Below are 56,415 nucleotides of genomic sequence, written 5' to 3'. Positions count from 1 at the left end.
TCACCGCCACCCCGGAACAACTCGGTCAGGACAGCCACTTCGCCCGTCTGCGCCTGCTCGACCCGAACCGTTTCCATGACCTGGCCGCCTTCCGCGCCGAGAGCGAAAACTATCGCCCGGTGGCCGAAGCCGTTCAGGAGCTGCTGGACAAGGGTCGCCTGTCGCCGGCCGCGCACAAGACCATCCACGGTTTCCTCGGCAACGAAGGTGAAGCCCTGCTGACCGCCGTCAACGATGGCGACACCGAAGCCAGCGCCCGCCTCGTGCGTGAACTGCTCGATCGCCACGGCACCGGCCGCGTGCTGTTCCGTAACACCCGCGCCGCCGTGCAGGGTTTCCCGGAGCGCAAACTGCACCCGTACCCGCTGCCGTGCCCGGACGAATACCTCGAACTGCCCCTGGGCGAACACGCCGAGCTGTACCCGGAAGTCAGCTTCCAGGCCCAGCCGGACGCCAGCGAAGAAGAACGCTGGTGGAAATTCGACCCGCGCGTCGAGTGGCTGATCGACCAGTTGAAAATGCTCAAGCGCACCAAAGTGCTGGTGATCTGCGCCCACGCCGAAACCGCGATGGACCTGGAAGACGCCCTGCGCGTGCGCTCCGGCATCCCGGCCACGGTGTTCCACGAAGGCATGAACATCCTCGAGCGTGACCGCGCCGCCGCCTACTTCGCCGACGAAGAGTTCGGTGCACAGGTGCTGATCTGCTCGGAAATCGGCAGTGAAGGTCGCAACTTCCAGTTCGCCCACCACCTGGTGCTGTTCGATCTGCCGTCGCACCCGGACCTGCTGGAACAACGGATCGGTCGTCTCGACCGGATCGGCCAGAAGCACATCATCGAACTGCACGTGCCGTACCTGGAAACCAGCCCGCAAGAGCGCCTGTTCCAGTGGTACCACGAAGCCCTGAACGCGTTCCTCAACACCTGCCCGACCGGCAACGCCTTGCAGCATCAGTTCGGCCCGCGCCTGCTGCCGCTGCTTGAAGAAGCCGACGACGGCGAGTGGCAAGCGCTGATCGACGAGGCGCGCACCGAGCGCGAGCGTCTGGAAGCCGAGCTGCACACCGGTCGCGACCGTCTGCTGGAACTCAACTCCGGCGGCGCCGGCGAAGGTGAAGCGCTGGTCGAGGACATCCTCGAACAGGACGATCAGTTCGCCCTGCCGATCTACATGGAAACCCTGTTCGACGCGTTCGGCATCGACAGCGAAGACCATTCGGAAAACGCCCTGATCCTCAAGCCGAGCGAGAAGATGCTCGACGCCAGCTTCCCGCTGGGCGATGACGAAGGCGTGACCATCACCTACGACCGCAACCAGGCGCTGTCGCGCGAAGACATGCAGTTCATCACCTGGGAACACCCGATGGTGCAGGGCGGCATGGATCTGGTGCTGTCCGGTTCGATGGGCAACACCGCCGTCGCGCTGATCAAGAACAAGGCGCTCAAGCCAGGCACTGTTTTGCTGGAACTGCTCTACGTCAGCGAAGTGGTTGCCCCGCGTTCGCTGCAACTGGGTCGTTACCTGCCGCCGGCCGCCCTGCGCTGCCTGCTTGATGCCAACGGCAACGACCTGTCGTCGCGCGTGGCGTTCGAAACCCTCAACGATCAACTGGAAAGCGTGCCGCGCGCCAGCGCCAACAAGTTCATCCAGGCCCAGCGCGATCAGCTGACGCCACGGATCAACGCCGGTGAAGACAAGGTCACCCCGCGCCACGCCGAGCGCGTCGCCGAGGCCCGCCGCCGTCTGGCAGCCGATACCGACGAAGAGCTGGCACGCCTGACCGCGTTGCAGGCGGTCAACCCGACCGTACGCGACAGCGAACTGGACGCCCTGCGCAAGCAGCGCGAACAAGGTCTGGCGATGCTCGACAAGGCCGCGCTGCGACTGGAAGCGATCAGGGTGCTGGTGGCGGGCTAAACCGCCCTGCTCCATCGCCAAAAATGAAAAGGCCCGCAGCGATGCGGGCCTTTTTTGTACACCGTAGATCGTTCCCACGCTCCGCGTGGGAATGCAGCCCGGGACGCTCCGCGTCCCTTTCCGGAGCTGGAACGCGGAGCGTCCCTTGAGGCACTCCCACGCAGACGGTTCGACGCCTCGACGTGGGAACGATCAAATCAGGCCGTGACCGCTGCAACCTCTGGCTCAACCACCGCCACCAGCCCCTCCTTCATCCGCTTCGCATCCCGCACAAAACAGCGCGAGGCGAGGAACAGGAACACCATGGTCAGGAACAGCGCCACCGGAATCAGGTACATCGCATCATGCAGGCCGACGGCCTTGAACGCTTCGGTCATCTGCTCGGCGCCCGCCGCGACCATCGCCGACTTGGCGAAGTGATCCGACAAACCGCCGACCACCACCGGCCCCAGACCGCCGCCGAGCAAATACAACCCGGCAAAGAACAGCGCCATCGCCGTGGCCCGCAGACGCGGTTCGACCACGTCCTGAATCGCCGTATAAACGCAGGTGTAGAAGTTATAGGCGAACAGCCAGCCTACGCTGAACACCGCGACAAACACCCCGATCTCGATGCGCCCGGCATGCAGCGCCCACGCCGTGCACAGGGTCGAGATGATCAGGCTGAACGCGGCAAACAGCAGTCGCCCGTTGGCCACTCGCTGGTGAATCTTGTCGGCGATCCAGCCGCCGAGAGTCAGGCCGATCAAACCGGTCACACCGACGATCACCCCGGTCGCCACCGCCGCTTCCTGCAACGGCATCAGGAAATAACGCTGGAGCATCGGCACCAGGAACGAGTTGCAGGCGTAGGTCGCGAAGTTGAAGCACAGCCCGGCCATCACCAGCCACAGGAAGGTCGGCACGGCGAGGACGCGGCGAATCGGCCTGTCGACTTTCTCCTGAGACACCTGCACGGTTTCCGCCGCGCCGCGCTTGGGTTCCTTGATGAAGAACATGAACACCGCCAGCACCAGCCCCGGCACGGCGGCGATGAAGAACGGCGCGCGCCAGCTGTCGAACGCCTTGACCATCCAGCCGATGGTGAAGAAGGCCAGCAGCAGCCCCAGCGGCAGGCCGAGCATGAAAATGCCCATGGCCCGGGCCCGACGGTGAGCGGGGAACAGGTCGCCGATCAGCGAATTGGCGGCGGGCGCGTAACTGGCTTCACCAATGCCGATGCCCATGCGCACCAGCAGGAAACTCCAGAAACTGCCGACCAGACCGTTCACGGCAGTGAGCGCGCTCCAGGTCGCCAGGCCCCAGCCCATCAGTTTGCTGCGCGAACCGGTGTCGGCCATGCGGCCCAGTGGTAACCCGGCAATCGCGTAGACCAGCGTGAACGCCGTGCCGACGATCCCCAGCTGAAAGTCGCTGAGGTGCCATTCCATGCGGATCGGTTCGATGATGATCGCCGGGATGGTGCGGTCGAAGAAGTTGAACAGGTTGGCGAGGAACAGCAGGAACAGAATGCGCCAGGCATTCGCCGCTTGGGTCGAGTTCTGCATGGGTCCGTCTCTTTATTGTTATTAGGGCTTCACTGCCAACGCATCCGAGCCCGGAACCTGCAATCTAGTCACGCTCGTCGGGGCTGTCTGTGATCATTCGTCAGCCTGATGACGGGCCATGGCCGTGTAACGAAACGTAAGCCCTTGAAATGCTTCGAATCCCCCTAAAACCGGGGGTTTTGCGGAAAAATCCGGCAATGAAAAAATACTTTCTCGCCCCCCTTCCCAACGCCGTGGCAAAGCCTAGAATGGCCGCCGGATCCGTCCGGATCCTGCCGATCAATCCCTTTGATACCCCCGCCCATGTCCGAAGTCAGTCCGTGTCTGAATTGCGGTGCCTGCTGTTCCCATTTTCGTGTTTCTTTTTTCTGGGGTGAATGCGCATCCTCCGGCGGGACCGTGCCCGATGAACTGGTCACCCAGATCACGCCCAGCCGGGTCGCGATGATCGGCACCGACCGCAAGGCGCCGCGCTGCACCGCGCTGGAGGGCGAAGTCGGAAAGTCGGTGGCCTGCACGATCTACGACAAGCGTTCCAGCCCCTGCCGCGAGTTCGAGGCGTCGTGGGAAAACGGCGAACAGAACACCGACTGCGACAAGGCGCGGGCACGTTTCGGCCTGCCGCCGCTGCAACCGCACTGGAACGAAGTCGCCTGAGTTCAGGCGTTTCAACGCTTAGCGCCAAACGCTATGAGGCTCATGCCAAAATCATTAGCGCCAATGTGCCACTACCGCTTGCACGCCAAAAACCGCCTCTATACTGCAAACATTCGCCTGCGTTGATGACGCAGTAAGGACGTACTCAGAGACGGGGCATGCTATGGAGTGGCTTGGTTTGCAATTTGTTGCCGAGCAGCCGGAGAGCGGGCAGGTCATCCTCAATTGCACACACAATCCCCTGCTGGTGCTGGTGGCTTACCTGGTCGCCTGCGCCGCGAGTTTTGCCACCCTCGACATGGCCGAACGGGTCGTCCACGCTGAAGAACCCGGTTCGCAGCGACTGTGGCGCTGGATCGGCGCAACCTGCCTGGCCGGCGGTATCTGGGCCATGCACTTCATCAGCATGCTGGCGTTTCAGGCGCCGATCGACATTCAGTACGACCTGCCCGTGACCCTGTTTTCCCTGGTGATCGCGTTACTGGCGTCCTGGCTGGCCATGCACACCCTCAGCCATCCGCAACCGAGTCTGCTGCAATACCTCAAGACCGCCATCGTCATCGGCCTCGGCATCGCCGGCATGCACTACGTCGGCATGGCCGCCATCGAATCCGCCGCCACGGCTTACTACGAACCCACCCTGTTCGTGTCATCGATCGTGATCGCCATCGGCGCCAGCTTCGCCGCGCTGTGGGTGGCCGGTTACTTGCGCGAAGGCAGCGGCCTGCACATCCAGATGCTCAAATACCTGGCCGCGGTGATTCTCGGCGCCGGCATCCTCAGCATGCATTTCACCGGCATGGCAGCGCTGCAACTGGTGCTGCCCGAGGGACAATTGCCGACATTGGCGTCGCAAACCGGTCACTTGCAGTTGGGCCTCACCGTCGCGCTGATCACGCTGCTGATTCTTGGCAGCGCAATCAGCGCCGCATTGGCCGACAAGAAGCTGCAAAACAAGGAGCACGATCTGCGCCGGGTCAACGCCCTGCTCAGCCAGCTCGATCAGGCGCGCATGTCGCTGCAGCACGTGGCCAACTACGACGCCCTGACCAACCTGATCAACCGGCGCGGTTTCAATCAGATCTTCGCCGAAAAACTCAGCCAGAAATCCAGCGAAGGCGGGATGCTGGCGGTGATGTTTCTCGACATCGACCACTTCAAACGCATCAACGACAGCCTCGGCCATGACGCCGGCGACGAACTGCTCAAGGTCATTGCCCAGCACATCAAGGGCTCGGTGCGCAGCCATGAAGACGTGGTCGCGCGGTTCGGCGGCGACGAATTCTGCATCCTCATCGGCCTGCGCGACCGCGAGGAAGCGCGCAACCTGGCCCAGCGCATCATGCTCAAGATGAAAGAGCCGATCGAACTGGCCGGACGGCGCATGGTGATGACCACCAGCATCGGAATCAGCCTGTTTCCCGAGGACGGCTCCACCTGCGATGAACTGCTCAAGCATGCGGATCTGGCGCTGTACCAGTCCAAGGGCGCCGGGCGCAACGGCGTGCATTTCTTCGATTCCAACCTGAAGAACCGCGCCAGCCTCGAACTGCAACTGGAGGAAGAACTGCGCCACGCCCTGCGTCAGGAGAATGGTCTGCTGCTGTATTACCAGCCGATCTTCGAACTCAAGACCGGCAAGGTCACCAAGCTCGAAGCGCTGATCCGCTGGCAGCACCCGGTGCACGGCCTGCTCACTCCGGACCGATTCATCGCCATCGCCGAAAACAACGGGCTGATCGCCGAACTCGACAACTGGGTCCTGCGCAAGGCCTGTGAAGACCTCGGCGAACTGTCGCGACATGGCTGCGATGATCTGAAGATTGCCTGGAACTGCTCCCCGCTGAATCTGGCCCGGGAAGAACTGGCCAATGAAATCGAGCATGCCCTACGCAGCGCCGGGGTCGCCCCGGAGCGGCTGGAACTGGAAGTCACCGAAAACGCCTTGATGGGCAACATCGCCAACACCCTGGTGTTGTTGCGACAAATCCGCGCCCTCGGCGTGTCACTGTCGATCGACGACTTCGGCACCGGCTATTCGTCGCTGGCCTATCTCAAACGCCTGCCGCTCAACACCCTGAAAGTCGACCGCTCGTTCATCCTCGACATTCCCAAGGCCACCGCCGACATGGAGATCGTCCAGGCGATCATCGTCATGGCGCACACCCTGCATTTGCAGGTGGTCACCGAAGGCGTCGAAAGCCTGGAGCAATACGAGTTTCTTGAGCGCTCGGGCTGCGACTTCATTCAGGGTTACCTGCTCAGCCGCCCGGTGCCACTGGCGGAACTGCGCCCGGTGCTGGAGGAAATCAACCAGCGCAAACACGCGCACACGCTCAATCCGCTGAGTCTGGCGCGCGGTACATTTGCACCAGTGTCGCTGGATCCTTCTGCAAAAAGCCTTGTGCCCCATGCAGGCGCATCAGTTGTGCGGCCAATCCGCTGATCGGCGTGGCCGAGCCGGTTTCCCGGGAAAACTTCACGGCGGTATCCAGATCTTTCAACAGCGTGCGCACGTGCCACTTCACCGGCTCGAAACGGCTTTCGGCCATTTGCGGGGCGAGGATCTGCAACGGTTTCGAATCGGCAAAACCACCGGCCAGCGCTTCGGCGATCAAGCTGGCATCGACCCCGGCCTGCTCGGCCAGCGCCACCACTTCGGCGATCACCAAGGCGTTGCAGGCGACGATCATCTGATTGCAGGCCTTGGTCACCTGACCGGCGCCGACGCCACCCATGTGCGTGACGCGCTGGCCGAGGGCGAGCAACACCGGGCGTACGCGATCAAGATCCGCTGCATCACCGCCGACCATGATCGCCAGACTACCGGCTTCGGCCCCGACCACCCCACCGGACACCGGCGAATCGAGCCAGGCCATGCCTTTCTTGCCGGCCAGCTCGGCCGCCATTTCACGGGTGGCCGTCGGTTCGAGGCTGGAAAAATCCACCAGCAACTGACCGGGTTTCGCCCCTTCGGCCACGCCCGCCGGGCCGAACACCACCTCGCGCACCACCGCCGTGTCGGCCAGGCACAGCATCACCACGTCAGCCTGTTCACAGAGTTCAGCGGGGGTCGCCACCTGCCGGGCGCCGGCCTCAACCAACGGCGCGCATTTGGCCGGGTTGCGGTTCCACACGGTCAGCGAATAACCGGCGGCCAGCAGACGGCGGCACATCGGCAGGCCCATCAGGCCGATTCCGGCAAATCCCAACGAAGGTCGCGTTGACATCATTTAGCCTCCTTTTGATTAAAGATCGCCGAATAATGGCCGATCCATCATCAATCAGGAAAGGATTCCCCCGCGCGACACTCAGGCCATAACCCTGATGCACGGGCAAAACACGCGCAGAAAAAAGACGCGAGATTCCCATTCCGTGAGGCTCGACGACAGCGGTCGTTGATCCAACCAGTCCAGGTATATGGCGCACAATGACTTCTAAAAACAATCCGGCCACTGCGGTATCCGATCTGACTCTGAGCCCTGCGGCGAACAGCCCTGCCCCGATGAAGCCATTGCCTCCCTCGCGCCCGCTGGGCACCCAGCAATACCTGTACTTCACCGAAACCAACACTGACCGCATCCTCGACAACCTCGATGGCCTGCGTGATCTGGTGTTCCCGCGCCCGCCGCACCTGGAAGGCGACAACGAACAGCACAACGATCAGGAATTCCCGTCGGTGTGCCTGATCGGCCTCGGTCGCTGCGGCTCCAACATCGCCCTCGACGTGGCGGAGCTGGTGTACAACGCGCGCAAGTTCTACCTCAACGAATTCAACAGCGAAGATCGCGCGGCTGACCGTCGCCTGGCCTCCGACAAAGGCTACAGCCCGGCCCAGTGGATCAAGCAGAACCTGCGGATCGGCCCGAACAAGTCGACCAAACCGGTGTTCCTGGTGGAACCGCTGGTGATGCTCGGCGACCTCGACAAGGACATCGCCGGACGCATCCGTTTCTCGCGCAAGGGCGAAAAAAGCGGTTTCCTGCGCGACTACAGCAAGATGAAGATCATGGACTTGTCCGAAGTCCACGCCGGTGGCGCCGGTAACGCGCCGATCCTCGGCCAGTACCTGGCGAAGATCATCCTCAACAAGGACACCCAGCGCTTCTCCAGCCCCGACTGGAAAATGATCCACTCGTACCTGATCGACAGCTGCGGCATCAAGGCCAACCAGTCGCGCCTGTATTTCTCGATCTTCAGTGCCGGCGGTGGTACCGGTTCGGGCATGGCCTCGGAATTCGGCCTGGCCCAGCAGCACTCGTACATGAACAAGACGTTCGACACCAAGCCGATGGACGAGCATGACGGCAAGAGCGGTCATTCGTTCGTGTTCGAACCGATCTTCACCAGTGGCATCTGCGTGCTGCCGAACATTTCCGACCACCGCAGCGAAATGTCCGAGGCGCTGCACATCAACGCCGGTCGCCTGCTGTGCAAATACCTGTCGGAAGAATGGGATTTCTCGTACAACTTCGCCAACGAAGACAGCAGCGAAGCCAGCGTCATGGGCCGTATCCGCCCATGGAACGCGATGATGTTGATCTCCAACGACATCATGCGTTACGCCGAAGAGAGCGATGACGGCAACATCCAGAACATTGATGTCAATGCGATGGAGAAACACGCCAACCAATACATCTCGCAGCAGATCTTCAACATTCTGACGGCCCAGGCGGTCACGACCGACTACGACCAGAACTATTTCCGTCGTGCCGGCATCGACATCGGCGAGACCATTCGCCTGGACGCCAACGACCTGTTCATGAGTCTGGCCGGCCCGGTGGCGATTGCCTACGCCGAATCCGTGGTGCCGGAAACCCCGCCGCCGAGCAGCGACAAGTTCAAGGTGTTCGACAAAGAGCCGCAGCGCCTGAACATCGACGACCTGTTCTTCCGCTCGATCGACCTGCCGCACTTCAACAAGGTGACCCAGGCCATCGAAGGCATCAGCCTGCTGCCGATCGAGTCCAAGCGCTATCGCGCGTCGCTGGAGCAATACAAGAACTCCGGCTACGACGCAGCCGCGTTGCACGACCTGCACTTCTTCAAGAACTGCTCGTCGGTGGTCTCGATCGTTTCGCTGCCAAAAGACTACAAGCTGTCGTACATGGATCTGAACCGGTTGAAGACCCACCTCAACAGCCTGTTCCCCAACACCACGCTCAAGCGCTACGCGCTGGTGATCGGCGCCTCGGCCAACCTGTCGCTGACCACCCTGATCGCGAAAAGCCCGTGCCTGTCGGACGACTTCCTGACGCTGATCGTGGCGTTCATCAAGCGTTGCTTCGCCAAGACCCCTTACCGTTTCGACGAGACCCTGGACAACTCGATCCTCGACTTCATCATCAACGAAGAATTCGACGAAGACCGTATCGACGACCTGCTCAACGAATTCGAGAACCCGGCGAAGATCCTCGATACCAACTGGTACGCGATCAAGCCGATGTACGAGAAGAAATACCGCGAGCTGATCAACGACAAAGAGAAGTTTGTCTCGATCAACGACATTCGCCTGTCGCGCGATTGCGTGAAGAAGTCGATCAAGTACCTGCGCGAGATCTACCGTCACCGGATCGGCAAGACCAAGGTCATCTCGCTGAATAACCACACTGGCAAGTCTTACTCGGTCTGATCCAGACCCGAGTCGCCCTCATCGCTGGCTTGCCAGCGATGAGGTTCTGAAATTCACTGAAGATTTCAGCCTTTCCAACATCCCGAAACAATTAAGCAGCCGTTAGGCTGCTTACTAAACTGTGCCCGTTACGTTTACGTCACCGTTATGCCACCCACGCTTGTGGCATTTCTCTACGGCAATCGGCCATCACGCTACTCCGCTACACACTTTTCGCCGGCCGGCACTCGCACCAACAAGGTGCAACCCGTCACGCCGCTGCCCTTTCCTGGACTAGGATCCACGGCCGGACCACCACCGCCCACATCTCGGGATCGCGCTCGAAAATATCCAGCGCCCGCGTTTCAGACAGCTTGGCGACCTTGTCTTCGGCCAGCCAGGCAGCGACTTTCTCGCCTTGATCCGACGCCACGGCCTCGGCGACCGCGATCAAATCCAGGCTGGCGTCGACCCACAATAGGGCACCCTGGGCGTAGAAGCGCTCCAGCTCTTTCCAGGTAATAGATGCGGTTTCACCAAGCAGCTTGGCATAGAGGGTGCTAGGTTCTTGATTCATGGGACTGTCCGGAAAAGAAATCGGCGCGAATGATAACGTCGGTGGTCCGGCAGAAAAACCCGGTTGCAAAAGGCCGTACCGAACGAAAAGAGCAGGAACGCCAAGGAATGCTGATGATTGGGGTATAAGCCCTCTGAACGTCCCGCCGCAATTCTGTCTTTTTCTTTCATTTAAGCGACACCCTCAGGTTTTGCCCCCTGGCGCCAGCTTCCCAGGCCAACAACCGGCGCTCTACACTGTACCGGTACAGTTGCCGGGGGCTTTTCCGGAGGGTATCGCCTAGATATCTGTCCCGGTTCTGCTGCTACGGCGTCAGGACTCTAAAAAAATACAACAGTAAGAGTGGAGCACTATGACTAAGGCTACTAAGCAGATTTCCAAACTGTTTGCCGCTATGGTTCTGGCCGGGGTTGCCAGCCATTCGTTCGCAGCTGACACCATCAAGATCGGTATCGCCGGCCCTAAAACCGGTCCAGTAGCCCAGTACGGCGACATGCAGTTCAGTGGCGCGAAAATGGCCATCGAACAGATCAACGCCAAAGGCGGCGTCGACGGCAAGAAGCTTGAAGCCGTTGAATACGATGACGCGTGCGATCCAAAACAAGCGGTAGCGGTTGCGAACAAGGTCGTCAACGACGGCGTCAAGTTCGTGGTCGGTCACCTGTGCTCCAGCTCCACCCAGCCTGCTTCGGACATCTACGAAGACGAAGGCGTGATCATGATCACCCCGGCTGCCACCAGCCCGGACATCACCAACCGTGGTTACAAAATGATCTTCCGTACTATCGGTCTGGACAGCGCCCAGGGCCCTGCCGCCGGTAACTACATTGCCAAGTTCGTCAAACCAAAAGTCGTCGGCGTACTGCATGACAAGCAGCAGTACGGGGAAGGCATCGCCTCCGCGGTTAAATCCACCCTCGAAAAAGATGGTGTGAAAGTCGCTGTGTTCGAAGGCATCAACGCCGGCGAGAAGGACTTTTCCGGGATCCTCACCAAGCTCAAGCAAGCCAACGTCGACTTCGTCTACTACGGCGGCTACCACCCGGAGCTGGGTCTGATCCTGCGTCAAGCCCAGGAAAAAGGCCTGAAAGCCAAGTTCATGGGTCCGGAAGGCGTGGGTAACGACTCGATCACCCAGATCGCCAAGGACGCGTCCGAAGGCCTGCTGGTGACCCTGCCGAAATCCTTCGACCAGGATCCGGCCAACGTGGCCCTGGCCGATGCATTCAAGGCCAAGAAAGAAGACCCGAGCGGTCCGTTCGTGTTCCCGGCCTACTCGGCGGTTGAACTGATTGCCCAAGGTATCACCGCAGCCAAGTCCGAAGACCCTGCCAAGGTGGCTGAAGCCATCCACGCCGGCACCTTCAAGACCCCGACGGGCGACCTGAGCTACGACGCCAAGGGCGACCTGAAGGACTTCAAATTCGTGGTTTACGAGTGGCACAACGGCAAACCTAAAACCGAAGTGTCGCCTCAGTAAGGCCCTGCCTGACTGACTGCCAATAAAGCCCACGGCGTGCCGTGGGCTTTGTTTTACGAATGTATTGGGCCGCGCTGGCGTGATCCGCCAGTCTCCCCACCTGAAAATCTCAAAACCGTCATCAGCGGTTCGCTGGCAAAACCCGGATTCGAAGTGGATAAAGATCCACGGGACCGGGCGGGAAAATGACTCCACCAGTGAAATGCGTATCAGGTTTTTAGGAGCGCTGTAATGCCTGACATCTATCACTTCTTCCAACAGCTGGTTAACGGCTTGAACGTTGGCAGCATGTATGCCCTGATCGCCATCGGCTACACGATGGTCTACGGCATCATTGGAATGATCAACTTCGCCCACGGCGAGGTGTACATGATCGGTTCCTACGTGGCGTTCATCGCCATCGCCGGGCTGACCATGATGGGACTCGAAAGCGTCCCGCTGTTGATGACCGTGGCGTTCATCGCCAGCATCGTCGTCACCAGTTCCTACGGATACAGCATCGAACGCATTGCCTACCGCCCGTTGCGCGGCAGCAACCGTCTGATCCCGCTGATTTCCGCGATCGGTATGTCGATCTTCCTGCAGAACACGGTTCTGCTGGCGCAAGACTCCAAGGACAAAGCAATCCCCAACCTGATTCCGGGCAACTTCGCCTTCGGCCCAGGTGGCGCACATGAAGTGCTGATTTCCTACATGCAAATCGTGGTGTTCGTGGTGACCCTGATCGCCATGCTCGGCCTCACGCTGTTCATCTCCCGCTCTCGCCTGGGCCGCGCCTGCCGCGCCTGCGCCGAAGACATCAAGATGGCCAACCTGCTGGGCATCAACACCAACAACATCATCGCCCTGACCTTCGTCATCGGTGCTGCGCTGGCGGCCGTCGCGGCCGTGCTGCTGAGCATGCAATACGGCGTGATCAACCCGAACGCCGGTTTCCTTGTCGGCCTCAAGGCCTTCACCGCTGCGGTACTGGGCGGGATCGGCAGCATCCCCGGCGCCATGCTCGGCGGGCTGGTGCTCGGGGTGGCGGAAGCCTTTGGCGCCGATATCTTCGGCGACCAGTACAAGGACGTCGTGGCTTTCGGCTTGTTGGTTCTGGTGCTGTTGTTCCGTCCGACCGGCATTCTGGGCCGTCCGGAGGTTGAGAAAGTATGACTAGGAATCTTAAACAGGCGCTGTTCAGTGCCTTGCTGGTCTGGGCCGTGGCCTATCCGGTACTGGGTCTGAAACTGACCATCGTCGGCATCAACCTGGAAGTGCACAACACCAGCCCGGCCATTCTGGCGACCATCGCCATCTGCTCGGTGCTGATGTTCCTGCGGGTGCTGTTCAACCAGCAGATCAGCAAGGCGTGGCGCTCGTCGCCGGGCATGCCGCTGATTCCGGCCAAGGCCAGCAACTTCCTGACCCTGCCGACCACCCAACGCTACTTCATCATCGCGCTGATCATCGGTGCGCTGGTGTGGCCGTTCTTCGGCTCCCGTGGCGCGGTGGACATCGCGACGCTGATCCTGATCTACGTAATGCTCGGCCTCGGTCTGAACATCGTGGTCGGTCTGGCCGGTCTGCTCGACCTGGGTTACGTCGGCTTTTACGCCGTCGGCGCCTACAGCTACGCGCTGCTGTCGCACTACTACGGCCTGAGCTTCTGGATCTGCCTGCCGATTGCCGGCCTGATGGCGGCGACGTTCGGCTTCCTGCTCGGCTTCCCGGTGTTGCGTCTGCGCGGCGACTACCTGGCGATCGTGACCCTGGGCTTCGGGGAAATCATCCGCCTGTTCCTGCGTAACCTGACTGACATCACCGGCGGCCCGAACGGCATCAGCAACATCGAGAAACCGACGTTCTTCGGCCTGACCTTCGAACGTAAAGCCGCAGAAGGGATGCAAACCTTCCACGAGTATTTCGGCCTGCAGTACAACTCGATCAACAAGGTGATCTTCCTCTACCTGGTTGCTCTGTTGCTGGCACTGGCGGCGCTGTTCGTGATCAACCGCCTGCTGCGCATGCCGATCGGCCGTGCGTGGGAAGCGCTGCGTGAAGACGAAATCGCCTGCCGTGCGCTGGGTCTCAACCCGACCGTGATCAAGCTGTCCGCATTCACCCTCGGCGCGGCATTTGCCGGTTTCGCCGGCAGCTTCTTCGCCGCCCGTCAGGGTCTGGTGACGCCGGAGTCGTTCACCTTCATCGAGTCGGCGATCATCCTCGCCATCGTGGTGCTGGGTGGCATGGGCTCGCAGCTGGGCGTGATTCTCGCGGCCGTGGTGATGATCCTGCTCCCGGAAATGATGCGTGAGTTCAGTGAGTACCGCATGTTGATGTTCGGCGCCCTGATGGTGCTGATGATGATCTGGCGACCTCAAGGTCTGCTGCCCATGCAACGTCCTCACATGGAGCTGCGCAAATGAGCCGCGAGATCCTGAAAGTCGAAAATCTGAGCATGCGCTTCGGCGGCCTGCTGGCGGTCAACGGCGTGGCCCTGACCGTGAAGGAAAAACAGGTGGTGGCACTGATCGGGCCGAACGGCGCCGGCAAGACCACCGTGTTCAACTGCCTGACCGGTTTCTACCAGCCATCGGGCGGCAGCATCCTGCTGGACGGCGAGCCGATTCACGGTCTGCCGGGCCACAAGATCGCCCTCAAAGGCGTGGTGCGCACCTTCCAGAACGTGCGGTTGTTCAAGGACATGACGGCGGTCGAGAACCTGTTGATCGCCCAGCACCGTCACCTGAACACCAACTTCCTGTCCGGCCTGTTCAAGACCCCGGCGTTTCGCAAGAGCGAGCGCGAGGCCATGGAGTTCGCCGAATACTGGCTGGAAAAGGTCAACCTGAAAGAGTTCGCCAACCGCCCCGCCGGCACCCTGGCCTACGGTCAGCAACGTCGCCTGGAAATCGCCCGCTGCATGATGACCCGTCCGCGGATCCTCATGCTCGACGAACCGGCCGCCGGCCTGAACCCGAAGGAAACCGAAGACCTCAAGGCGCTGATCAGCGTGCTGCGTGAAGAGCACAACGTGACCGTGCTGCTGATCGAACACGACATGAAACTGGTCATGAGCATTTCCGACCACATCGTCGTGATCAACCAGGGCACGCCTCTGGCCGACGGCACGCCGGAACAGATCCGCGACAATCCTGAAGTGATCAAAGCCTACCTGGGGGAAGCGTAAATGCTGCAGTTCGAAAACGTTTCCACCTTCTACGGCAAGATCCAGGCCCTGCACAGCGTCAACGTCGAAGTCCGCCAGGGCGAGATCGTGACCCTGATCGGCGCCAACGGTGCCGGCAAGTCCACGCTGCTGATGACGCTCTGCGGATCGCCGCAGGCTCACAGCGGCAGCATCCGCTACATGGGTGAGGAACTGGTCGGTCAGGACTCGTCGCAGATCATGCGCAAGAGCATCGCCGTGGTGCCGGAAGGTCGTCGGGTGTTTGCCCGTCTAACCGTCGAAGAAAACCTGTCCATGGGCGGATTCTTCACCGACAAGGGCGACTATCAGGAACAGATGGACAAGGTTCTCGGACTTTTCCCACGCCTGAAAGAACGCTTCAACCAGCGCGGCGGCACCATGTCCGGCGGCGAACAGCAAATGCTCGCCATCGGCCGTGCGCTGATGAGCAAGCCGAAACTGCTGTTGCTCGACGAGCCGTCGCTGGGCCTGGCACCGATCATCATCCAGCAGATCTTCGACATCATTGAACAGCTGCGCAAGGACGGTGTGACGGTGTTCCTGGTCGAACAGAACGCCAACCAGGCGCTGAAAATCGCTGACCGTGCGTACGTTCTTGAGAACGGCCGGGTGGTGATGCAAGGCACCGGCGAAGCGCTGCTGACCGACCCGAAAGTGCGCGAGGCGTACCTCGGCGGTTGATCGATCGCTTCAAACAGAAAACGGCCTTCGGGCCGTTTTTTGTGCCCGGCAAAAAACTTTTACCGATCGCTGTAACGCATCGCCGAGTCGTTTCTCTAGTGGGGCAAGCAAGCGCAATCGCTTGTTCAAACCCAAGTTCAAACCGGAGAAACATCATGACTGCTACCACCCGCACCCTGTCCGCCACCGCCCTGGTTCTGGCCCTCGGTTCTGCTCTGAGCATCGCTGCCGTCTCCACCGCCCACGCCGCTGACGACAACATGGAAAAATGCTTCGGCGTGGCCATGAAAGGCAAGAACGATTGCGCCGCAGGCGCGGGCACCACCTGTGCCGGCACCGCGAAAATGGATCATCAGGCCAACGCCTGGAAACTGGTTCCGAAAGGCACCTGCGCCACCACCGAAAGCAAAACCTCGCCGACCGGTTTCGGTCAGCTCGAAGCGTTCAAAGCCAAGTCCTGATCCGGGAGCCGCCCGAGTGTCGATCATGATCACATCCTGCGACCATGCCTCGCGCCGCACTCGGGCAGCCCTCACCGGGCTCCCGTCCCGTGCCGGACTGGGTCTCAAGAGCGAGCACTTCAGTGAAGTGCTCGATTCACGTCCGGACATCGGTTTCTTCGAAGTCCACGCCGAAAACTACATGGTGGCCGGCGGCCCGTTTCATCATTTTCTGGGATTGATTCGCGAGGCGTATCCGCTGTCGCTGCATGGCGTCGGGCTGTCCATCGGTGCCGAAGGCGCGCTGGATGTTCAGCACCTCAAACGCCTGGCGGCGCTGATCGAGCGCTATCAACCCCACTCCTTTTCCGAACACCTGGCCTGGTCGAGCCATGGCCCGATGTTCCTTAATGACCTGCTGCCCCTGGCTTACGACACGCCGACGCTGAACCGCGTCTGCGACCACATCGATCAGGTACAGAACACCCTCAAGCGTCCGATGCTGCTGGAAAACCCGGCGACCTATCTGGCGTTCCAGCGCTCGACCATGGACGAAGCGGACTTTATCCGCGAAGTCATCCGGCGCACTGGCTGCGGTCTGTTGCTGGACGTGAACAATGTCTACGTCTCGTGCATCAATCATCAACGCGATCCCCTGACTTATCTCTACGCATTGCCGCTGCACGCGGTGGGCGAGATTCATCTGGCCGGGTTTGCCGAAGATGCCGACAGTCTCGGTGATCGCTTGCTGATAGACGATCACGGCGCGCCAATCGATCAAGCGGTCTGGTCGTTGTACCGGCAGGTGCTGGAACGCGTCGGCCCGGTGGCGACGTTGATCGAACGGGACAATCAGGTGCCGGCCTTCGACGTGCTGTTGGCGGAAGCGCAGCAGGCCGATGAGCTGTTGCTCTGCGCGGGAGGTCGGCCGTGAGCACTCAAGCTGCGTTCAGCGCGGCGTTGCTCGATATCGACCTGCCCTGCCCCGACGGTTTGTGCAGTGCCAACGGCGCCGATCCGGCCAGCCGTTTCGCGGTGTACCGCAACAATGTTCAGAGCTCGTTGATCAACGCATTGGCCGACGGTTATCCCGTGGTGATGCAGTTGGTGGGTGACGAATTCTTCCGAGCCATGGCCGGAGTTTTCGTGCATCGCCATCCGCCACACACTCCGTTGATGAGCGACTACGGCAGCGGGCTGGCGGACTTCATCAGTGAGTTCGAACCAGCCGCGAGCGTTCCCTACTTGGCCGACGTCGCAAAGTTGGAACGCTTGCGCACGCAGGCCTACCACGCTGCCGATGCATTGCCTCTGAGTCAGGAGCGGATCGCTGCCGTATTTGCAGATGCCGATGCGCTCAACGAACTGCGCATCGGCCTGCACCCTTCGCTGCATCTGCTCGATTCAAACTTCGCCGTAGTGGACATCTGGGCCGCGCATCAGCACGCCGCGACGCTGGCCGGGATCGATCTGCATCACGCCCAACACGCGCTGATCCTGCGCAATGGACTGGAAGTCGAGGTGTTCACCGTGGATCGCGGCGCCAGCCAGTTCATTCGCCAGCTCAAGGCAGGCCAGTCACTCACGCAGGCGCTGGAATCCGCCGAGGCCTTCGACCTCAGCCAGACCCTCGCCCTGCTCATCAGTCGCCAAGTCATCACTCATTTGCACCCAAAGGTGTCGTCATGAACAGTCTGATCGCCCGCGCCATCGCGCTGCTGGAAAAAATCCCTCACAGCCTGATCGCCTTCATCGCGCGTTTTTCCATCGCAGCCGTGTTCTGGAAATCCGGGCAGACCAAGGTCGAAGGGCTGGCCGTCGACCTGATCGATGGCACCTTCGAGTTCGGCTGGCCGCATCTGGCGGACTCGACGATTCCGTTGTTCAAGAGCGAGTACCACGTGCCGCTGCTGTCGCCGGAAATCGCTGCGCATCTGGCGGCGTTTGCCGAGCACTTCTTCCCGATCCTGATCCTGATTGGCTTCGCCACGCGTTTTTCGGCGCTGGCATTGCTGGGCATGACCCTGACCATTCAGCTATTCGTGTACCCGGATGCCTACCCGACCCACGGTTCCTGGATGGCGGTGCTGCTGTACCTGATGGCGACCGGGCCGGGCAAACTGTCGATCGATCACCTGATCGCCCGGCACTACAACCGGTCCAGCGCCTCGCCGCTGAGCTTGAACCAGCCGATCAGATAATCCGCCAGCACCTGGGTGCGTTTCGGTAGACCGCCCTGATACGGATGCACCAGGTACATCGGCATGCGCCGGGTCTGAAAATCGCGAAGGAGCCAGCGCAATCGACCGTCAGCCAATTCCGCCTGCAACAGGTAGGACGGCAGGCGAGCGATCCCCGCGCCGGCCAATGCGGCTTTCTTCAACAGGTTGTAATGATTGCTGGCGAACGGTCCCGACACCCGCACCCGCAGCAGTTCGTGCTGCTGGTGATAGAGCCATTCCTCGCGACCGCTGTAATGACTGTTGAGCAGGCAACGGTGTTCGGCCAATGCTTGCGGCGTCAGCGGTTCGCCAAAGCGCTCCAGATAGTCAGGGCTGGCACAGGTCATTTCCTGCCAGGCCAGCAGCGGCTTGGCCACCAGTCGCTCGTCATTGGCCACTTCAGTGCGGATCGCCAGATCGAAGCCGTCGCGGGACAGGTCGCGGTAGCTGTTATTCAGCTCCAGTTCGATCTGCACCTCGGGATATTTCTGTGAAAAGTCCAGCAGCAGGCCGTCGAAGAAAGTTTCCCCCAGCGACACCGGAACCGTCATACGCACGGGACCTGCCATGTCGTCCTTCAATCGCGCCAAGGCCTGACGGGCTCGCTCCACCTGGACTACAAGCGCCTGAGCCTGCGGCAACAACGCCGCACCGGCCGCCGTCAGGCTCAGCCGACGTGTGGTGCGCTGAAGCAACACCACCGAAAACCGCGCCTCAAGCTGACTGATGCGCTTGGACAATTGCCCCTTGCTGCACCCCAGTTGCTGCGCCGCCAAGGTAAAACTTCCGGCTTCGATCAACACTGCGAACGCCGCCAGATCATCCATCTCGCTCATGGATTGTTTCCATTTGAAAACCAAAAGTTGCCCATTAGTGCGCTTATCCGCAGAAAAAACCACTCTAGACTGAAACCTCGTTCAATCACTTGAGGCAATCACGATGAAAATTCTGTTGATCGGCGCGGGCGGCACCATCGGTTCGGCCGTGGACAAAGAGCTGTCGCAGCGTCATGAAGTCATTCGTATCGGTCGCAGCAGCGGCGATTTCCAGGTGGATATCAGCGACAGCGCATCGATCCGCAAGCTGTTCGAACAGACCGGCAAGTTCGACGCGCTGGTCTGCGCCGCCGGCAACGTGACCTTCGCCCCACTGGGTGAAATGACCGAAGACAGCTTCGCCCTCGGGCTGAAAGACAAGTTGATGGGCCAGGTCAATCTGCTGCTGATCGGCCGTGAATTCGCCAACGACGGCGCGTCGTTCACCTTCACCACCGGCGTGCTCAGCCACGATCCGATCCGCAGCGGCGCCTCGGCTGCACTGGTCAACGGCGCGCTGGACAGCTTCGTCCGCGCCGCCGCCATCGAGCTGCCACGCGGTCTGCGCGTGAACTCGATCAGCCCGACCGTGCTGGTCGAAGCCATGGGCAGCTATGCCCCGTACTTCCGTGGCTACAAGCCGGTTCCTGCGGCGGATGTGGCATTGGCCTACGCCAAAAGTGTCGAAGGCTTGCAGACAGGTCAGACATTTCACGTGGGCTAAACCCTTGTGATGAACGGTCAGCCTGCGTAACGTGGCGGCACTTGTCTGGAGAGCCAAAGATGCGTGTTGCCCGTTCCCTGATCGTTGTTGCCCTGCTCCCGTTGTTTGCCGCATGCCAATTGTTCGATGGTGCGCGGGAAAGCGCCTCCCACGTCGGCCAGACGCGGATGCAGGGGCAACTGACCGCTGCCGACGGCAAACTGGTGTTCCAGGCCTGCGGCGAGCAGCGCCAGTACGTGGTCAATGACATCGGCGGCACCAGCGTCCTGCAAGAGGCCGCTACGTTGGCCGATCAACAGGGCAAGCTGTTTGCCGACGTGCGCGGCAAGATCGCCGGCGACCGCCTCGACCTGACCCAGTTGTACCGTGTCGAACGCTCCGGCACCGCCTGCGACGATCCCAACTTCAAACAGCTGATCCTGCGCGCCGCCGGCCATGGCCCGGAATGGAACGTAAAAGTCAGCGGCAAGGGCCTGGTCATCGACCGCGAAGGTCAGCCACCGCTCGCCGTGCCCTACGTCGAAGAGCAACTGGGCGACGGTCGTTTCAACCTCAGCAGCGAAGCCAACAACCAGCGTATCGAACTGTGGGTGGCACCGCAGCGCTGCGTCGACAGCAGCACCGGCAGCGTGCAGCACATGAGCGCCGAGTTGCGTATCGATGGCAACGTACAGCGCGGTTGCGGGTATTTCGGCGGTTCGCGTAACGACTGATCGTTTTACCCTCACGGGATCCGGCCGATGCGGCTTATAATCGCCGCCTTCAAACGCCCTGGCGCAGTTGTGCGCCCCGCGAACCGGATCCTGTCATGTTACGAATCACTGAACTCAAGCTGCCGATCGACCATCCCGACGAAGACCTGCGCGCTGCCATCGTGCAACGCCTGGGCATTGCCAGCGATGACCTGCTCGATTTCACCTTGTTCAAGCGCAGCTACGATGCGCGCAAAAAGTCCTCCGAACTGTGCTTCATCTACACCATCGACCTCGAAGTGCGCGACGAGGCCAAAGTGCTGGGCAAGTTCGCCGACGACCGTAACGTCAACGTGGCGCCGGATGTCAGCTACAAATTCGTCGGCCAGGCGCCGAGCGACCTGAGCCAGCGCCCGATCGTGGTCGGTTTTGGCCCTTGCGGGATCTTCGCCGGCCTGCTGCTGGCACAGATGGGCTTCAAGCCGATCATCCTCGAACGCGGCACCGAAGTACGCCAGCGCACCAAGGACACCTGGGGCCTGTGGCGCAAAAGCGTGCTCAACCCAGAGTCCAACGTGCAGTTTGGCGAAGGCGGCGCGGGCACGTTCTCCGACGGCAAGCTGTACAGCCAGATCAAGGACCCGAAATTCCTCGGCCGCAAGGTGCTGCACGAATTCGTGAAGGCCGGCGCGCCGGAAGAAATCCTCTACGTCAGCAAGCCGCACATCGGTACGTTCCGTCTGACCGGCATGGTCGAGACCATGCGTGAAGAGATTCGCGCACTGGGTGGCGAAGTACGCTTCCAGGAGCGCGTCACCGACGTGCTGATCGAAGACGGCCAACTGGTCGGCGTCGAGCTGGCCAGCGGCGAAACCCTGCATTCGAAACACGTGGTCCTGGCCCTCGGCCACAGTGCCCGCGACACCTTCCGCATGCTCCACAGCCGTGGCGTGTTCATGGAAGCCAAGCCGTTCTCGGTGGGCTTCCGGATCGAGCACCCGCAATCGCTGATCGACCGCGCGCGTCTGGGCAAATACGCTGGTCACCCGAAACTCGGCGCTGCCGACTACAAACTGGTGCACCACGCCAAGAACGGCCGTTCGGTCTACAGTTTCTGCATGTGCCCGGGCGGCACCGTGGTGGCGGCGACTTCCGAGCCGAACCGTGTGGTCACCAACGGTATGAGCCAGTACTCGCGTAACGAGCGCAACGCCAACTCCGGCATCGTCGTCGGCATCACCCCGGAAGTCGATTATCCGGGCGGCCCGCTGGCCGGGATCGAGTTGCAGGAACGTCTGGAGTCCCACGCGTTCATCCTCGGCGGCAGCGACTACAAGGCGCCGGCGCAACTGGTTGGCGACTTCATCAACGACATTCCTTCGACCGAACTGGGCGAAGTCGAGCCGTCGTACAAACCCGGTGTAGCGCTGGGCGATCTGGCCCTGGCCCTGCCGGACTTTGCCATCGAAGCGATTCGTGAAGCGTTGCCGGCGTTCGAGAAGCAGATTCGCGGTTACTCGCTGCACGACGCCGTGCTGACCGGGATCGAGACCCGCACCTCTTCGCCGTTGCGCATCACGCGTAACGAGACGCTGCAGAGCATGAACGTCAAAGGTCTGTTCCCGGCCGGTGAAGGCGCGGGTTATGCGGGCGGGATTCTGTCGGCGGGTGTTGACGGGATTCGGATTGCGGAAGCAGTGGCGCGTGACATTCTCGGTCTGAAAGACTGATCTGCACGACCTGAAACACTGCAAAAAACTGTGGGAGCGAATTCGCTCCCACAGTCGTTTTCGGCGTCAGATATTGGCGCGCAGAACCGAGGCCGGCAGCGCCTCACCCCGTTCGGCACTCGCCGCCACAGCCGCTATCAATCCATCCAGCTCATAGCCCTGCGCCTTGAGCCACGCCTGATCGTAGTAGGTGTCCGCATAGCGCTCGCCGCCATCGCACAGGATCGCCACGATCGAGCCCGACTCCCCCGCCGCTTTCATCTGCTGCGCCGCCATCAGCGCGCCGATCAGGTTGGTCCCGCTCGACCCGCCCACATGCCGCCCCAGACGCTGCGCCAGATAATGCATGGCCGCCAGCGACAACGCATCCGGCACCTTGACCATCGCATCGATCACCTTGGGCAGGAAAGACGCCTCCACCCGTGGCCGGCCGATGCCTTCGATCCGCGAACCGTGGTCCAGACGCAAACTGGCGTCGCCGGTCTGGTAAAAGTCGAAGAACACCGAACGCTCGGCATCGGCGCACAGCACGCGGGTGCAGTGCTGGCGATAACGCACGTAACGACCGAGGGTCGCGGTGGTGCCGCCGGTGCCGGGGCTGGAAATCAGCCAGGCCGGGCATGGATGCTGCTCGTAGCGCATCTGCTGGAAGATCGACTCGGCGATGTTGTTGTTCGCACGCCAGTCGGTGGCGCGTTCGGCGTAGGTGAACTGGTCGATGAAGTGACCGTCGTGCTCGCGGGCCAGGCGTTCGGATTCGGCGTAGATCTGGGTCGGATCGTCCACCAGATGACTCTGGCCACCGTAGAACGCGATCTGCGCGATCTTCTCCTTGGAAGTGGTCGCCGGCATCACCGCAATGAACGGCAGGCCGAGCATCCGCGCGAAGTACGCCTCGGAAATCGCCGTCGAACCGCTGGACGCCTCGATCACCGGCGCGCCGGGTTTGAGCCAGCCGTTACACAAGGCGTAGAGAAACAGCGAACGCGCCAGCCGATGCTTAAGGCTGCCGGTCGGGTGGCTGGACTCGTCCTTGAAATACAACTCGATGCCCGGGAACCCCGGCAGCGGCAAGGGGATCAGGTGGGTGTCGGCGCTGCGCTGGAAGTCCGCTTCGATGATCCGGATGGCTTCGCGGGCCCACTGTCGGTTGTCGCTCATGGCTGTTGATCTCGTTGAATCGGGCAGAAGTGCCTTCACAGGCTCAGCCCCCAAGCTTAGGAAAAATCCCACGGCACCGACAGATACAGCTGAGCTTCAATCCCTTGGGCAACTGCTAGGCTCTGCTGCACGTCGGCCTGGCGCTCTGTAACCGCATATAACAAAAAAGAATATAACTTTTGTTTTAACAACTAACGGTACGGGTTAGGGTGTGCCACCTTTTGACTTTATCGATGGAGAGCGACCTTGCCTCTGCGTAGCACTTTCACGCGTTTCTTTCAGTTGGAAGCTGCCAGCGGTCTGTTACTGATCGCCGCGGCCATCCTGGCTCTAATCATCAACAACTCGCCGCTGTCGTGGTTGTACAGCGGCCTGCTCGATACCCCGGTGGTGGCGCAGATCGGCGCGTTGAAGATCGCCAAGCCACTGCTGCTGTGGATCAACGACGGCCTGATGGCGCTGTTTTTCCTGCTGATCGGCCTGGAAGTGAAGCGCGAAGTGCTCGACGGCCAGTTGTCGAAACCGTCGCAGATCGTCCTGCCCGGTGCGGCGGCCATCGGCGGCATGCTGGTGCCGGCGCTGATCTACTGGTTCCTCAATCGTGACAACCCCGCCGCCCTCGACGGCTGGGCGATTCCGACCGCCACCGACATCGCCTTCGCCCTCGGCGTACTGGCCTTGCTCGGCAAGCGCGTACCGGTGTCGCTGAAGCTGTTCCTGATGACATTGGCGATCATCGATGACCTCGGTGCCATCGTGATTATCGCGATCTTCTATTCCGGCGAGCTCTCGACCCTGTCGCTGGGCCTCGCGGCGGCGTGCATCGCGGCGCTGGTGGCGATGAACCGGCTCGGCGTGGTCAAGCTCGGGCCGTACATGATCATTGGTCTGATCCTCTGGGTCTGCGTGCTCAAGAGCGGCGTCCACGCGACGCTGGCCGGCGTGACCCTGGCGTTCTGCATCCCGCTTCGCACCAAAAACGCCGAGCCTTCGCCACTGCTGGCCCTCGAACACGCGCTGCACCCATGGGTCGCCTACGGCATTCTGCCGCTGTTCGCCTTCGCCAACGCCGGCCTGTCGCTGACCGGCGTAACCGCCGAAAGCTTCACCCACCACGTGCCGATGGGCATCGCCGTCGGCCTGCTGCTGGGCAAGACCATCGGCGTGTTCGGCCTGACCTGGCTCGCCGTCAAGACCGGCATCGCCGCCCTGCCCCAAGGCGCCAATTGGGGCCAAGTGTTGGGCGTGGCGATCCTCTGCGGGATCGGCTTCACCATGAGCCTGTTTGTCGGCTCCCTCGCCTTCGTGCCGGGCGCCAGTGAATACGCCGGGATGGACCGGATGGGCATTCTCACAGGTTCAGTGTTTGCGGCATTGATTGGTTATGCGGTGACGTTGGCGGCGAGCAGAAAGAACACCGCGCTGCGATAGCCGTAGCGAACAATCCCCACGTATTCAGAGACGCGTCCTGCAACCACGATTTTCCTGCTTCGTTGATGCCGGAAACCAATAAAAAACCCCGACCAGTCACCTGATCGGGGTTTTCTTTTACCGCTCGTTTGCGCTTAGTGCGAAACGCGGCTGGTCCCGCCAACAGTCGAAATCCGCACCCGCTCACCCACGCGGAACACTTCATTCTCCTGCACTTGCTGCACATAGGCGCGCATGCTGCCGTCGTCTTCGCGCACGGTGATTTCAACGCCTTGAGTGCGGGTCAGGCCTTCTTCAGTGGCCGAACCGATCAGGCCGCCGGCCACGGCACCGATAACGGCTGCAACGATGCTGCCTTTGCCGCCGCCGATGGCGCTGCCGCCGACACCGCCCACCGCTGCACCGGCGAGGCCGCCGATCGGGGTCTTGGTGCCTTCGATTTTCACCGGACGCAGGGATTCGATGGTGCCCATGCGAATCGTCTGCACGCGACGCGCTTCGTCACGGGAGTAGGAGTCACCGGTCAGGCTCGACTGGCAGCCGGTCAGCAACATCGCCATCGTGGAAAAGGAAGCAACCAGCAGAACAGACTTACGCATAGCATCAACTCCAAAGGACAGGTATTCATTAAACTCCGCAGCTTGACGCCTGTCACGGCGTCGCCCGGATAAAGTTGCTTTCATTCAGGCCCGGTACAGGCACCCGCGAACTCACCCAACAGTAGCGCCAAAATCCGTTTCCTGCGCCGCCGACCCAAGGATTTCCATGGATTACTTCATCATTGTCGTCACCACCGCCGCCGGTCTGTACTTCCACTGGTGGCTGTATGTGCGGATCAAACGCTGGATGGATCGCGATCTGGCCCTGTCACTGGCCGGCAAGGACGAAGGCAAACGCGCCTTCATGCTCGAACGGCTGAAGCAGGCTCAGGCGCAGAAGATCAAGCGCCGGGACCTGACGAAGTGGCTTGAGGCCGCTGCGGCAGGCTATCCCGCTCGGTAGACTGCTTAGGGTGCCAGACGTTCAAGAATCCAGTCGGCGCCCTGCACACGGTAGTTGAGGCGATCGTGCAGACGGCTCGCGCGACCCTGCCAGAACTCGATGCGCTCGGGGTGCAAACGGTAGCCTCCCCAGTGTTCCGGACAATCGGGCTGAGTGTCGGTGAAGCGCTGTTCGGTGGCTTTCAGCAAATCTTCCAGTTCACCCCGGCCGTTGATCACCCGGCTCTGCGGTGAGGCCCAAGCGCCGAGACGGCTGCCCAGCGGTCGCACCTGATAGTAAGCGTCGGACTCTTCAGGCGTGACCTTCACCACCCGCCCTTCGATCCGTACCTGGCGCTCCAGGGTCGGCCAGAAGAACGTCATGGCAGCGAACGGGTTCGCCGCCAGATGCTGGCCCTTGGCACTTTCGTAGTTGGTGAAGAAGGTGAAGCCCTGCTCGTCCAGCCCTTTGAGCAGCAGAATGCGGCAATGCGGACGGCCGTCCGCATCCACCGTGGCCAGGGTCATCGCGTTGGCTTCCACTGGCGCCTGTTCGGTTTTCACCGCTTCGGCAAACCACTGGTGAAACAACGCAAAGGGCTCGGCCGGGGCTTGCGCCTCGGTCAGGCCGTCCCGGGTGTAATCACGACGCATATCTGCCAGAGACTGGGTCACGGCGCATTCCTTTTCGTTAGCGGATCACTTTTTGGTGGTATCGGTCGCAGCGACTTTCTTGTCGGTTGCGGCGGCTTTGGCGGGCGCGGTCTTTTTCGCCGGAGCCTTGGCCGGGGCCTTCTTCGCTGGAGCCTTGGCAGCAGCTTTCTTGGCCGGTGCCTTTTTGGTGGCCGGTACAGCGGCTTTCTTAGCAGCCGGCGCCGGGGTTACCGGTTTGGCGGCAGGCTTGACGTCCTGGGCAGCGACCATGGTCACTGGCTTCGGTGCCGGCATGTTGTACTTGCTCAGTAGCGCGACCATGGTGTTCTGCGGCGTCACCAGCAGTTCGACACGACGGTTCAGGGCACGGCCTTCAACGCTGTCGTTGGCGGCACGCGGCGCTTCGGAACCCATGCCGCGCAGCATCAGGCGATCACGCTGCAGACCGCTGAGGCGGAAAATCGCCGCCACGGCCTGGGCGCGTTCCTGGCTCAACTTGACGTTGGCCGGAGCGGCGCCGGTGGTGTCGCTGTGACCGAGTACCAGCACGGCGGTTTTCGGGTCGGCTTCAAGGATTTTCGCCACACGGGTGAACGGGCCGAGGGTCACTGGCAGCAGCATCGCCGGCCGATCCGGGTTGAACGAGCCTTCCACCGGCGCGGTCACGACCAGCACGTTTTCACGGCGCTCGAGTTGCAGGTTGCTGTCCTTGATCGCGGTGCGCAGGCGCGGCTCGTAGTCATCCAGCCAGGCCTGAGTCACTTTCGGGTCGGGCATCGGCACGACTTTGGCCGTGTCCTGCTCCTTGCCGCCGAACGGCCACCACCATTTGCCACCCTTGTCGGCCTCGGCCTTGGCAACTTCGACCGGCTTGGCTTCGGGTTTGGCTTCAGCTTTCACTTCAGCCTTGGCCGCCGAGTCGTCCGAGCCAAACGGCCAGTACCACGGGCTGCTGCTCTCGGCCTTGGCCACAGGCGCGGTAGCGGCCGGTTTCAACGGCGCAGGCGCCGGAGCCGGCTCCTTGGCTGCGACTTTGTCGGAAGAACCGAACGGCCACCAGCTGCCGCCATCGGCATCGTTCTTCGGAGTCTGTGCACAACCGGTGATTGCGAAACACAGGGCCAGGGCGAGAGTTTGTTTGGACGACATTGGAAACCCACAAAAAGAAGTAGTGAACAATCAGAGGACTTTCGCCCGGATAAACAGACGCTTTGAAACGATATTCGCCATGAGGTTCCGGCCCTGGAACCTCGGACGATGCTTTACAGACAAGTGGCAAGTACCCGCGCCAGCTTCTGCGCGCGCGGATCCATCAAGACGTACGGCCCCAGGGTATTTGTCACAAATCCGAAGGCCACATCGTGCTCCGGATCAGCAAAACCGATGGAACCGCCCGCACCCGGATGGCCGAATGCACGCGGGCCGAGGCCGTAAGTGGCGTTCGGCACGTCGGGTTGATCGAGCATGCAACCGAGACCGAAACGGGTGCGGGTCAGCAAGGTCTTGTCCTCGCCGAGGCTGTGTTCGCGGGTCAGTTCTTCGAGCATTTCGCTTTCCAGCAGGCTGCCGTCGAGCAGACCAGCGTAAAACCCGGCCAGGCTGCGTGCATTGCCGTGGCCGTTGGCTGCCGGTTGCTGCATGCGGCGCCACTCCGGCTTGTTGGTGCTGGTGAGCACCGACGGGGGATTGGTGAAGGCCCGGGTGGTCATGGCCGTCGGCTCGCGCATGGTCACTTGCAGCAGGCGCTGGGCAGCGGCGTCACCGGTGTTGCCCTTGCCCCGCGCAATGTGCGCCACGCGATGAAACTCTTCGTCGGCCAGACCGACATGGAAATCCAGCCCCAGCGGTTTGGCAACCCGCGCCACAATCGATTCCCCCGGCCCGCGACCGTCGGCGCGCCGCAGCAATTCGCCGATCAGCCAGCCGTAGGTGATCGCGGCATAGCCATGACCGGTGCCCGGCGTCCACCACGGTGCTTCGGCCGCGAGGGCGTCGACCATAGTTTGCCAGTCATACAGCGCTTCCGGCGCCAGCAACTCGCGCAGGGCCGGCAGACCGGCCTGATGGCAAAGTAGTTGGCGCAGGGTGACGAATTCCTTGCCGGCGGCGGCGAATTCCGGCCAGTAACGGGCGACCGGCGCATCGAGCTGCAACTTGCCTTCGGCAACCAGTTGCAGCGCGGTGACGGCGGTGAAGGTCTTGGTGCAGGAGAACAGGTTGGCGATGGTGTCGCTGTGCCAGGCCTCGGCGCCGTCCTTGTCGGCGGTGCCGGACCAGAGGTCGAGGACGGTTTCCCCGCCGACCCGGATGCACAACGCGGCGCCGCGTTCCTGGGGATCGTCGAACAGTGCGGCGAAAGCTTCGCGCACCGCTTCGAATTGAAGCTCGTAATGTCCCTGAATCTGCACCCGCAACTCCCCCGCGAAAACGCTCTACAAAGTGGCCCGCATTGTTCCAGCCCGTGAGGGTTTTGGGAACCGCTGCGGGCCGGGCGGTCTTCAGGTTTCGTAACGATCAGTGACCGTTGCCCGAATGCCCGCCGGTATGGCCAGCCCCCTGCCCCGGGCCTTTGCCGGCGTCTGCCTTGCGGCCGCCTTCGGCTTCGTGGCCGGTCTTGTCCGCTGCGGCAGCCGCTTTCTGCGTCTCTTTGTTCAACTGATCGACGGTCGCCAGATTGCTCTTGCGTACCGCTTCGACAAAACCCTGGAACGGCAGATCGGTGACGCCAACCAGACCAAAGTGGCCGTTTTCGCCATCGAGCAGACGCCCGGTCACCGGTTGATCCAGATACTGGAACCAGTGCACGCCGACAATCGACGGCTCGCTCATCGCCTGCTTGAGGAAGTTGGCATAGGCCGGGCCGCGGTCTTCTTCCTTGCTCAACGGGGTCACGCCGCCCCAGAACGGACCGCGATCGGTCGAACCGAAGTTGAATTCGGTAATCAGCACCGGTTTGTCGAGGCTGCGCAGCGCGGCGAAGTCATAACCGTCCTGCGGTTGCAGGGTGTACATGTTGAAGCTCAGCACGTCGCAATACTGGGCGCAGGACGCCACGGCTTCCGGGGTGCTGGTGGCAAAACGGCCGCCAAGCAGCAACTGGTTCGGCGCGTGCCATTTCAGCGAGTCGGAAATGGTCTTGAAGTAGGTGTCGGCGAACACCTTCTGGAAGTATTTGAAGTCGGCCTCGATTTCCGGATGCTCCGGATTCGGCAGCGGCGCTTCGAAACCCGGGTCTTCCATCAACTCCCATGCCGGCAGATCAATGCCCCAGGCCTTCGACAGCCCCGCCTGATTGCGGTACTTGTCGCGTAACTGCTTGAGGAACGCGCGCTTGGCCGGAACGTCGGTGGTCATTTTCAAGGTGCCGTAGGCCAGCGCGTAACGGGATTTCGGATCATCACCGGGGCCGGCCCAGGCCAGCTCGTTGTCGGCGAAGTAGCCGATCAGCCACGGATCATCGCGATGATCACGGGCGGCAATCGCCACGGCGCGTTCGGTGGCCATGGCGAAACGCGGATCGAACGGGTCAGGCATGCCGCCCCACCAGTCGGTGCCGGTGCTGATGCTGGTGTAATCGCCGACAATCGACAGCGGCAAGGTGTACGGCATGCGCTCGGCGTCACCGAGGACAGGCGCGCTCCAGTTACCGACCGTGTTGAAGCCCCAGGCTTGCAGACGATCAAGGGTGTGGCTGGCCCACTTTTGCTCGTCGACCGTGTTCGTGCACGGCTTCGCAACGCTTTGCCCGCTGGTGGCTGCCGACTCGGCGACCCCGGCTTTCGGCTGCTCGGAGGCGGCGACCGGTGCACTGGCATTGGTCGCGGCTTCTTCGACAGCCCCGGCCTTGGCGGCTTCGGCCACTCCGGCCTTGTTGCCGCTGTCCGGGGTGCATGGCTCGCCATACAGACGCTGAAGGTTGGCGCCGTAGAAGTCGTACCAGCGACCGAAGTTGTAGCCACGACCCTGATCGACACCGTTGCCGCCACGGTTGTCGCCTTCGCCGAAGTGGCTGGCCAGCGGCTCTCCCGGTTTTGGCAGGGATTCGAACATGTACTCGCGGCCGGCCACGTAGGTCTGGTTGACCTCCGGGCTGACCGTGTTCACACCGAGGGAATAGAACGGATGGCCCTCGGGCGTCACCAGATACCAGCGGCCGTCACGTTTTTCGGTGCGGAAGAAACCGCTGGCCTTGAACGCCGGGCCTTTGCTCCAGCCGCCGAACTTGTCCAGCGACGACTTTTCGCGCTCGGCCAGCCAGGTGTTCAGTTGTTGCTGTTCTTTGGCGGCAGCGGATTTCAGTTGCTCGTCATTGGCGACTTTTTCCGGCCACTTGCCGCGAGTCGACTGGCCATAGGCATCCACCAGATTGCCGTAGGCGGATTTGATCACCTCGCCCTCGTCCTGTACGCCAAAGCGCTCAAGCAGCAGACTTTGCGCGGCTTTCGGCTGATCCATCGACAGGCTGACCGAAACCACCTGGCTGCGATCCAGCTCACCGCTGCTGCTGGCCAGCAGGATGCGCTGCCCATCGATCGTCATTGGCATCACCGGCCCGGCTTTCATGCCCTGGCTCAGTGGCGAGGTCGCGGTCAACGGCACGAGCAATGTCTGCGCCGGGCCCGCCGGCAGGTCAACGCGGCTGACCAGAGTCTTGCCGTCGTTGCTCTGGATTTGTACGTAGACGGTCACGGCCCAGTTCATCGCGCTCTGGATGCGCAGGCTCATCATGCCGGACTGCGACCAGTCCCAGGCACCCGTCTGCGGGGACAGACGCAAGGTCGGACGGGCCGTCGGATTGAACGTCACCCGGCGCAGCACTTCACCTTCCGGGGTCTGTTCGGCGTTGGCTTGCGGCAAGTCAGCGTTTTCGGTCGCCACTTTCACCACATCGGCGGGGCGGACAAAGTTGAACAGGGTCTGCTGGCCGGCAGGTGCCGCGAATAAAGGCGCAGCGAAAACCAGGGCAAAAATGGCAGGCAACGAACGACGAATCATGAGAACGGATTTCTCCCTAACGACCCACGAGGGCCAATGGAAAAGCAATAGCAGAGAGATAGACAGCGCGGCGGGCAAAACTGCCCACCGATGTCTCAGGATATTTCACGACGGAAAGGAGGCAACGCATTGAGGATCGCCTTGCCGTAGCGCTGGGTGACCAGCCGCCGATCCAGCAAGGTGATAGTGCCGCGGTCTTCTTCGGTGCGCAGCAGACGGCCGCAGGCCTGGACCAGCTTTAGCGAGGCGTCGGGCACCGAGATTTCCATGAACGGATTGCCGCCCCGGGCTTCGATCCATTCCGACAATGCGGCTTCGACCGGATCGTCCGGCACCGAGAACGGGATCTTGGCGATCACCACGTGTTCGCAGTAGGCGCCGGGCAAGTCCACGCCCTCGGCGAAACTGGCGAGGCCGAACAGCACGCTGGAATCACCGCCATCGACCCGCGCCTTGTGCTTGTTCAGGGTTTCCTGTTTCGACAGGTTGCCTTGAATGAACACTTGCTTGCGCCAATCGCGGTCGAGGCCGTCGAACACGTCCTGCATCTGTTTGCGCGACGAGAACAGCACCAGACTGCCGCGCGAGCCTTCGACCAGTTCCGGCAGATCGCGGATGATCGCAGCGGTGTGGGCGGCGGCATCGCGCGGGTCGGCTTTCAGGTCCGGCACCCGCAATACACCCGCGTCGGCGTGATGGAACGGGCTGGGCACTACGGCGGTGACAGCTTTTTTCGGCAGACCAGCACGCATGCGGAAACGGTCGAACGTGCCGAGGGCGGTCAAGGTCGCGGAGGTCACCAGACAGCCATAGGCCACGTTCCACAGGCTGCGGCGCAGGGTTTCGGCGGCGAGGATCGGGCTGGCGTTGACCTCGATGTCGAACAGAGAACCGCTTTCGGCCAGGGTCAGCCAGCGGGCCATCGGCGGGTTGTCTTCCGGGTCTTCGGCGGTGAACGCGGTCCACAGCTCCCAGTTGCCGGAAGCACGGGACAACAGGCTGCCGAACAGTGGATACCACTCTTCGGCCTGGTTGCTGGCGATGCCGATGTTGACCTCGCCGTCCATGCCTTCCTTGAGCAAATCGGTCAGGCGGGTGAACAGGTCGTTGAGGCGGGAGAAGCCTTTTTTCAGCTCGATCCCCATCTCGCGCATGTGCTCGGGAATCACCCCGCCGATGAAGCGATGACGCGGGCGCTCGCGGCCTTCGACGTCTTCACCGGGTTTGAAATCGGCGATCTGTTCGCAGGCGGTGAACATGAATTGCTGCTGGGTCTTGATCTCCCGCGCCAGCTCCGGCACCTGCTCGATCAGCTTGCCGAGATCGCCCGGCAACGGGTGCTGGGCCAGCAGTTTGGTGAGGTTCTTGGCGGTGGTTTCCAGCCAGTCGGCGGTGGAACGCAGGCGCGTGTAATGGGCGAAGTGGCCGATGGCCTTGTCCGGCAGGTGATGACCTTCGTCGAACACATAGATGGTGTCGCGCGGATCGGGCAAGACTGCCCCGCCGCCCAGCGCCAGGTCGGCCAGTACCATGTCGTGGTTGGTGACGATCACGTCGACCTTGCCCATGCCTTCGCGGGCCTTGTAGAAGGCGCACTGGCCGAAGTTCGGGCAATGACGGTTGGTGCACTGGCTGTGATCGGTGGTCAGGCGCGCCCAGTCGGCGTCTTCCAGCGCGTTGGGCCAGCTGTCGCGGTCGCCGTCCCATTTATTGCCGGCGAGCTTCTCGATCATGCTGGTGAACAGCTTCTGGCTGGCTTCATCGACCTCGATCTTGAAGCCTTCTTCTTCGAACAGCTGCGCGGTGGCAGTCTGCGCGTGGCCTTCCTGCAACAGCATGTCGAGCTTGGAAAGGCACATGTAGCGGCCACGGCCCTTGGCCAGCGCAAAGCTGAAGTTCAGCCCGCTGTTGCGCATCAGGTCGGGCAAGTCCTTGTAGACGATCTGCTCTTGCAGGGCGACGGTCGCGGTGGCGATCACCAGGCGCTTGCCGGCCAGTTTGGCGGTCGGGATCGCCGCCAGGCTGTAGGCCACGGTCTTGCCGGTACCGGTGCCGGCTTCCACCGCGACAATCGCGGGGTCGCCACTGCGCCGGCCTTCGTCGTCGGTGTCGATATCCCCGAGGACTTTGGCGACTTCAGCGATCATCAGGCGCTGGCCGTAACGCGGTTTGAGGCTCTTGGCCTCTAGAAAACGCGAGTAGGCGCCCTGGATCGTGGTTTTGAGTTCAGTGCTGATCATTGAGTGTCGGGCGCAAAAAACGCTGGATAAATTTTCAGTGGTTCGGATCGGCCGCTATCATACCCCGCTAATCAATCCTGCGCAGATCGGAGTACCCCAATGACACCTTTTAGCCTCGTTTACCCCATCCATGTACTGGCCGCACTGGTGTGGGTCGGCGGCATGTTTTTCGCCTGGATGGTGCTGCGCCCTGCGGCGATGAAGGCACTGGACGGTCCCGGGCGCCTGACGCTCTGGGTGGAAGTGTTTCAAGGTTTTTTTCGTTGGGTATGGGGGGCGGTGATTCTGCTGCCGGTCACCGGGGTGGGCATGCTGCATCTGCAACACATCGCCTTCGATAACGCGCCGCGTTATGTGCAGGTGATGATGGGGCTGTATGTGGTGATGACCGCGCTGTTCATCCGGATTCAGGCGTTGATGCTGCCTGAATTGCGCACGGCGGTGCAGGCGAAGGACTGGCCGGCGGGTGCGGCAGTGCTGGGGCGGATTCGCAAGGTGGTGGGTTTCAATCTGCTGGTCGGGGTGGTGCTGGTGGCGTTGGCCGCTGCGCGGCCCTCGTTCTGACAAGCGCGTTTTACCTGATCGTTCCCACGCTCCGCGTGGGAATGCCTCAAGGGACGCTCCGCGTCCAGTGACGCGGAGCGTCACGGGCTACATTCCCACGCAGAGCGTGGGAACGATCAAACAAACGATTACAGGCGCTGTACAGTGACAGACCCCGCCGCACCCGCAGGCCCCGGCTGACCGTCGGCCCCCGGCTTGCCACTCTTGCCGCCATCGGCGCGATAGACCAGGCAGCCCTTGGACTTGCCACCCGCCCCCGGCTTGCCGCCAGGACCGGCCGGGCCACCGGCACCGCCGGCAACTTCAACCTTGATCAGTTCGGCCGGAAACTCGCGCGGCACTTCAAGACGCACCAGTGCGCCCGGTGCACCCGGCTGACCATCGCTGCCGTTGCTGCCATCAAAACCGTGTCCCGCCTGACCCCAGGTGCAACCCGGCTCCTGACCGTTGGCGCCATCGAGCCCGACAAAACCCGGCGCACCGGTGCCGCCTCGGGCATCGACCACCAGTTTCGGCGCATTCAACGCCTTGAATTGCAGATTCAGATTGCGCCCGGCGCGGGCGGCTTTTTCATACGTTCCAGGCGCGCCACGGGCGGTGATCCGGCTGCCTTCGGCAAGCTCGGCGCGGATGACTTTCAGATCCAGCGCCTGTTCGCCCGGCACGATGGCGATGCGCGCTTCGTGGCCCAGCTGCAATTCGCCGACACTCAGCTCGGTCACGTTCGAAGGAATCAGCAGAGTGCCGTAATCGGCGACCACCAGTTTCTCCAGTTGCAGAGTGCTGGCGGTGTTCGGCAGACGCATCAGCGAGTTGGTTTCGACGCTGACCACCTGGGCGCAGGCCAAGGGACTGATGAATGCAGCGAGCAGGCAGAGTTTACGCATGGGAAGCCTCCGGAGCGGCCGGGGCCGGAATAGTTTGCAGGTGGAAAACGCCGAACAACAGGATGCGGCCACGATCACGCCAAGGGTGCGGACGCCCCTTGAGACTGCGGTTGCACAGCAGCACTTCGAGTACGTGGATCGCCAGCAGCAGACCGCCCGCCAGATTGACCAGCAGGTGCAGCGGATGAACAAACGGCACCAGCTGATTGGCCAGCACCACGCAGCAGAACAGCAGGGTCAACAATCGCCCCAGCCCACAGAACACCTTCATACGCTCCCCCGTGTTGCGAATTATTCTTTGGGCGCACAGTAACGGCTTCTGCAGGGGATAAGCCAGAGGGAAAAATGAAAAAAACCGCACCGCCGCCGGATGGCTGCCGGTTCGATGACGTTCATCGACCGACAGCTCTAGCCTGCGGACTACAGACTCATCCTAACGATTGATGTGCAGTTCCACCCGACGGTTCTGCGCACGCCCTTCGTCCGTATTGTTATCGGCGACCGGTTCACTTTCGCCGCGCCCTTCACTGGTGAGTTTGTTCGGCGCCAGGCCCTGGCTCAGCAAATACTCCGCCACGCTGCTGGCACGACGTTCCGAAAGTGCCTGGTTGTAGGCATCCGAACCCTTGCTGTCGGTGTGACCAATGACCTTGATGCTCACCACGTCGGCATTGCGCAGTTTGTCCATCAACGTGTCCAGCTGACTTTTCGCGGCCGGTTTCAGATCGGACTTGTCGAAGTCGAACAGCACGTTGCCGGCATCGTTGAGGGTGATGACTTCGGTTTGCGGGGCCGGTTCGGCGGGTTTCTCGGTGACTGGGTATTGCGGCAACGGACAGCCACGGTGGTCGACCGGGGTATTGGCCGGGGTATCGGGGCAACGGTCGCGGCGATCGAATACGCCGTCGTCGTCTTCATCGCCATCCTGGGCATAGCAGATCAATCCGCCGGTGAGGATCCCCAGCGCAGCGCCACCGCCGGCCCAGCCGCCACTTTCGAGCGCGCCGAGACCGCCGCCGACCAGTCCGCCAATAAGGCTGCAGATCGGCCAGGTACGTTGATTGAGGGGAGCGGTGCCATCGCTGTGGGTGGCGCAACCGGTCAACAGGCTGCCCAGCAGCAGAACCGGCAAGACGGACCTTGTAAGAACACTCATCGTTAAAGCTCCTGTGTCACCGGCCCATACCGGTTACACAGGAGTAAAGACCCGCATCCGCGACTGCACAAGCCGCGGATGCGAGGGGGCTAGCGGTTGATTTTGATTTCGGTACGACGGTTCAGCGCGCGACCGTCCGCAGTTTTGTTGTCTGCCACCGGCTGGCTTTCACCGGCACCGGTTACCGACACGAAGCTGCTTTGCGGTACGCCGCTTTCGACCAGGTACTTGACCACCGAGTGCGCGCGGCGATCCGACAGTTTCTGGTTGTAGGCATCGCTGCCGACGCTGTCGGTGTGGCCGGTCACGGTCAGTTGAGCGGTACTGGTTTCCTGTTTCAGGCGCGTGGCGACTTTATCCAGGACCAGTTTGTCGGCCGGGGTCAGCGTGGCCTTGTCGAACTGGAAGTGAACATCGCGGATGACAATGGTTTCTTCCTTGACCACTACAGCTTCTTCGACCACTGGCGCAGGGGCTGGTGGAGGGCAGCCGTCAGCATCGACCTGTACGCCTTTAGGCGTGCCCGGGCACTTGTCGCGACTGTCCGGCACACCATCGCCGTCTTCATCGCCATCACCGTGAACCCAGCAATAGGCTGCTGCCGTACCGCCGACGAGTAACGCGCCATACCCCGCCCATGCGGAGCTTTCGGTCGCACCGAGACCCGCACCGACGACACCACCGACTGCCGCACAGGTCGGCCAGTCGGTTTTCTGCAAACCTGCGCAACCAGTCAACACACTGGTTAGCAGAACCAAGGGTAATGCTGTCCGAACTATGCTCATCTAGTTTTCTCCTGAGGGATCGGCTTAGAACCGATTCAGGGAGTAAAGACCGGAGTTTTAATCTCCGCCAGCAATAGGCCATTGCTGTTTGTGCGCCTGTTCACGGGACTTCGACGAATTTGCCGCAAACCCGCGAGACAGAGATCTAGGCCTTGGCGTCCGGGCAGGCTAGTCTTGGCGCTCTGATTGAGGAGCTTCGATGAACGTCGCCATTTCTTCCCGCACGCCGCAGCAGGCATTGGCCGCCCTGCTCGACCGCTACGCCCCGGCACGTCTGCTGCTGATCGGCGCCAGCGAGTTCCCGGCGCTGGCTGCCTTTAAGGAAGCGCACCCGGACACCTGCGTCGCGCACGCCGCCCCCGGTGCGTTACCGGTTGAACTGGCGGCCCGCCGTTTCGACCTGGCGCTGGTGGTCGACTGCCTGGAACATTTGCCCAAGCGCGACGGCCTGAATCTGTTGGGCGGGATCCGCAACCTCAACGCCAGCCGCATCGCGGTGCTGGCGGATCTGCCGGCCAGTGGCTGGCAGGAAACCGATTTTTACTCCCTGGCCCTGCAGGCCAGCGAACGCTTCGCCCGGGACGAGCAGGTGCTGACCCTGTTCACCTACGATCTGCTTGACTACAAACAAGTCCCCGACTGGCTCAACTCGCGATTCTGGGCCAATCCGGAAAACTTCGGGAAATACTGGTGGTAATGCAATGAGTACAGCCATTTGCCCTTGCGGCAGCGGCAACCTGCTGGATGCCTGCTGCGGTCACTATCACGCCGGCCACCCGGCCCCGTGCGCCGAAGCACTGATGCGCTCGCGCTACAGCGCCTATGTGCTGGGTCTTATCGATTATCTGGTGGCGACCACCCTGCCCGCCCAGCAAGCGGGGCTGGATCGCCAGTCGATCAGCGACTGGAGCGCCCAGAGCACCTGGCTCGGCCTGGACGTGGAAAGTTCGGAAGTGCTCGGAGGCCAGCCGGAACACGCGTTCGTCACGTTCACCGCGCGCTGGCATGACGGTCAGGGCGAGCACAGCCACCGCGAGCGCTCGTCGTTCGTGCAGAACACCGGGCGCTGGTACTTCATCGACCCGACCGTGCAACTGAAGCTGGGCCGCAACGACGCCTGCCCGTGCGCCAGCGGCCAGAAGTTCAAGAAATGCTGTGCGGGGTATTTCGGCAGCTGAAGCTAGACTGGGCAGCAAAGGGAGTTAAACCATGCTCGGTCATTGGCGCACATTCCAGGTCTTCTCACTGCTCGTGTTTCTGGGGCTCGGCGGCTGCGCGTCATGGTTTACCGACGACGCCCGCGACCCCGCCGTTCACCTGGTGAAAGTCGAAGTGGTGCGCGCCAAGTTGCTGGAACAGAAATTCATCCTGCACTTTCGCATCGACAACCCCAACGACAGCGACCTGACGGTGCGCGGCCTGGAATACCGCATACACCTGGCCGACATGTTGCTGGCCGAAGGCGAGCACGAACACTGGATCACGGTGAACCCCAAAAGCAGTGCGTTTTACAACGTGCCGATCCGTACCAACCTGTGGCCGAAGGTGAAAGAGGTGGTGAAAATGCTGAAAAACCCGCACCAGCAGATTCCCTACCGACTGGAGGGCGAGATGGAAACCGGTTTATTCATCGCTCACTACGTGCACCTGGCGCGCAATGGCGTGATAATCCCCGCCGATTTGATTACGGAGTGACCCCGATGACCCAGCAACCTCATGTCCATGGCCCAGACTGCAACCACGATCATGACCATCACCACCATGATCACGACCATGGCCATGTCCACGGCCCGAACTGCGGCCACGCTCACCAGGAACCGGTGCGCAACGCCCTGAAAGACGTTGGCCGCAACGACCCTTGCCCATGCGGCAACGGCAAGAAATTCAAGAAGTGCCACGGCGCTTGATGTTTCGGGCGAACATTCGCTTCGCCCGTTAGATCGCTATCGCGGGCCCGCTCGCGATAGCACCGTTACCCGCCGCTTTCAGCCTGCCGCCAGAATGTGCTCGGTGCCGACCACCGTCGCATACTCCCCGTGCAGATTCCCCAGCGACATCGCATGCACCTCTTGCGCCGAACGCAACGTGCCGAAATAGTCGGCCTTGTCGAAGGTAAAGCACGCATCCTCCGCCACCCACGCGTCAAACCCCAGATTGCCTGCCGTGCGCGCCGTGGACTCCACCGAGTTGTTCGTCGCCACGCCGACAATGATCAACTGCCCGATCCCCGCCTCGCGCAACGTCGCCTCAAGCCCCGTCGCACAAAACGCATCCGGCACCTGTTTCTGGATCAGCCACTCGCCGTCCTGCGGCAAAAACCTTTCCTGAAAATCCACCCCTGACTGCTCGGGCCAGAACACCGAATCCGGCGAGCGCGACAAGTGCTGCACATGGACTACCGGCCGCCCGCTGCGCCGCCAAAAGTTCAGCAAATCGAGAATCCGCTCTTCGGCCGACGGATTATTCCGCCGCCCCAGACGCGGTTCCAGAATGCCTTTTTGCTGGTCGATGATGATCAGTGCAGCGCTGGCCTTAAGCTCCATGGCGATTTTTCTCACGCGGGGTCATTGAATTTCCCGTACTTGAGCATCACTTCCTGTCACTAAGCAAGCTATCGAACGCACACAGGACAACCTGAAGCCGGCGTTTGCTGTCCGCACGTAAGCCATTTTCCTGATTTGGAGCTTTCCATGATCGACCTGTATTACTGGACCACGCCCAACGGCCACAAGATTTCCCTGTTCCTCGAAGAAGCGGGCCTGCGCTATGACGTGCACCCGATCAACATCAGCCAGGGCGAGCAGTTCCAGCCGCACTTTCTGAAAATCGCCCCGAACAACCGCATCCCGGCGATCGTCGATCATGAACCTGCCGATGGCGGCGAGCCGTTGTCGCTGTTCGAGTCCGGGGCGATCCTGCTGTACCTCGCGGAAAAGACCGGCAAGTTCCTGCCCAAGGATCTGCGTGGCCGCCAGGTGGCGCTGCAATGGCTGTTCTGGCAAATGGGCGGTCTGGGGCCGATGGCCGGGCAAAACCATCATTTCAGCCAGTTCGCCCCGGAAAAAATCCCCTACGCGATCAAGCGCTACATCGATGAAACCGCACGCCTGTACGGGGTACTGGACAAGCAACTGGCCAACAACGAGTTCGTCGCCGGCAACGAATACAGCATCGCCGACATGGCGATCTACCCGTGGATCGTCTCCCACAAATGGCAGAGCCAGAACCTCGAAGACTTCCCGAATGTGCAGCGCTGGTTCAACCACATCAAGGATCGCCCGGCGACCGTGAAGGCCTACGCGCTGGTGCAGAAGATCAATCCGCCGAAGGCCTGACCGGCCTTGATCGTTCCCATGTAGAGGCGTCGAACCGTCCGCGTGCAAATGGGCCGCGGAGCGGCCCGGGCTGCATTCCCACGCAGAGCGTGGGAACGATCTGCGTGAGCGGTAAGAAATAACCGCTCGCCCCGCTTGCGCGGCCCCCTCCTGCTCACTAACGTAGCGGCTTTATTGCGCCCCCAGCCTCTACACCCCCGCAGGAGCTTTGCCATGGCCTCGCCAGCCCTTTCACATTTTCTTCCCCGGTTCGGCGTTGCCGCAGCAGTGGCCGGTGTTCTGAGCCTGACCGGTTGTCAGACCTGGAACGCCCAGGACACCCTCCCGCCGACCTCCGGTGTGCAGCCGCTCAAGGGCCTGGCGCAGAACGTTTCGGTACGCCGCAATGCCATGGGCATGCCGCTGATCGAAAGCAACAGTTTCCACGACGCGTTATTCGCCCTCGGTTATGTGCACGCCAGCGACCGGATCAATCAGATGGTCACCCTGCGCCTGTTGGCTCAGGGCCGTCTGGCGGAAATGTCCGGTGCGTCGATGCTCGACGCCGACCGCTACATGCGCGCCGTCAACCTGAAGAAAAGCGCCGGCGAGCTGTACAAGGCTTCGTCGCCACGGCTCAAGCGCTTCTTCGAGGTCTATGCCCGGGGCGTCAACGCCTACCTGTTCCGCTACGCCGACAAACTGCCGGGGGATCTGGCTTCCAGCGGCTACAAGCCTGAATACTGGAAACCGGAAGATTCGGCGCTGATCTTCTGCCTGCTGAACTTCAGCCAGTCGGCCAACCTGCCGGAAGAAATCGCCTCGCTGGTGCTGGCGCAGACCGTGACCAACGACAAACTGGCGTGGCTGACCCCGTCCGCTCCCGACGAAAACCTGCCGCTGGCCGAGGCCGACAAGCTGCAAGGCATCAAGCTCAACGGGCAGATTCCGGGGCTGACGGAACTGAGCAACGCCAGCGAACAACTGGCCGCCATTAACCTGCTGGGCACTCAGTCGTCGAACAACTGGGCCATCGCCCCGCAACGCAGCCGCAGCGGCAAGAGCCTGCTGGCCAGCGACAGCCACGGCCCGCTGGCCGCGCCGTCGCTGTGGAGTTTCGTGCAGATTCGTGCACCGAAATACCAGGCCGCCGGCGTGACCGTGGCCGGTCTGCCGATGGTGCTCGGCGGTTTCAACGGCAAGGTGGCGTGGAGCCTTACCAGCGTGCTCGGCGATAACCAGGATCTGTTCCTGGAAAAAATCCGTCGTCAGGGCAGCACGTTGTCCTACGAGGTCAACGGCAAGTGGCAACCGGTCGCCGTGCGCAACGAAACCTACTTCGTCAAAGGCCAGCGGCCGATTCGCGAAGCGGTGTACGAAACCCGCCATGGCGCGCTGCTCAACAGCACCCAGGCTGCCACTCAGGGCGCAGGTTTCGGCCTGGCCTTGCAGACGCCGAGCTTCACCGACGACAAATCCCTCGATGCGTTTTTCGATCTGAGCCGCGCGCAGAACGTTGAGCGCGCCTCGGACGCCAGCCGGGAAATCCGCGCCATCGCGCTGAATCTGGTGTTCGCTGACGCCAGCAACATTGGCTGGCAAGTCACCGGACGATTCCCGAACCGTCGTGAAGGTGAAGGTCTGCTGCCGTCGCCGGGTTGGGAAGGTCGCTACGACTGGGACGGGTACGCCGACCCGATGCTGCACCCCTACGATCAGGACCCGGCCCAAGGCTGGCTCGGCACCGCCAACCAGCGGGTCATCCCTCACGGCTACGGCATGCAACTGTCCAATTCCTGGGCGGCGCCGGAACGTGGCGAGCGCCTGGCCGAACTGGCCGGCAGCGGCAAACACGACGGTCGCAGTGTGATCGCCATGCAGTACGACCAGACCACCACCTTCGCCGCCAAACTGAAGAAAATGTTCGAGGCACCGGGCATGTCGCAGCCGCTGAAACAGGCGATCGACGCGCTGCCGGAAGCTGACCGCAGCAAGGCCCGCGAGGCCTACAGCCGTCTGATGGCGTTCGACGGCAAGCTCAGCCCGACTTCCGCCGACGCAGCGATCTACGAGTTGTTCCTGCAGGAAAGCATGAAGCAGATCTTCCTCGACGAACTCGGCCCGCAAAACAGTCCGGCGTGGAAAGCGTTTATCGCCAATGGCGACTTGTCCTACGCCGCCCAGGCCGATCACTTGCTGGGCCGCGAAGACAGTCCGTTCTGGGACGACGCCCGCACCCCGCAAAAAGAAGACAAACCGGCGATCCTCGCCCGCAGTCTGGCGGCAGCGATCAGCGCCGGCGACAGCCAATTGGGCGGCGACCGCCGGGCTTGGCAGTGGGGCAAACTGCACCGCTACGAGTGGAAGAATGCCAACGGCCAGACCGTTCGCGGCCCGATCGCGGCGGGCGGTGACCACACCACGCTCAACACCGCAGCGTTTGCCTGGGGCCAGGACTTCAACACCACGCGTGCGCCGTCGATGCGCTTCATTGTCGACTTCGGTCAGAGCGAACCACTGATGGGACAGAACGGGACGGGGCAATCCGGAAACCCGGTGAGCCCGAACTACCTGAACGGCATCGATCCGTGGCTCAAGGGCCAGTACATCGGCTTGCCGATGCAGCCGCAGAACTTTGACCGGGTGTATGGCAAGACGCGGTTGACGCTTACCCCCGGCAAGTAATCCCCCCACAGTTGATCGTTCCCACGCTCTGCGTGGGAACGATCGTGCGACAGTTCAGAAAATCAATAGAACTTCTGACTTCGCGCAAACCTCATAGCTAACAAGTCCCTCCATTCCGGTAACGCCATGGACCTTGTTATCGCCCGCCCCGAAGGCCTCTACTGCCCCGCCGGGGATTTCTACATTGACCCGTGGCGGCCCGTCGAGCGCTCGGTGATCACCCATGCCCACGGCGACCACGCCCGTGGCGGCAACCAGCATTACCTGGCTGCCAGCGCCGGCGAAGGGATTCTGCGCGCGCGTCTGGGCCAAGACATCAACCTGCAAACCCTCGACTACGGTCAGCGCCTGACCCATCACGGCGTCACCTTAAGTTTTCATCCCGCCGGCCATGTGCTCGGCTCGGCCCAGGTGCGACTGGAATACGGCGGCGAAGTCTGGGTCGCGTCGGGCGATTACAAGATCGAACCCGACGGCACCTGCGCGCCGTTCGAACCGGTGCGCTGCCACACCTTCATCACCGAATCGACCTTCGGTCTGCCGATCTACCGCTGGCAGCCGCAAGCCCAGGTGTTCGCCGAGATCAATCAGTGGTGGCAGGCCAACATCGAGGCCGGCAAGGCCAGCGTGCTGTTCTGCTATTCGTTCGGCAAGGCCCAGCGGATTCTGCACGGCATCGACGAAACCCTCGGGCCGATCCTCAGCCACGGAGCGGTCGAGCCACTGAATCGCGTGTACCGCGAGGCCGGCGTCTACCTGCCGCCAACCCTCTACGCCGGCGATGTGAAAAAGAACGACCCGATGATGCGCCAGGCGCTGGTCATCGCCCCGCCCTCGGCCGGCGGCAGCAGCTGGATGCGCCGTTTCGGCGATTACAGCGACAGCTTCGCCAGCGGCTGGATGCGCCTGCGCGGCACCCGCCGGCGGCGCGGGGTCGATCGCGGTTTTGTGCTTTCGGATCATGCCGACTGGCCCGGCCTGTTGTGGGCCATCGAACAGACCGGCGCCGAGCGAGTGATGGTCACCCACGGCTCGATTGGCGTGCTGGTGCGCCATCTGCGCGAAAAAGGGCTGGACGCACAAGGTTTCAACACCGAATACGGTGACGACGAAGAAGAGCTTTCCACCGCCACGCCCGCCGTTGCCGAGGTGCAACCATGAAAGACTTCGCCGGGTTGTACGCCGAGCTCGACGCCACCACCTCCAGCAACGCCAAACTGGCGGCCATGCAAACCTACTTCGCCCAGGCGCAACCGCAGGATGCCGCGTGGGCGGTGTACTTTTTGTCCGGCGGGCGGCCTCGGCAGCTGGTGCCGGTGCGGATCCTGCGCGATCTCGCGGTCGAGGTGTCCGGGCTGGCACCGTGGCTGTTCGAGGAGAGCTATCAGGCGGTCGGCGATCTGGCGGAAACCATTTCGCTGGTGCTGCCGGAGCACCCGCACACCTCCGAGGCCGGGCTCGCCGAATGGATCGAAGACAAACTGCTGCCCCTGCGCGGTGAAACCCCGGAATACCTCGCCCACCAGTTGCCCGCACTCTGGGCGCAACTGGATCGGCCGAGCCTGATGCTGTGCATCAAACTGATCACCGGCAGCTTCCGGGTCGGTGTTTCCAAACTGCTGGTGACCCGCGCCCTCGCCTCCATGGCCGGGCTGGACAGCAAACGCGTGGCGCAACGATTGGTGGGTTATACCGACCTGTCCAACCGGCCGACCGCTGCCAGTTACCTGAAACTGATCGCCCCCGAATCCAGCGACGAGCACGCCCAGCGTGGCGGCCAGCCCTACCCGTTTTTCCTCGCCCACGCCCTGGCGCAACCGGTGGAAACCTTCGACGCACTGCTCGGGCCGGCGAGTAGCTGGCAGGTGGAATGGAAGTGGGATGGCATCCGCGCGCAAGTGGTCAAGCGCGACGGAAAACTGTGGATCTGGTCCCGGGGCGAAGAACTGGTCACCGAACGTTTTCCCGAACTCGACACGCTGGTGCACGGTTTGCCCGACGGCACGGTGATCGATGGCGAGATTGTGGTGTGGAAAAACCAGCGCCCGGTCACCGAAGACGCGTTCGATCCGCAGTCGACAGAAGCGCCGGCGGTGCAACCCTTCGCACTGTTGCAACAACGGATCGGCCGCAAGTCGCTGGACCGGAAAATCCTTGAAGACGCGCCGGTGGTGGTACTCGCCTACGACCTGCTCGAATGGCAGGGCGAAGACTGGCGCAACCAGCCCCAGGCCAGGCGTCGTGAGCAACTGGAACAGGTCATCGCCCGCTGCAACAACCCGGTGCTGCTGCCTTCGCCGATCCTGACGGGTGACGACTGGTTCGACCTCGCGCGCCAGCGCGAGGCCTCCAGGCGCCTGGGGGTCGAGGGCATGATGCTCAAGGCCCGGGACGCGATGTACGGCGTCGGCCGGACCAAGGACATGGGCGTGTGGTGGAAATGGAAGGTCGACCCGTTCAGCGTCGACGCGGTGCTGATCTACGCCCAGCGCGGGCATGGTCGTCGCGCCAGTCTCTACAGCGATTACACCTTTGCGGTCTGGGATGGCCCGCCCGGTTCCAGTGCCCGGGCGCTGGTGCCCTTCGCCAAGGCCTATTCCGGGCTGACCGATGCGGAAATGCGCGAAGTCGACAGCATCGTGCGCAAGACCACCGTGGAAAAATTCGGCCCGGTCAGCAGTGTGAAACCGAGCCTGGTGTTCGAACTGGGTTTCGAAGGCATCGCCCTCTCCCGCCGGCACAAGAGCGGCATCGCCGTGCGCTTCCCGCGCATGCTGCGCTGGCGCCAGGACAAGACCGTGGATGAGGCCGACAGCCTGGCGACCTTGCAAAACCTGTTGGTCTGATCCCTTCCCCCGATACTCCCCCCTCACCCGATCGTTCCCACGCTCCGCGTGGGAATGCCTCAATGGACGCTCTGCGTCCGCTTTGGGACGCGGAGCGTCCCGGGCTGCATTCCCACTCGGAGCGTGGGAACGATCACCCACGAACCAACCTGGTGCAGCATTTCCGGCGCGCCCGTTTTCGTGCGCTGACCGGCCCCGGCATGCACTTCCTACACCTTTTAAAACACTTGTTCGGGACTCTGGTTCGGAAATTGCTACTTTCTATAAGTCGTAAGCGCTCCAGTAACAATCATTCCGCGCCACAAGCGCTCATATTGGTTCTTAGGGATTGAATAATGAAAAAAGCATTGCTGACCCTTTCTGCACTGGCGTTGTGCATGGCCGCCGGCTCCGCGCTGGCCAAGGAATACAAAGAACTGCGGTTTGGCGTTGACCCTTCCTACGCACCGTTCGAGTCGAAAGCGGCAGACGGCAGCCTGGTTGGCTTCGACATCGATCTGGGCAACGCGATCTGCGCCGAGCTGAAGGTCAAGTGCAAATGGGTCGAAAGTGACTTCGACGGTATGATTCCGGGCCTCAAGGCCAATAAATTCGACGGCGTGATCTCGTCGATGACCGTTACCGAAGCCCGTGAAAAAGTCATCGACTTCTCCAGCGAGCTGTTCTCCGGCCCGACGGCCTACGTGTCGAAAAAAGGTTCGGGCATCACCGACGACGTCGCCTCCCTGAAAGGCAAAACCGTCGGCTACGAGCAAGGCACCATCCAGGAAGCCTATGCCAAAGCCGTGCTGGACAAGGCCGGCGTGAAAACCCAGGCCTATCAGAACCAGGATCAGGTGTATTCCGACCTGACTTCCGGCCGTCTCGATGCGGGCATTCAGGACATGTTGCAGGCCGAACTGGGCTTTCTGAAGTCGCCGCAGGGCGCCGACTATGCGGTCAGCGAGCCAGTCGACAACCACTTGCTGCCAGCCAAGACCGCTGTCGGTATTAAGAAAGGTAACACCGAGCTGAAAGCGCTTTTGGATAAAGGTATCAAAGCGTTACACGATGATGGCAAATACGCCGAGATTCAAAAGAAACACTTTGGCGATCTGAATCTGTACAGCGGCAAATAATGCCCCGGCGCCCATCCTCGATGGGCGCCTTTTTCATTCAGTCAGGTTGCTGATTTATGTTCGAAAACCTCTTACAAAATCTGGGGCTCTCCGCCTTCAGCCTCAAGGGTTTTGGCCCTTTGCTGTTGGAAGGCACCTGGATGACCATCAAATTGTCGGCGTTGTCGCTGCTGGTGGCCGTGTTGCTCGGCCTGCTCGGCGCCAGTGCCAAGCTGTCAAAAGTCAAACTGCTGCGCCTGCCCGCCCAGCTCTACACCACCCTGATTCGCGGGGTGCCGGACCTGGTGCTGATGCTGCTGATCTTCTACAGCCTGCAAACCTGGCTGACGACGCTCACCGATTACCTGGAATGGGAATACATCGAGATCGACCCGTTCAGCGCCGGTGTCCTGACTCTGGGCTTCATTTATGGTGCGTACTTCACTGAAACCTTCCGCGGGGCGATTCTTGCCGTGCCGCGCGGTCAGGTCGAAGCCGCCACCGCCTATGGTCTCAAGCGCGGCCAGCGCTTTCGTTTCGTGGTGTTCCCGCAAATGATGCGCTTCGCCCTGCCGGGCATCGGCAACAACTGGATGGTGATGCTCAAGGCCACCGCGCTGGTTTCGATCATCGGCCTGGCCGATCTGGTCAAGGCCGCGCAGGACGCCGGCAAGAGCACCTATCAACTGTTTTACTTCCTGGTCCTCGCCGCGTTGATCTACCTGCTGATCACCAGTGCCTCGAACTTCATCCTGCGCTGGCTCGAACGCCGCTACGCCGCCGGTGCCCGGGAGGCCGTACGATGATCGAACTCCTGCAGGAATACTGGAAAGCCTTCCTTTATACCGACGGCCAGAACATCACCGGGCTGGCGATGACGATGTGGCTGCTCAGCGCCTCGATCTTCTTCGGTTTCATCGTGTCGATTCCGCTGTCGATCGCTCGGGTCTCGCCGCACTTCTACATTCGCTGGCCGGTGCAGTTCTACACCTACCTGTTCCGTGGCACGCCGCTCTATATCCAGTTGCTGATCTGCTACACCGGGATCTACAGCCTCGCCGCAGTACGCGCGCAACCGGTGCTCGACAGTTTCTTTCGCGATGCGATGAACTGCACGATCCTGGCCTTCGCCCTGAACACCTGCGCCTATACCACGGAGATTTTCGCCGGGGCGATCCGCAGCATGAACCACGGCGAAGTCGAAGCGGCCAAGGCCTACGGCCTGACCGGCTGGAAGCTGTATGCCTACGTGATCATGCCGTCGGCGCTGCGCCGTTCGTTGCCGTACTACAGCAACGAAGTGATCCTGATGCTGCACTCGACCACCGTGGCTTTCACCGCGACCATCCCCGACATCCTGAAAGTCGCGCGGGACGCCAACTCGGCGACCTTCCTGACCTTCCAGTCGTTCGGCATCGCCGCGCTGATCTACCTGACCATCACCTTTGCGCTGGTCGGCCTGTTCCGCCTTGCCGAACGCCGATGGCTGGCCTTCCTCGGCCCGACCCACTAGGACCCTTTTGAGATGCGCCACCAGATACATGACCTGCTGGCCCCGCTGCCGGGGACCGCACGACAGATCCACAGTTTTCACTTCGGCCCGGACAAGGCCCAGGGCAAGATTTACATCCAGTCCTCGCTGCATGCCGACGAACTGCCCGGCATGCTCGTGGCCTGGCACCTCAAGCAGCGTCTGGCGGAGCTGGAAGCCGCCGGGCGCCTGCGCAGCGAAATCGTGCTGGTGCCGGTGGCCAACCCGGTCGGCCTCGAACAGGTGCTGATGGACGTGCCGCTGGGCCGCTACGAGCTGGAGAGCGGACAGAACTTCAACCGCTGGTTCGTCGACCTCAGCGAAGAAATCGGCAACGAAATCGAAGCGCAACTAAACGATGACCCGCAGCGCAACCTCGAACTGATCCGGTCCAGCCTGCGCAACGCCCTCGCCCGCCACACCGCCACGACTCAGCTGCAATCCCAGCGCCTGACCCTGCAACGGCTGGCCTGCGATGCGGACATGGTTTTGGACCTGCACTGCGATTTCGAATCCGTGGTTCACCTGTACACCACGCCCGAGGCGTGGCCGCAGGTCGAGCCGCTGGCGCGTTATATCGAATCCCAGGCGAGCCTGTTGGCCACCGACTCCGGCGGCCAGTCGTTCGACGAGTGCTTCACCCTGCTGTGGTGGCAATTGAAGGAGCGCTTCGGCGAACACTTCGAGATTCCGCTGGGCAGTTTCTCGGTCACCGTCGAATTGCGTGGCCAGGGAGATGTCACCCATCCGCTGGCCAGTCGCGATTGCCAGGCGCTGATCGATTACCTGATCCACTTCGGCGCCATCGTCGGCGAACCCAAAGCCTTGCCGGCGCTGCCACATCCCGCCACACCGCTGGCGGGCGTGGAACCGGTGGCCACGCCCGTCGGCGGCCTGCTGGTCTACAGCGCCACACCCGGCCAGTGGCTGGAAGCCGGGCAGAAAATCGCCGAAATCATCGACCCGATCAGCGACCGGGTCACTCACGTTCATTGCACCGCTTCCGGTCTGCTCTATGCCCGCTCGCTGCGGCGCATGGCCACCGCCGGGATGGTGATCGCCCACGTCGCGGGCGCCGAAGCCTATCGCAGCGGTTATCTACTTTCGCCTTGAGGATGCCTGTCCCATGTACAAATTGACCGTTGAAGGCCTGCACAAAAGCTATGGCGACCATCAGGTGCTCAAAGGCGTCTCGCTCAAGGCCAAGACCGGCGACGTGATCAGCCTGATCGGCGCCAGCGGCTCGGGCAAAAGCACCTTTTTGCGCTGCATCAACTTTCTCGAACAACCCAACGACGGCGCAATGAGCCTCGATGGCCAGGCGATCCGCATGGTCACCGACCGCCACGGCATGCACGTGGCTGACGCCGATGAACTGCAACGCCTGCGCACCCGGCTGGCGATGGTGTTCCAGCACTTCAACCTGTGGAGCCACATGACCGTGCTGGAAAACATCACCATGGCCCCGCGCCGGGTGCTGGGCTGCAGCAAACAGGAAGCCGACGACCGCGCCCGGCGTTATCTGGAAAAGGTCGGTCTGCCGGCGCGAGTGGCGGATCAATACCCGGCATTCCTCTCCGGTGGCCAGCAGCAACGGGTGGCGATTGCCCGGGCTCTGGCGATGGAGCCGGAAGTCATGCTGTTCGACGAACCGACTTCGGCGCTGGACCCGGAGCTGGTCGGCGAAGTGCTCAAGGTGATTCAGGGCCTGGCCGAAGAAGGCCGGACCATGATCATGGTCACCCACGAAATGAGCTTTGCGCGCAAGGTCTCGAGCCAGGTGCTGTTCCTGCATCAGGGGCTGGTGGAAGAAGAAGGCGCGCCCGAAGAAGTGCTGGGCAATCCAAAAAGCGAACGCCTGAAGCAATTCCTCAGCGGCAATCTCAAGTAAAACTATTGCCCGGCCGGCGCGGTCACTGAAGGAACACCTTCAGAGCACACGTCGCCGGCATGGGCACCTCCACCGACTTCGCCAAACACTGGTTCAGCGCCCGCGACTGGAGGCCGTTCGCCTTTCAGAAACAGGTGTGGGCCGCGGTCAAACGTGGCGAGTCCGGCCTGCTGCACGCCAGCACCGGTGCCGGTAAAACCTACGCGGTGTGGTTTGCCGCGCTCAATCGCTTTGCCCGCTCCGGGCCTGTTGCTGAAACCACCCGTAAACGCAAACCACCCGCCGAACCGCTGACTGTCTTGTGGATCACGCCGATGCGGGCGCTGGCCGCCGACACCGCGCGCGCCCTGCAAGCGCCGCTGGACGATCTGCAGATTCTCTGGAGCGTCGGCCTGCGCACCGGCGACACCGGCAGCAGCGAACGCGCCCGCCAGAACCGGCGCCTGCCAACTACGTTGATCACCACCCCGGAAAGCCTGACCCTGATGCTCGCCCGCGCCGACGCGCAAACGGCACTGTCGACATTGCGCATGGTCGTGGTGGACGAGTGGCATGAACTGCTCGGTAACAAGCGCGGCGTGCAGTTGCAACTGGCCCTCGCCCGGTTGCGCCGCTGGCAGCCGGGGCTGATCGTCTGGGGCGTTTCCGCGACGCTCGGCAATCAGTCCCACGCCGAACAGGTGCTGATCCCACAGGGCGACGGCGTCAGTATTCAGGGGCAGAGCGAAAAGTCGCTCAAGGTCGACACGCTGCTCCCACCGGCGATCGAACGTTTTCCCTGGGCCGGGCACATCGGTTTGAAGATGTTGCCGCAGGTGGTCGCCGAACTGGATGTCTGCGCCAGCAGCCTGGTGTTCACCAACACCCGGGCGCAATCGGAAATCTGGTATCAGGCCTTGCTGGAAGCGCGGCCGGACTGGGCCGGCTTGATCGCACTGCATCACAGCTCGCTGTCCCGCGATACCCGCGACTGGGTCGAGCAAGCGCTGAAGAATGGTCAACTCAAAGCCGTGGTCTGCACTTCAAGTCTGGATCTGGGGGTGGATTTCCTGCCGGTGGAGCGGGTGCTGCAAATCGGCTCGGCCAAAGGCGTGGCGCGACTGATGCAGCGCGCCGGGCGTTCGGGCCATGCGCCCGGCAGAACGTCGCGGGTCACCCTGGTGCCGACCCACAGTCTGGAACTGATCGAAGCCGCGGCCGCTCGCGATGCCGTGGCGCAGCGGCGGATCGAACCTCGATTGTCACCGCACAAACCGCTGGATGTACTGGTGCAGCATCTGGTCAGCATGGCCCTGGGCGGTGGTTTTGTTCCCGATGAGCTGTACGAAGAAGTCCGTGGTGCCTGGGCCTATCGTGACCTGACGCTCGCGGACTGGGCGTGGGCGCTGGCTTTCGTACGCCACGGCGGGATGTCGCTGACGGCGTATCCGGATTACCGCCGTGTCGAGCCGGATGAGCACGGGATCTGGCGCGTCCCTGATGCCCGCCTGGCGCGCCGCCATCGCATGAGCATCGGCACCATCGTCAGCGATGCCGCGATTCATTTGAAGTTCTGGAGCAAGGGCGGGGGCGGCAAACAGCTGGGCAGCGTTGAAGAAGGCTTCATCGCCCGCCTCAAACCGGGCGACGGCTTCCTGTTCGCCGGGCGATTGCTGGAACTGGTGCGGGTGGAAAACATGACCGCGTACGTTAAACGCAGTACCGCGAAAAAAGCCGCGGTGCCGCGCTGGAATGGCGGGCGCATGCCGCTCTCCAATGAATTGGCCGAAGCGGTGGTCACCCGCTTCAGCGCGGCGGCGCACGGTCAGTTTGCCGGACCGGAAATGCAGGCTTTACGCCCGTTACTGGAAACGCAGATGCGCTGGTCGGGCCTGCCGACGGTCAATAATCTGCTGGCCGAAGTGCTGAAATCCCGCGAAGGCTGGCACCTTTTCCTCTACCCGTTTGCCGGACGTCAGGTGCATCTGGGATTGGCCAGCCTGCTGGCGTGGCGGGTCAGTCAGCGCCTGCCTGTGACCTTCTCGATTGCGGTCAACGATTACGGACTGGAATTGCTCAGCGCCACGCCCGTTGACTGGTCTGTGCAACTGGATGGCGCGCTGCTCAGTCCCGAGGACTTATTGAGGGATGTGCTGGCCAGCCTCAATGCGGGGGAACTGGCGCTGCGCAGGTTTCGGGAAATCGCGCGGATTGCCGGGCTGGTGTTTGCCGGTTACCCCGGCGCGCCGAAAAGCACCCGTCAGGTGCAGGCCTCCAGCGGGCTGTTCTTCGAAGTGTTCAAACAATACGACGCCGACAACCTGCTATTGGCGCAGGCCGGGGAAGAAGTCCTGCGGGAAGAACTGGATATTCGTCGACTGGAACAGACACTGGAGCGAATCAACCAGATGAAACTGGACATGCACCTGATCAAACGTCCTACACCACTCGGCTTTCCATTGCTGGTGGAACGCATGCGCGAAAGCATGAGCTCGGAAAAACTCGCCGACCGGATCCGCCGAATGGTGGGCGATCTGGAGAAAACCGCTGACAAGGGCCAATCCTGATGAACGCGCCCTACCCGGTGCGTCTGGCAGGCGAAGACCTCTGGTTGTTGCCGGAAAAGGCGCTGTACTGGCCGGCGCAACAGGCGCTGCTGATTGCCGATGTGCATTTCGGCAAGGCTGCCGCTTACCGGCGCCTGGGGCAGCCTGTGCCGCAGGGCACGACAGCGAGCAACATCGCCGTGATCGAGCAGTTGCTGGCGAAACTGCCGTGTCGCCAATTGATCTTTCTTGGGGATTTTCTGCACGGGCCCGGTTCGCATGCCCCGGGCACTTTGAGTGCTCTGTCTGAGTGGCGCTCACGCTACTCCGATCTGCCGATCACGCTGATTCGCGGCAATCACGATAAACGCGCCGGTGATCCGCCGCAGTCGCTGAACATTCGGGTGGTGCCGGAACCGTTGCTGCTCGGCCCCTTCGCGTTGCAGCACGAACCCGATCCGCACCCGGAACGCCACGTGCTTGCTGGCCACGTCCACCCGGTTTATCGATTGAACGGCAAGGGACGTCAGCGTTTGCGGCTGGCGTGTTTCAGGCTGGGGGAACGCATCAGCCTGCTGCCGGCGTTCGGGGCCTTTACCGGCGGTTATCTGGTGGAGAAGGAAGAAAGCTGTCGGATCTTTGTCATTGGCGACAACGAAATATGGCCAGTCAGTTGAAGTTCTTTTCAGAACTCAACTGACTGGCCATAGGTTCGATAGCGGTTCAGGCGACGGGCGCTGGTGGCGGCTCGTCCGGCAGGGTGGGCTCGCCCGGCTCGGTCGGTTGTTCGTTGGGGGTATCAGGGTCAGGTTGACCGGGAATTCCACCAGCCATGCTGAGCGACGGGTGTGCCAACAAGGACCAGGCCAATACGCCAATCTGATTGGGCTCGAGCCTTGCCAGTTCGGCAGTGATTTGCGGATCGATCTTCATGGAGCACTCCTCGGCGAAGGCCCGTCCCGCTGTTCGCGAAACGGGCAGTACACCCCATAGAGTGTCTACCCGCCGAAGAATTCCCGGTAACTGCCGGATGGACGGATCAGGTGCGCGGCAGGGTCACGCCACGCTGGCCCTGGTACTTGCCCGCACGATCCTTGTAGGACACTTCGCATTCCTCGTCGGATTCGAGGAACAGCATCTGCGCCACGCCTTCGTTGGCGTAGATCTTCGCCGGCAGGTTGGTGGTGTTGGAGAACTCCAGGGTCACCTGGCCTTCCCACTCGGGCTCGAGCGGGGTGACGTTGACGATGATGCCGCAGCGAGCGTAAGTGCTTTTGCCCAGGCAGATGGTCAGGACGTTGCGTGGAATACGGAAGTATTCAACGGTGGTGGCCAGGGCGAAGGAGTTCGGCGGAATGATGCAGACGTCGCTGTGGACGTCGACGAAGCTGCCGGCGTCGAAGTTTTTCGGATCGACGATGGCCGAATTGATGTTGGTGAACACCTTGAAATGATTGGTGCAACGCACATCGTAGCCATAGCTCGACACACCGTAGGAGATCACACGGCTGTCGTCGCTGCCACGTACCTGGCGCTCGACGAACGGCTCGATCATGCCGTGTTCCTGCGCCATGCGGCGAATCCACTTGTCCGATTTGATGCTCATGGCGGGTGTCCTGAATAGCGAGGTGGAAAAAATCTGTCCGGCATCTTACCGGGCGCGCCGCCGGGTTCAAAGTCCGGGCTGCAAATCTCGCCGAACGTGCAGGAATTACGCGGCCTGGCGACGAACCGTCACACCGCCGATCCCTAAAACAGAGAAACCTTCGCAAGAAGCATTGGCACGTTCCGGAAAAAGGGTTAAGGTGGCGCCACTGTGCTGCTTGTGTCACTGAGAATCTCTACACGATATGTTGAATTTCGATCCAACCATCTACAAGAATTTTTCCTGCTCTTTGCACTCAGTCTCGGCCAGGGTTCTTCCTGAGTCGCAGTTATCTTTGTTCAAGGAGTTACACCATGTCTAATCGCCAAACCGGTACCGTTAAGTGGTTCAACGATGAAAAAGGCTTCGGCTTCATCACTCCACAATCCGGTGACGACCTGTTCGTTCACTTCAAAGCTATCCAATCCGACGGCTTCAAAAGCCTGAAAGAAGGCCAACAGGTTTCTTTCATCGCTACCCGCGGTCAGAAAGGCATGCAAGCTGAAGAAGTACAAGTTATCTAACTTGTAGCTTCTTTAGTAAAAGGCCCCGCCCTCAAAAGCGGGGCTTTTTTGTGGGCGTCTGTTTTCCGGGCGCAAAAAAAGATCGCAGCCTGCGAAGGCTGCGATCTTTTTTGTTGCTTACCAGGCGACGCCGAAGCCGGCGGTGTAGCGGGTCTTGCTCAAGTCCGCATCCTCAGTGCCGCTGATGATGTCGCGCTCAGCCTTGAGGTTGAGGGATGCCCAGTCGGTGACCTTGTAGCGCAGGCCCATTTCCGCATCCAGCGCATAATCGGCCACGCCGGACAGCGGCTTGCCGACTTCGCCATTGGTGAAGAACTCGACCTTCTTGCCGATCAGGTAGCGGTTGTAGTCCCACTTCATGGCGACGGAATAGAAGTTGTCCTTGCTGCCATCGCGATACTGGTAGTCGGTGCGGTTGAGCAGCGAGCCCAGGGAGAACGCCCCCAGCTCGTCATCCCAGAACTGGTAACCCGGACCGGTACCGACCACGCGCTGACGCGCCAGCTCTTCGATGTGATCGCGCTTGTAGTTCAGGCGGCCCTGCCAGAACCACTTGTCCGTCAGGAAGCGGTCGAGTGCGTACTCGGCGCGCCAGTTGTCGGTGGTGGTCACGTCGTCCTGCACTTCGCGGTTGTACTCGCCTTCGGCGGTGTGCCGCCAGCGACCGTGGCGGGCGGACGTCTTGAAGCCGATGTCGTAATCGTCGGTGTCCTTTTCCGCACGCTGGTAATCCAGCGCCAGGTCGACGTTGCCCTTCCACACCAGATCCTCGACCACCGGTTTGGGCTTGAGAATCTGCTGAATGCTCGCCAGCTCCACGGTTTTCGGCGCTTCGCCGTTGGCCAGAGTGACCTTGCCGTCTTCGGCAGCGGTCAGCGACTTGGCCTTCTCGCCGTTGTAGGCGTCCTGCTTGACCAGCAACTCCTGATCACTCTCCAGGGTTTTGACCTGCTTCCAGTCAATGGTGACGGCCCCTGCATACTGGGTCTGGACCAGCAACTTGCCACCGTCGAACAGCGTGATTTTGCCGCTCAGCTTGTCACCGTTCTTCAACCAGACGGTATCGGCAAGCAAGGGTGTGGACGCACTGAAGACAGCAAGGCACAGCAGGGTTCTGGACAACATAAGCGAATCGGGGACTCAAGTTTGCGAAAAAGGGTCGGCATTATCCGTAGGAATAATTCCCTGACAAGGAGTGACCCGGCTATTTCTGTTG

At 61.7% G+C, this 56,415-nt stretch carries 54 protein-coding genes (1 of these 54 running past the window's edge); 35 read left to right on the top strand and 19 right to left on the bottom strand.

Features of this window, described 5'->3' with window-relative positions:
* Nucleotides 1-1,919, top strand: partial view of an RNA polymerase-associated protein RapA gene (gene rapA, locus AC0R79_RS07540; RefSeq protein ID WP_102686611.1) — the 3' portion only. 928 nt of this gene lie to the left of the window's left edge; the window shows 1,919 of its 2,847 coding nt (coding positions 929-2,847); its start codon lies off the left edge, out of view; its stop codon occupies nt 1,917-1,919.
* Nucleotides 1,920-2,116: 197 nt separating this feature from the next.
* Here the strand turns inward: rapA and AC0R79_RS07535 are convergent, their stop codons facing one another.
* Nucleotides 2,117-3,466 carry a spinster family MFS transporter gene (locus AC0R79_RS07535; RefSeq protein WP_127797141.1) on the bottom strand — a complete coding sequence of 450 codons (1,350 nt, stop codon included), beginning with the start codon at nt 3,464-3,466 and terminating at the stop codon, nt 2,117-2,119.
* A 303-nt stretch (nt 3,467-3,769) separates the two neighbouring features.
* On the opposite strand from AC0R79_RS07535, the gene AC0R79_RS07530 reads away from it, so the two are divergent.
* Nucleotides 3,770-4,123: a YkgJ family cysteine cluster protein gene (locus AC0R79_RS07530; protein ID WP_007959180.1), complete on the top strand. Its 354-nt coding sequence runs from the start codon at nt 3,770-3,772 to the stop codon at nt 4,121-4,123.
* 163 nt (nt 4,124-4,286) lie between these two features.
* The gene (locus AC0R79_RS07525) at nt 4,287-6,569 is read left to right on the top strand and encodes a putative bifunctional diguanylate cyclase/phosphodiesterase (RefSeq protein WP_474733925.1); all 2,283 of its coding nucleotides are present in this window, start codon (nt 4,287-4,289) and stop codon (nt 6,567-6,569) included.
* Here AC0R79_RS07525 and AC0R79_RS07520 read toward each other — a convergent pair.
* Nucleotides 6,460-7,356: an NAD(P)-dependent oxidoreductase gene (locus tag AC0R79_RS07520; protein WP_474733923.1), complete on the bottom strand. Its 897-nt coding sequence runs from the start codon at nt 7,354-7,356 to the stop codon at nt 6,460-6,462. The two genes, AC0R79_RS07525 and AC0R79_RS07520, sit on opposite strands and share 110 nt — an antisense overlap.
* A 197-nt stretch (nt 7,357-7,553) precedes the next feature.
* Here AC0R79_RS07520 and AC0R79_RS07515 point away from each other — a divergent pair, with 197 nt between their 5' ends.
* Nucleotides 7,554-9,755 carry a hypothetical protein gene (locus AC0R79_RS07515; RefSeq protein WP_127797138.1) on the top strand — a complete coding sequence of 734 codons (2,202 nt, stop codon included), beginning with the start codon at nt 7,554-7,556 and terminating at the stop codon, nt 9,753-9,755.
* A 250-nt stretch (nt 9,756-10,005) separates the two neighbouring features.
* On the opposite strand, the gene AC0R79_RS07510 is transcribed toward AC0R79_RS07515, so the two are convergent.
* Complete coding sequence (locus tag AC0R79_RS07510) at nt 10,006-10,311, bottom strand: DUF2288 domain-containing protein (protein ID WP_007959169.1); 306 nt, start codon at nt 10,309-10,311, stop codon at nt 10,006-10,008.
* Between the two features lie 352 nt (nt 10,312-10,663).
* Between AC0R79_RS07510 and AC0R79_RS07505 the strand changes: the two genes are divergently transcribed.
* From AC0R79_RS07505 to AC0R79_RS07465, 9 genes are all read left to right on the top strand, one after another.
* Nucleotides 10,664-11,791: a branched-chain amino acid ABC transporter substrate-binding protein gene (locus tag AC0R79_RS07505; RefSeq protein ID WP_474733921.1), complete on the top strand. Its 1,128-nt coding sequence runs from the start codon at nt 10,664-10,666 to the stop codon at nt 11,789-11,791.
* A 231-nt stretch (nt 11,792-12,022) separates the two neighbouring features.
* The gene (gene livH, locus AC0R79_RS07500) at nt 12,023-12,946 is read left to right on the top strand and encodes a high-affinity branched-chain amino acid ABC transporter permease LivH (protein ID WP_007959165.1); all 924 of its coding nucleotides are present in this window, start codon (nt 12,023-12,025) and stop codon (nt 12,944-12,946) included.
* Nucleotides 12,943-14,199, top strand: a complete 1,257-nt coding sequence (locus tag AC0R79_RS07495) for a high-affinity branched-chain amino acid ABC transporter permease LivM (RefSeq protein ID WP_085605378.1) — start codon at nt 12,943-12,945, stop codon at nt 14,197-14,199. The genes livH and AC0R79_RS07495 overlap by 4 nt, the downstream gene beginning before the upstream one ends.
* The gene (gene livG, locus AC0R79_RS07490; protein ID WP_007959160.1) at nt 14,196-14,963 is read left to right on the top strand and encodes a high-affinity branched-chain amino acid ABC transporter ATP-binding protein LivG; all 768 of its coding nucleotides are present in this window, start codon (nt 14,196-14,198) and stop codon (nt 14,961-14,963) included. Before AC0R79_RS07495 ends, livG begins: the two co-directional genes overlap by 4 nt.
* Complete coding sequence (locus AC0R79_RS07485) at nt 14,964-15,665, top strand: ABC transporter ATP-binding protein (protein WP_003222380.1); 702 nt, start codon at nt 14,964-14,966, stop codon at nt 15,663-15,665.
* A gap of 155 nt (nt 15,666-15,820) precedes the next feature.
* Entirely contained in the window at nt 15,821-16,126 is a 306-nt protein-coding gene (locus AC0R79_RS07480) for a BufA1 family periplasmic bufferin-type metallophore (RefSeq protein ID WP_007959157.1), read from the top strand.
* 25 nt (nt 16,127-16,151) lie between these two features.
* A complete protein-coding gene (gene bufB / locus AC0R79_RS07475; RefSeq protein ID WP_474733919.1) occupies nt 16,152-17,039 on the top strand; it encodes an MNIO family bufferin maturase in 888 nt (295 codons plus the stop codon).
* A complete protein-coding gene (locus AC0R79_RS07470; RefSeq protein WP_474733918.1) occupies nt 17,036-17,794 on the top strand; it encodes an HvfC/BufC N-terminal domain-containing protein in 759 nt (252 codons plus the stop codon). The genes bufB and AC0R79_RS07470 overlap by 4 nt, the downstream gene beginning before the upstream one ends.
* Nucleotides 17,791-18,306: a DoxX family protein gene (locus AC0R79_RS07465; protein WP_474733916.1), complete on the top strand. Its 516-nt coding sequence runs from the start codon at nt 17,791-17,793 to the stop codon at nt 18,304-18,306. Before AC0R79_RS07470 ends, AC0R79_RS07465 begins: the two co-directional genes overlap by 4 nt.
* On the opposite strand, the gene AC0R79_RS07460 is transcribed toward AC0R79_RS07465, so the two are convergent.
* Complete coding sequence (locus tag AC0R79_RS07460) at nt 18,255-19,163, bottom strand: LysR family transcriptional regulator (protein WP_375745773.1); 909 nt, start codon at nt 19,161-19,163, stop codon at nt 18,255-18,257. The genes AC0R79_RS07465 and AC0R79_RS07460 overlap by 52 nt on opposite strands.
* A gap of 103 nt (nt 19,164-19,266) precedes the next feature.
* Between AC0R79_RS07460 and AC0R79_RS07455 the strand changes: the two genes are divergently transcribed.
* The 3 genes from AC0R79_RS07455 to AC0R79_RS07445 all read left to right on the top strand — a co-directional run bounded on the left by AC0R79_RS07455 (nt 19,267) and on the right by AC0R79_RS07445 (nt 22,288).
* Entirely contained in the window at nt 19,267-19,866 is a 600-nt protein-coding gene (locus tag AC0R79_RS07455; RefSeq protein WP_007959150.1) for a short chain dehydrogenase, read from the top strand.
* Nucleotides 19,867-19,925: 59 nt separating this feature from the next.
* The gene (locus AC0R79_RS07450; RefSeq protein WP_127797130.1) at nt 19,926-20,579 is read left to right on the top strand and encodes a COG3650 family protein; all 654 of its coding nucleotides are present in this window, start codon (nt 19,926-19,928) and stop codon (nt 20,577-20,579) included.
* Between the two features lie 95 nt (nt 20,580-20,674).
* The gene (locus AC0R79_RS07445; protein WP_179692437.1) at nt 20,675-22,288 is read left to right on the top strand and encodes an NAD(P)/FAD-dependent oxidoreductase; all 1,614 of its coding nucleotides are present in this window, start codon (nt 20,675-20,677) and stop codon (nt 22,286-22,288) included.
* Nucleotides 22,289-22,354: 66 nt separating this feature from the next.
* On the opposite strand, the gene AC0R79_RS07440 is transcribed toward AC0R79_RS07445, so the two are convergent.
* On the bottom strand, nt 22,355-23,449 hold the full coding sequence (locus AC0R79_RS07440) for a PLP-dependent cysteine synthase family protein (RefSeq protein ID WP_007959145.1): 1,095 nt from the start codon (nt 23,447-23,449) through the stop codon (nt 22,355-22,357).
* A 246-nt stretch (nt 23,450-23,695) separates the two neighbouring features.
* Here AC0R79_RS07440 and nhaA point away from each other — a divergent pair, with 246 nt between their 5' ends.
* Entirely contained in the window at nt 23,696-24,880 is a 1,185-nt protein-coding gene (gene nhaA, locus AC0R79_RS07435) for a Na+/H+ antiporter NhaA (RefSeq protein WP_375745770.1), read from the top strand.
* Between the two features lie 134 nt (nt 24,881-25,014).
* Here the strand turns inward: nhaA and AC0R79_RS07430 are convergent, their stop codons facing one another.
* Entirely contained in the window at nt 25,015-25,479 is a 465-nt protein-coding gene (locus AC0R79_RS07430; RefSeq protein WP_007918566.1) for an outer membrane lipoprotein, read from the bottom strand.
* 166 nt (nt 25,480-25,645) lie between these two features.
* Here AC0R79_RS07430 and AC0R79_RS07425 point away from each other — a divergent pair, with 166 nt between their 5' ends.
* Nucleotides 25,646-25,882, top strand: a complete 237-nt coding sequence (locus AC0R79_RS07425; protein WP_474733911.1) for a hypothetical protein — start codon at nt 25,646-25,648, stop codon at nt 25,880-25,882.
* A gap of 5 nt (nt 25,883-25,887) precedes the next feature.
* Here the strand turns inward: AC0R79_RS07425 and pdxH are convergent, their stop codons facing one another.
* From pdxH to dinG, 5 genes are all read right to left on the bottom strand, one after another.
* Nucleotides 25,888-26,535: a pyridoxamine 5'-phosphate oxidase gene (gene pdxH, locus AC0R79_RS07420; protein ID WP_474733909.1), complete on the bottom strand. Its 648-nt coding sequence runs from the start codon at nt 26,533-26,535 to the stop codon at nt 25,888-25,890.
* Nucleotides 26,536-26,559: 24 nt separating this feature from the next.
* A complete protein-coding gene (locus AC0R79_RS07415; protein ID WP_085605356.1) occupies nt 26,560-27,663 on the bottom strand; it encodes an OmpA family protein in 1,104 nt (367 codons plus the stop codon).
* 113 nt (nt 27,664-27,776) lie between these two features.
* Nucleotides 27,777-28,922: a serine hydrolase domain-containing protein gene (locus tag AC0R79_RS07410; protein ID WP_474733907.1), complete on the bottom strand. Its 1,146-nt coding sequence runs from the start codon at nt 28,920-28,922 to the stop codon at nt 27,777-27,779.
* Between the two features lie 106 nt (nt 28,923-29,028).
* Entirely contained in the window at nt 29,029-31,509 is a 2,481-nt protein-coding gene (locus AC0R79_RS07405; RefSeq protein ID WP_474733905.1) for a beta-agarase, read from the bottom strand.
* Nucleotides 31,510-31,604: 95 nt separating this feature from the next.
* Nucleotides 31,605-33,749: an ATP-dependent DNA helicase DinG gene (gene dinG, locus AC0R79_RS07400; protein WP_085605353.1), complete on the bottom strand. Its 2,145-nt coding sequence runs from the start codon at nt 33,747-33,749 to the stop codon at nt 31,605-31,607.
* A gap of 99 nt (nt 33,750-33,848) precedes the next feature.
* Between dinG and AC0R79_RS07395 the strand changes: the two genes are divergently transcribed.
* Complete coding sequence (locus tag AC0R79_RS07395; protein WP_474733902.1) at nt 33,849-34,313, top strand: CopD family protein; 465 nt, start codon at nt 33,849-33,851, stop codon at nt 34,311-34,313.
* 128 nt (nt 34,314-34,441) lie between these two features.
* On the opposite strand, the gene AC0R79_RS07390 is transcribed toward AC0R79_RS07395, so the two are convergent.
* The 4 genes from AC0R79_RS07390 to AC0R79_RS07375 all read right to left on the bottom strand — a co-directional run bounded on the left by AC0R79_RS07390 (nt 34,442) and on the right by AC0R79_RS07375 (nt 37,141).
* Nucleotides 34,442-35,200, bottom strand: coding sequence for a collagen-like protein (locus AC0R79_RS07390; RefSeq protein ID WP_375745762.1), 759 nt, complete (start codon nt 35,198-35,200; stop codon nt 34,442-34,444).
* On the bottom strand, nt 35,193-35,471 hold the full coding sequence (locus AC0R79_RS07385; protein WP_039771353.1) for a DUF1145 domain-containing protein: 279 nt from the start codon (nt 35,469-35,471) through the stop codon (nt 35,193-35,195). Before AC0R79_RS07385 ends, AC0R79_RS07390 begins: the two co-directional genes overlap by 8 nt.
* A gap of 162 nt (nt 35,472-35,633) precedes the next feature.
* Nucleotides 35,634-36,356, bottom strand: a complete 723-nt coding sequence (locus tag AC0R79_RS07380) for a PA1041 family peptidoglycan-binding anchor lipoprotein (RefSeq protein WP_007952001.1) — start codon at nt 36,354-36,356, stop codon at nt 35,634-35,636.
* Between the two features lie 89 nt (nt 36,357-36,445).
* Nucleotides 36,446-37,141, bottom strand: a complete 696-nt coding sequence (locus tag AC0R79_RS07375) for a PA1041 family peptidoglycan-binding anchor lipoprotein (protein ID WP_007951999.1) — start codon at nt 37,139-37,141, stop codon at nt 36,446-36,448.
* A 199-nt stretch (nt 37,142-37,340) separates the two neighbouring features.
* Here AC0R79_RS07375 and AC0R79_RS07370 point away from each other — a divergent pair, with 199 nt between their 5' ends.
* Genes AC0R79_RS07370 through AC0R79_RS07355 form a run of 4 tightly spaced genes read left to right on the top strand, consistent with a single transcriptional unit; the run spans nt 37,341 to nt 39,048 of the window.
* Nucleotides 37,341-37,838 (top strand): DUF6231 family protein, encoded by a 498-nt coding sequence (locus tag AC0R79_RS07370; protein ID WP_474733898.1) that lies wholly within the window; start codon nt 37,341-37,343, stop codon nt 37,836-37,838.
* Between the two features lie 4 nt (nt 37,839-37,842).
* Nucleotides 37,843-38,319 (top strand): YchJ family protein, encoded by a 477-nt coding sequence (locus AC0R79_RS07365; RefSeq protein ID WP_007955017.1) that lies wholly within the window; start codon nt 37,843-37,845, stop codon nt 38,317-38,319.
* A 31-nt stretch (nt 38,320-38,350) separates the two neighbouring features.
* Nucleotides 38,351-38,836, top strand: a complete 486-nt coding sequence (locus tag AC0R79_RS07360) for an LEA/WHy family protein (protein ID WP_007955016.1) — start codon at nt 38,351-38,353, stop codon at nt 38,834-38,836.
* A 5-nt stretch (nt 38,837-38,841) separates the two neighbouring features.
* Nucleotides 38,842-39,048, top strand: a complete 207-nt coding sequence (locus AC0R79_RS07355) for an SEC-C metal-binding domain-containing protein (protein ID WP_007955014.1) — start codon at nt 38,842-38,844, stop codon at nt 39,046-39,048.
* A 78-nt stretch (nt 39,049-39,126) separates the two neighbouring features.
* Here AC0R79_RS07355 and AC0R79_RS07350 read toward each other — a convergent pair whose 3' ends face one another.
* Nucleotides 39,127-39,684, bottom strand: coding sequence for a cysteine hydrolase family protein (locus AC0R79_RS07350; RefSeq protein WP_474733896.1), 558 nt, complete (start codon nt 39,682-39,684; stop codon nt 39,127-39,129).
* A 147-nt stretch (nt 39,685-39,831) separates the two neighbouring features.
* On the opposite strand from AC0R79_RS07350, the gene AC0R79_RS07345 reads away from it, so the two are divergent.
* From AC0R79_RS07345 to pdeM, 11 genes are all read left to right on the top strand, one after another.
* Complete coding sequence (locus AC0R79_RS07345; protein WP_474733895.1) at nt 39,832-40,476, top strand: glutathione binding-like protein; 645 nt, start codon at nt 39,832-39,834, stop codon at nt 40,474-40,476.
* Nucleotides 40,477-40,689: 213 nt separating this feature from the next.
* Nucleotides 40,690-43,140, top strand: coding sequence for a penicillin acylase family protein (locus AC0R79_RS07340; RefSeq protein WP_474733892.1), 2,451 nt, complete (start codon nt 40,690-40,692; stop codon nt 43,138-43,140).
* Between the two features lie 126 nt (nt 43,141-43,266).
* The gene (locus tag AC0R79_RS07335; protein WP_474733890.1) at nt 43,267-44,301 is read left to right on the top strand and encodes a ligase-associated DNA damage response exonuclease; all 1,035 of its coding nucleotides are present in this window, start codon (nt 43,267-43,269) and stop codon (nt 44,299-44,301) included.
* Complete coding sequence (locus AC0R79_RS07330) at nt 44,298-45,986, top strand: ATP-dependent DNA ligase (protein WP_474733888.1); 1,689 nt, start codon at nt 44,298-44,300, stop codon at nt 45,984-45,986. The genes AC0R79_RS07335 and AC0R79_RS07330 overlap by 4 nt, the downstream gene beginning before the upstream one ends.
* 335 nt (nt 45,987-46,321) lie before the next feature.
* Nucleotides 46,322-47,104 (top strand): transporter substrate-binding domain-containing protein, encoded by a 783-nt coding sequence (locus AC0R79_RS07325; RefSeq protein WP_007955002.1) that lies wholly within the window; start codon nt 46,322-46,324, stop codon nt 47,102-47,104.
* Between the two features lie 56 nt (nt 47,105-47,160).
* Nucleotides 47,161-47,889 (top strand): ABC transporter permease, encoded by a 729-nt coding sequence (locus AC0R79_RS07320; RefSeq protein WP_064593908.1) that lies wholly within the window; start codon nt 47,161-47,163, stop codon nt 47,887-47,889.
* Nucleotides 47,886-48,596, top strand: coding sequence for an ABC transporter permease (locus AC0R79_RS07315; protein WP_085683297.1), 711 nt, complete (start codon nt 47,886-47,888; stop codon nt 48,594-48,596). Before AC0R79_RS07320 ends, AC0R79_RS07315 begins: the two co-directional genes overlap by 4 nt.
* Nucleotides 48,597-48,608: 12 nt before the next feature.
* Nucleotides 48,609-49,727 (top strand): succinylglutamate desuccinylase/aspartoacylase family protein, encoded by a 1,119-nt coding sequence (locus AC0R79_RS07310; protein ID WP_474733886.1) that lies wholly within the window; start codon nt 48,609-48,611, stop codon nt 49,725-49,727.
* Between the two features lie 13 nt (nt 49,728-49,740).
* Nucleotides 49,741-50,505, top strand: coding sequence for an ABC transporter ATP-binding protein (locus tag AC0R79_RS07305; protein ID WP_007954993.1), 765 nt, complete (start codon nt 49,741-49,743; stop codon nt 50,503-50,505).
* Between the two features lie 59 nt (nt 50,506-50,564).
* Nucleotides 50,565-53,051, top strand: a complete 2,487-nt coding sequence (locus AC0R79_RS07300; protein ID WP_474733884.1) for a ligase-associated DNA damage response DEXH box helicase — start codon at nt 50,565-50,567, stop codon at nt 53,049-53,051.
* Nucleotides 53,051-53,707, top strand: a complete 657-nt coding sequence (pdeM, locus tag AC0R79_RS07295) for a ligase-associated DNA damage response endonuclease PdeM (RefSeq protein ID WP_474733882.1) — start codon at nt 53,051-53,053, stop codon at nt 53,705-53,707. The genes AC0R79_RS07300 and pdeM overlap by 1 nt, the downstream gene beginning before the upstream one ends.
* A gap of 46 nt (nt 53,708-53,753) precedes the next feature.
* Here pdeM and AC0R79_RS07290 read toward each other — a convergent pair whose 3' ends face one another.
* Nucleotides 53,754-53,963 (bottom strand): hypothetical protein, encoded by a 210-nt coding sequence (locus tag AC0R79_RS07290; protein WP_194933845.1) that lies wholly within the window; start codon nt 53,961-53,963, stop codon nt 53,754-53,756.
* Between the two features lie 106 nt (nt 53,964-54,069).
* Nucleotides 54,070-54,636, bottom strand: a complete 567-nt coding sequence (gene dcd / locus AC0R79_RS07285) for a dCTP deaminase (protein WP_007954988.1) — start codon at nt 54,634-54,636, stop codon at nt 54,070-54,072.
* 353 nt (nt 54,637-54,989) lie between these two features.
* Between dcd and AC0R79_RS07280 the strand changes: the two genes are divergently transcribed.
* Nucleotides 54,990-55,199: a cold-shock protein gene (locus AC0R79_RS07280; protein WP_002554837.1), complete on the top strand. Its 210-nt coding sequence runs from the start codon at nt 54,990-54,992 to the stop codon at nt 55,197-55,199.
* A 117-nt stretch (nt 55,200-55,316) separates the two neighbouring features.
* Here AC0R79_RS07280 and AC0R79_RS07275 read toward each other — a convergent pair whose 3' ends face one another.
* A complete protein-coding gene (locus AC0R79_RS07275) occupies nt 55,317-56,324 on the bottom strand; it encodes a DUF481 domain-containing protein (protein WP_474733880.1) in 1,008 nt (335 codons plus the stop codon).
* Between the last annotated feature and the right edge of the window lie 91 nt (nt 56,325-56,415).

It is taken from the genome of Pseudomonas sp. HD57-3 (assembly GCF_056113135.1).
This window is presented reverse-complemented; position numbering and strand designations above follow the sequence as displayed.

Excerpts from the sequence above, each read along its gene's own strand:
- AC0R79_RS07535 (WP_127797141.1), bottom strand. The coding sequence starts at position 3,466 with ATGCAGAACTCGACCCAAGCGGCGAATGCCTGGCGCATTCTGTTCCTG.
- AC0R79_RS07530 (WP_007959180.1), top strand. The coding sequence starts at position 3,770 with ATGTCCGAAGTCAGTCCGTGTCTGAATTGCGGTGCCTGCTGTTCCCAT.
- AC0R79_RS07525 (WP_474733925.1), top strand. The coding sequence starts at position 4,287 with ATGGAGTGGCTTGGTTTGCAATTTGTTGCCGAGCAGCCGGAGAGCGGG.
- AC0R79_RS07520 (WP_474733923.1), bottom strand. The coding sequence starts at position 7,356 with ATGATGTCAACGCGACCTTCGTTGGGATTTGCCGGAATCGGCCTGATG.
- AC0R79_RS07515 (WP_127797138.1), top strand. The coding sequence starts at position 7,554 with ATGACTTCTAAAAACAATCCGGCCACTGCGGTATCCGATCTGACTCTG.
- AC0R79_RS07510 (WP_007959169.1), bottom strand. The coding sequence starts at position 10,311 with ATGAATCAAGAACCTAGCACCCTCTATGCCAAGCTGCTTGGTGAAACC.
- AC0R79_RS07505 (WP_474733921.1), top strand. The coding sequence starts at position 10,664 with ATGACTAAGGCTACTAAGCAGATTTCCAAACTGTTTGCCGCTATGGTT.
- livH (WP_007959165.1), top strand. The coding sequence starts at position 12,023 with ATGCCTGACATCTATCACTTCTTCCAACAGCTGGTTAACGGCTTGAAC.
- AC0R79_RS07495 (WP_085605378.1), top strand. The coding sequence starts at position 12,943 with ATGACTAGGAATCTTAAACAGGCGCTGTTCAGTGCCTTGCTGGTCTGG.
- livG (WP_007959160.1), top strand. The coding sequence starts at position 14,196 with ATGAGCCGCGAGATCCTGAAAGTCGAAAATCTGAGCATGCGCTTCGGC.
- AC0R79_RS07485 (WP_003222380.1), top strand. The coding sequence starts at position 14,964 with ATGCTGCAGTTCGAAAACGTTTCCACCTTCTACGGCAAGATCCAGGCC.
- AC0R79_RS07480 (WP_007959157.1), top strand. The coding sequence starts at position 15,821 with ATGACTGCTACCACCCGCACCCTGTCCGCCACCGCCCTGGTTCTGGCC.
- bufB (WP_474733919.1), top strand. The coding sequence starts at position 16,152 with ATGATCACATCCTGCGACCATGCCTCGCGCCGCACTCGGGCAGCCCTC.
- AC0R79_RS07465 (WP_474733916.1), top strand. The coding sequence starts at position 17,791 with ATGAACAGTCTGATCGCCCGCGCCATCGCGCTGCTGGAAAAAATCCCT.
- AC0R79_RS07460 (WP_375745773.1), bottom strand. The coding sequence starts at position 19,163 with ATGAGCGAGATGGATGATCTGGCGGCGTTCGCAGTGTTGATCGAAGCC.
- AC0R79_RS07455 (WP_007959150.1), top strand. The coding sequence starts at position 19,267 with ATGAAAATTCTGTTGATCGGCGCGGGCGGCACCATCGGTTCGGCCGTG.
- AC0R79_RS07450 (WP_127797130.1), top strand. The coding sequence starts at position 19,926 with ATGCGTGTTGCCCGTTCCCTGATCGTTGTTGCCCTGCTCCCGTTGTTT.
- AC0R79_RS07445 (WP_179692437.1), top strand. The coding sequence starts at position 20,675 with ATGTTACGAATCACTGAACTCAAGCTGCCGATCGACCATCCCGACGAA.
- AC0R79_RS07440 (WP_007959145.1), bottom strand. The coding sequence starts at position 23,449 with ATGAGCGACAACCGACAGTGGGCCCGCGAAGCCATCCGGATCATCGAA.
- AC0R79_RS07430 (WP_007918566.1), bottom strand. The coding sequence starts at position 25,479 with ATGCGTAAGTCTGTTCTGCTGGTTGCTTCCTTTTCCACGATGGCGATG.
- AC0R79_RS07425 (WP_474733911.1), top strand. The coding sequence starts at position 25,646 with ATGGATTACTTCATCATTGTCGTCACCACCGCCGCCGGTCTGTACTTC.
- AC0R79_RS07415 (WP_085605356.1), bottom strand. The coding sequence starts at position 27,663 with ATGTCGTCCAAACAAACTCTCGCCCTGGCCCTGTGTTTCGCAATCACC.
- AC0R79_RS07405 (WP_474733905.1), bottom strand. The coding sequence starts at position 31,509 with ATGATTCGTCGTTCGTTGCCTGCCATTTTTGCCCTGGTTTTCGCTGCG.
- dinG (WP_085605353.1), bottom strand. The coding sequence starts at position 33,749 with ATGATCAGCACTGAACTCAAAACCACGATCCAGGGCGCCTACTCGCGT.
- AC0R79_RS07395 (WP_474733902.1), top strand. The coding sequence starts at position 33,849 with ATGACACCTTTTAGCCTCGTTTACCCCATCCATGTACTGGCCGCACTG.
- AC0R79_RS07390 (WP_375745762.1), bottom strand. The coding sequence starts at position 35,200 with ATGCGTAAACTCTGCCTGCTCGCTGCATTCATCAGTCCCTTGGCCTGC.
- AC0R79_RS07385 (WP_039771353.1), bottom strand. The coding sequence starts at position 35,471 with ATGAAGGTGTTCTGTGGGCTGGGGCGATTGTTGACCCTGCTGTTCTGC.
- AC0R79_RS07380 (WP_007952001.1), bottom strand. The coding sequence starts at position 36,356 with ATGAGTGTTCTTACAAGGTCCGTCTTGCCGGTTCTGCTGCTGGGCAGC.
- AC0R79_RS07375 (WP_007951999.1), bottom strand. The coding sequence starts at position 37,141 with ATGAGCATAGTTCGGACAGCATTACCCTTGGTTCTGCTAACCAGTGTG.
- AC0R79_RS07370 (WP_474733898.1), top strand. The coding sequence starts at position 37,341 with ATGAACGTCGCCATTTCTTCCCGCACGCCGCAGCAGGCATTGGCCGCC.
- AC0R79_RS07365 (WP_007955017.1), top strand. The coding sequence starts at position 37,843 with ATGAGTACAGCCATTTGCCCTTGCGGCAGCGGCAACCTGCTGGATGCC.
- AC0R79_RS07360 (WP_007955016.1), top strand. The coding sequence starts at position 38,351 with ATGCTCGGTCATTGGCGCACATTCCAGGTCTTCTCACTGCTCGTGTTT.
- AC0R79_RS07355 (WP_007955014.1), top strand. The coding sequence starts at position 38,842 with ATGACCCAGCAACCTCATGTCCATGGCCCAGACTGCAACCACGATCAT.
- AC0R79_RS07350 (WP_474733896.1), bottom strand. The coding sequence starts at position 39,684 with ATGGAGCTTAAGGCCAGCGCTGCACTGATCATCATCGACCAGCAAAAA.
- AC0R79_RS07345 (WP_474733895.1), top strand. The coding sequence starts at position 39,832 with ATGATCGACCTGTATTACTGGACCACGCCCAACGGCCACAAGATTTCC.
- AC0R79_RS07340 (WP_474733892.1), top strand. The coding sequence starts at position 40,690 with ATGGCCTCGCCAGCCCTTTCACATTTTCTTCCCCGGTTCGGCGTTGCC.
- AC0R79_RS07335 (WP_474733890.1), top strand. The coding sequence starts at position 43,267 with ATGGACCTTGTTATCGCCCGCCCCGAAGGCCTCTACTGCCCCGCCGGG.
- AC0R79_RS07330 (WP_474733888.1), top strand. The coding sequence starts at position 44,298 with ATGAAAGACTTCGCCGGGTTGTACGCCGAGCTCGACGCCACCACCTCC.
- AC0R79_RS07325 (WP_007955002.1), top strand. The coding sequence starts at position 46,322 with ATGAAAAAAGCATTGCTGACCCTTTCTGCACTGGCGTTGTGCATGGCC.
- AC0R79_RS07320 (WP_064593908.1), top strand. The coding sequence starts at position 47,161 with ATGTTCGAAAACCTCTTACAAAATCTGGGGCTCTCCGCCTTCAGCCTC.
- AC0R79_RS07315 (WP_085683297.1), top strand. The coding sequence starts at position 47,886 with ATGATCGAACTCCTGCAGGAATACTGGAAAGCCTTCCTTTATACCGAC.
- AC0R79_RS07310 (WP_474733886.1), top strand. The coding sequence starts at position 48,609 with ATGCGCCACCAGATACATGACCTGCTGGCCCCGCTGCCGGGGACCGCA.
- AC0R79_RS07305 (WP_007954993.1), top strand. The coding sequence starts at position 49,741 with ATGTACAAATTGACCGTTGAAGGCCTGCACAAAAGCTATGGCGACCAT.
- AC0R79_RS07300 (WP_474733884.1), top strand. The coding sequence starts at position 50,565 with ATGGGCACCTCCACCGACTTCGCCAAACACTGGTTCAGCGCCCGCGAC.
- pdeM (WP_474733882.1), top strand. The coding sequence starts at position 53,051 with ATGAACGCGCCCTACCCGGTGCGTCTGGCAGGCGAAGACCTCTGGTTG.
- AC0R79_RS07290 (WP_194933845.1), bottom strand. The coding sequence starts at position 53,963 with ATGAAGATCGATCCGCAAATCACTGCCGAACTGGCAAGGCTCGAGCCC.
- dcd (WP_007954988.1), bottom strand. The coding sequence starts at position 54,636 with ATGAGCATCAAATCGGACAAGTGGATTCGCCGCATGGCGCAGGAACAC.
- AC0R79_RS07280 (WP_002554837.1), top strand. The coding sequence starts at position 54,990 with ATGTCTAATCGCCAAACCGGTACCGTTAAGTGGTTCAACGATGAAAAA.
- AC0R79_RS07275 (WP_474733880.1), bottom strand. The coding sequence starts at position 56,324 with ATGTTGTCCAGAACCCTGCTGTGCCTTGCTGTCTTCAGTGCGTCCACA.